Raw genomic sequence first — 57,501 nt, 5'->3', positions numbered from 1 at the left:
ACAACCGGCATGACCGGGCCCAGCGCATGCTGGGTGCGCTGCAGGCGCAATATCCGGAATATTCGGTGGCGCTCGAGCGGCGCATCCTGGACCAGGCCGCCCTCCGCCAGGAGCAGCAGGCCTATCGCGGCCTTTACGAGGAAGGATTGATCGGCCAGGAGCTCTATGAGGATCTGAGCCGCCGCCTGCGCAAGCGCCAGGCGGCGGTCGAGGTTCGGCCACACCTCGACCTCAGCCTCAAGCCCGGCGAGCTCATGCGCCGCATCGACATGTTCCGCGACCTGGCGCCCGAGCAGGCCGAACGGCTGGGCAAGCTCGCCCGGCCGCTCATCGCCGTGCCCGGCGAAAAGCTGGTGCGCAAGGGCGATCGCGGCGATTCGGTCTATTTCATCTCTTCGGGCGCGGTCGAGGTCATCCTGCCCGGCAGCCCCGTGACGCTCGGGCGCGGCGACATCTTCGGCGAGATGGCGCTCCTGACCGGCGAGCCTCGGCGAGCGGACGTGGTCGCCGCGACCTATAGCCAGCTCCTGGTGCTGCATGCCTCGGATTTCCGCCGTTTCCTCGGTGCCAACCCGGATATCCGCGCGGCGGTGCAGCGCATCCTCGACAGCCGGCTGACGGCCGACGCCCAGCGGTCCGGCCCGGTGCTGCGCGTGTCGTAAGCCGGCGATTGCCCCCAGCCGATTGCTCCCAGCCGATTGCTCTGGCCGGAGCGTTGCGACTAGGCTCCACAAACGGGGCGCATCACGAAAGCCCGGGAGCATAAAAATGCCAACAAGCAACGCACCCGATTCGACCACTCCGGAGACTGCTGGCCCAAAGACTGCTGGCGCGACCGCCTTCGTCGACCGCTTCGCGCTCGACCGGCTGCCGCCGCAGTCCGCCTGGCCGGAGCTGATCTTCGACCTGCCCGAGCTCCGCTACCCGCCTCGGCTCAACGCTGCCCGGGCGCTGCTCGACGACCGGGTTGCCGCCGGGGACGGCGGGCGCCGCTGCCTCGTCGACGACCGGGGCTCCTGGACCTATGCCGAGCTCAGGGACCGGGCGGACCGGATCGCCGAGGTGCTGCGCGCCGATGGCGTCGTGCCCGGCAACCGGGTGCTGCTGCGCGCGGCGAACAACCCGATGCTGGTTGCTGAGTGGTTCGCCGTGCTCAAGCTCGGCGCCGTCGCCGTGACGACCATGCCGCTGCTCCGCGCGCGTGAGCTCGTCAAGGTGATCGAGAAAGCCCGGATCAGCCACGCCATCTGCGACGCCCGGCTCGAGCCAGACCTGCGCGCGGCCCAGAAGGACGCCCCGGCGCTGGCGCGGATCCTGATCGCGAACAGCGAGGCCGCCGACGGGCTCGAGGCGCGCATGGCCGCGGCTTCCGGCCGGTTCGAGACGGTCGACACCGCGGCCGACGATGTTGCGCTCATCGCCTTCACCTCGGGCACCACGGGCGAGCCCAAGGGCTGCATGCATTTCCATCGCGACATTCTCGCCATCGCCGACACGTTCTCGCGCCATGTGCTGCAGCCGTCGCCCGACGACCTGTTCTGCGGCAGCCCGCCGATCGCCTTCACCTTCGGCCTGGGCGGGCTCGTGATCTTCCCGCTCGCCGCCGGAGCCGCGACCCTGCTCCTGGAGAGCGCCGGGCCGGAGGCGCTGATGCAGGCGATCGAGCGCCATCGGGCGACCGTCTGCTTCACGGCGCCGACCGCCTATCGCGCCATGGCGGCGCTCAAGGGCCGCTACGATATCTCGAGCCTCAGGAAGGGGGTCTCCGCCGGCGAGGCGCTGCCGCTCGCGACCCGTACGTTGGTCGGGCAAGCGTTCGGGCTCGAGCTCATCGACGGCATCGGCGCCACCGAGATGCTGCACATCTTCATCTCCGCCGCGGGCGACGCGATCCGGCCGGGGGCGACGGGCAAACCGGTGCCGGGCTTCCGTGCCGCGATCCTCGATGATGAAGGCCGGGAATTGCCGGCCGGCGAGGTCGGCCGGCTCGCGGTCAAGGGCCCGGTCGGCTGTCGCTATCTCGACGACCCCAGGCAGTCGACCTACGTCCAGCACGGCTGGAACGTGACCGGCGACAGCTATCTCATGGATGCAGACGGCTATTTCTGGTTCCAGGCGCGCAGCGACGACATGATCATCTCGGCCGGCTACAACATCTCCGGCCCCGAGGTCGAGCAGGCGGTGCTGGACCACCCCGCGGTCGCCGAATGCGCCGTCGTCGCCTCGCCGGACGAGGAGCGCACCTTCATCGTCAAGGCGTTCGTCGTCTTGAAAGCCGGCGAAAGCCCGAGCGAGCCGCTCGCGAAGGCGATCCAGGCCCATGTGAAGGCGGAAATCGCACCCTATAAATACCCGCGGGCGATCGAGTTCGTGCCGACGCTGCCGCGCACCCAGACCGGCAAGCTGCAGCGCTATCGCCTGCGCCAGCAGGAACTGGAGCGCGCCGCCAAAAGCTGAGCCCATTGACCCGGGTCGAAACGGCACGACATCTTCGCAGTGCAACATATTCGCGCTACGGTTTCCGCGAGCACCTTCCCAAGCGCCCTTCCCCGCCGCTTTCCGGAGAGTTCCCGATGACCCGCGACGAGATTCTTGGCACGCCCTCCATGCCGGCCGCGGCCCCGTCCTATCCCCACGGACCGTTCCGCTTCATCGATCGCCAATATTTCACCGTCGCCTACAAGAGCGATCCCGATGCGATCCGCGCCGCGGTGCCCGAGCCGCTGGTGCCCGACCCCGAGGGCATCGTCTACTACGAATGGATCCGCATGCCCGACAGCTCCGGCTTCGGCGACTACACCGAATCGGGCATCGTCATTCCGTGCCACTATCACGGCGTCGCCTGCAACTTCACGTCCCAGATGTATCTCGACGACGAGCCGCCGATCGCGGCCGGCCGCGAGATCTGGGGCTTCCCGAAGAAGCATGCGCACCCGAAGCTTGAAGTGAAGCACGACACGCTGACCGGCACGCTGCATTACGCCGGCGAGCGGGTGGCGCTCGGCTCCATGGTCTACAAATGGGAGCCGCACGTCCGCGACGTGAACAAGACCTACGAGTCGCTGACCAAGAAGCAGGTCTGCCTGAAGCTGATCCCGGACGTCGACGGCAAGCCGGCGATCGCGCAGCTCGTCCATTTCCACCTGACGGACGTCACGGTCAAGGGCTCGTGGACCGGACCCGCCCGCCTGCACCTGATCCCGCACGTCAATGCGCCGGTCGCCGACCTGCCGGTGCGCCAGGTCATCGGCGGGCTCCATTTCATCGCCGACCTGACGCTGCCTTATGGCGAGGTCCTGCACGACTACCTGAAGCCCGGCAGCTAAGGCGCGATCCCGCCCCGTTCGGCAGAGCGGGGCGGAAGCCGGTCAGAGCTCCAGCCCGTCCACCTCACGCTCCCGGCCCAGCTCCTTCATCAGCTGGACGAAGCGCGGCACGCGCTTGGCATATTCGGCATGGCGTGCCCGCACGGCGCCGACGAGCGTGCCGTTGCGGCCGAGCAACTCGTCGCCGAGTTCGATGATCCGGAGGTTCGGCCAGGCGCGCGACCGGACGCGCACGACCTCGGCCACGATGTCGGGCGCCGCCACCTCTGGCAGCGCCTGCGCCAGAAGCAGGATCGTGAAGGCGGTCGAGCGCGAGACGCCGGCGTGGCAATGCACCAGCAGGTGCCCCTTGGGCCCCGGCAGGTCGCGTCCGAACTCGAGCACCTGGCGGACATGGTCGCGCTCGACCAGGATCTCGCCCGGCCGCGGGTCGATCGCGTCATGGAAGCGCAGCTGCAGCCGGTGGGTCGGGCTGAGGAGCGCCAGGCACTCCGGCTCCGGAAAGTCGGGATCGAGCACCGACAGGAGATGGGTGACGCCGCGCGTCTCGAACGGCGGCAGTTCCTCGATTCCGCAGATGGAGATCTCAAACGGGGTAAGCGACATCGGCAGCCATCCAGAGCGGGCAAGCGAGGCCGGAAGTCTAGCGCAGGATGTCGCCGCTCAGGCGTGTCGTTCGATGACAACTGCGTTGCGCAGCGTCATTGCTTCGGCCGCGCCACCTTGATCCCGGCCAATCCCTCGTAGACCTTGACCACCGCCGCATCGTCCTCGCCGCCGTGGCCCGATGCGGCGGCGGCGAGGAACTGCTGATGCGCGGCGGCCGCGATCGGCAGCGGAAAGCGCAGCGAGCGCCCGGTATCCAGCACCAGGCCTAGGTCCTTGACGAAGATCTCGACCGAGGACAGCGGCGTATAGTCGCCGTCGAGCATGTGGGGCACCCGGTTCTGGAACATCCAGGAGCCGCCGGCGCTGTTCGAGATCACCTCGAACAATTGCCGCGGGTCGGCGCCGGCGCGGGTGCCGAGCGCCATCGCCTCGGCCGCCGCCGCGATATGCACGCCGGCCAGGAGCTGGTTCACGGTCTTGACCGTCGAGCCGATGCCCGGCCGGTCGCCCAGGCGATAGACCGTCGCCGCCACGGCGGCCAGCACCGGATCGGCCACGGCATAGGCGGCGGGCGAACCCGACGACATGATGGTGAGCTGCCCTTCGCGCGCCTTGGCGGCACCGCCCGACACCGGCGCGTCGAGCAGCAGCAGCCCCGCATCGGCGAGCCGCACGTCGAGCGCCTCGGTGAAGCCGGCCGGCACGGTCGCAGACTGCATGACGACGCCCCCCGGCCGCAGCGCGCCCGCGGCCCCGTCCGGCCCGAACAGCACGGCCTCGACCTGGGCCTGGTTCACCACCATGAGGATGACGAGCTCTGCGCCCTCGGCGGCCGCAGCCGGCGTCGCACCGCCGTGCCCGCCCGCGGCGGCGAGGCTTTCGACAGCCTCGGGACGCACGTCGCTGCCCCAGACCTCGTGGCCAGCCCGCACAAGGCTCAGCGCCATGCCCATGCCCATCGAGCCGAGCCCGATCACGCCAACCCGCATTCCTCACGCCCCCTGCCTGTTGCCCTCGCGGACGATCCTAGGCCGGCGCTCGGCGAGCTTCAAAGGATCTCGGGTTCAAAGGATCTCGGCGAGACGTGCCGGCGGTCGGCAGACCCGCGCGCCCTTGTCGGTGAGCACGATCGGCCGCTCGATCAGGATCGGATGGGCCAGCATCGCATCGATCAGGCGATCGTCGTCGAGCGACGGATCGTCCAGCCCAAGCTCGCCGTAGATCTTCTCCTTGCGGCGCAGGAGTTCGCGCGGCCGGATGCCGAGCCGGGCGAGCAGGTCGACGAGCGTCGCCCGATCGGGTGGAGTCTTCAGATATTCGACGACAGCGACATTGTGCCCCGTGGCCTCGAGTTCGGCCAGGACGGTACGCGAGGTGTTGCAGCGCGGGTTATGGAAGATGGTGAGGGTCATAGGCTTCCGGCGGTCCGTTGAGATGCCCAAAAATGCCACGGCTGGTTCGTCCTTTTGGAGGAATAAACCCGACCGCCTGATCGTATCTATAGCGTACGAGCAATTTTGTTCGGATGAGGAGTGTTGAAAATGCTTCGTCACAAGCTGGCTCTCGCCGCCGCCGGTATCGGCCTAGCCGCGACCCTTGGCGCGGCCGCGCCGGCCGAGGCTCGGACCTTCGTCTCCGTCGGGATCGGCCTGCCGGGCGTTGCCTACGCCCCGCCGCCGCCGGTCTACTACGCGCCGCCGCCGCCGGTCTATTACGCACCCCCGCCGCCGGTCTATTACGCGCCGGCCCCGGTCTACTACGGCTACGGCCCGCACTATTGGCATCATCGCCACTGGGACCGCGACTAGACCGCGGTTGCCGAACGGCTCTCGATGGGCCGCGCCGGGTCTCCGGCGCGGCCCATTGTTTTACGGGAACCCACGCGGCCGACCGGCTGCACCACCCAGGGTCGTGCCGAGCCGGCCCGGCGGCGCCCCTCCGATCGCCGCCGCCGCGACCGGACTGCACTACCGCAAATCACGGCCGGACGGACCATCCGATCGTCCCGCAATCCGCGCGCCAAGCGGCGCGGGCGCGCTGCCCGAACGAACCGACTCGACCGCTGCCCACCGCTGCCGACACCACCCGGCGGCGCGCTTTTCCGACGCCGATACGGGCCTCGCGCAACGAAACGAACAAAAAGGGCACAGCGGCATCACGAAATGACCAATCTGTGGCATCGAGATTCAACTGACCCTTGCGCTCGATAAAATTTTCATAAAGTCTGCAGCGCCCGTCGACATGCGGCGGCTGCCGAGGATCTTGATGCCTTCATTCACACCGAGGAGCTTGTTCTCCCCCGTGCTGGCGCTCGCCGCAGCACTCGTCCTGTTGGGCGGCATTGTGGTGTGGAACTCCTATCAGGGCGCGATCAGCAGGGCGGAAAGCACCGCTCGGACGCTCGCCACCGTCCTCGATGAAAATGCCGCCCGCAACCTGGACGATGTCGACCAGCGCCTGCGGGTGATCTTCGACCTCGCGACCGGCGACATCGGCGGGCGCATGGGCGGCGCCGATGCGGTCACGAGCATGATCGCACGGCTCGGCGATCGGCCGGGCCTCGTCCGCGGCTTCACGGTGGCCGACGACCAGGGGCGGCCGGTGTTCGACCAGATGGGCGGCAACTCGGTCGCAGCACTCGACGTCTTCGCCGAGCAGCGGGACAAGCCCGACCTGGGCCTCGCCATCGGCGTGCCGACCCGGCGCGCGGACGGCGGCTGGCAATTGCCGATCAGCCGCGGCTTCCGCGACGCGGACGGGCGCTTCCTCGGCGTCGCCATCGCCTATCTCGACCTCATGAGCTTCGACCGGCTTTACGCCACGCTCGACCTGGGCGACGACGGCGTGGTGGCGGTCGACCGGGCCGATGGCCAATTGCTCTGGCGCCACCCGATGGTCGATCTCGCGACGGCGCCGATCTATCGGCTCGACGGGGTGGCACCGGGGCAGAGCGGCCATTTCGAAACCCGTTCGCCGATCGACGGGCAGCCGCGGATCGTCGGCTACGTCGTCGACCGCACGCTGCCGATCACGGTCATGGTGGCTCTCAGCCGATCCTCGGCGCTCGCGAACTGGCGGCAGGAGGCCATCATCTCCGGCCTCGTCGCGGCGGCGCTCGTCGGCTGCCTCGCGCTGCTCGGCTGGCGTCTCAAGCAGGGGATGGCGGAGCGCGCCAAGGGTTTCGCCGATCTCGAGCGCCATGCCTCGGCGCTCGCCGTCAACAGCATGCAGCTCGACATCGCCCGCCATCTGGCCCACGAAGCCGAGGAACGGCTGCGCAACGCGCTCGACGCGCTCAGCGAGGGCTTCCTTCTATGGGACTCCGAGGACCGCCTGGTGCTGTGCAACGACGCGGCACACCGGCTCGACCCCGACCCGGGCAGCAAGGTCGAGTTCGGCCAGTCCTTCCCGGAGCTGCTCGACGACCGGATCGAACGCGGCCTCATCCCGGCCGCGGTCGGGCGCGAGGAGGAATATCGCGCCGCACGGCTTGCGGCCCATCTCTCGCCTGGCCAGCCGGTCGAGTTCGAGACTGCCGACGGCAAGATCCTGCGCGTCTCCGAGCGCCGGACGACCGAGGGCGGCATCGTCACGCTGCGCAGCGACGTGACCGCCCAGCGGCATATGGAGCGCGCGCTGATCGAGGCGCGCCAGGCGGCCGAGGCGGCAAGCCGCGCCAAGTCCGAGTTCCTCGCCAACATGAGCCACGAGCTCCGGACGCCGTTGAACGCCGTCATCGGCTTCGCCGAGCTCATCCACGGCGAGATGCTGGGCGGCGACAGTGCCGCCTACAGCCGCTATCGCGAATATGCCGGCGATATCCGCGACAGCGGCAGCCATCTCCTGGGCCTGATCAACGACATTCTCGATTTCTCGAAGACCGAGGCCGGCGAACTGCACCTCATTCAGGACCCGGTCGATCTCCGCGAAGTGGTCGAAAGCGCGGTCCGGATGCTGGCGCCGCGCGCCGAGCGCGCCGGCATCCTGCTCAACACCCGCGTGCCGCCGAACCTGCCGCTCGTCATGGGTGACGGCATGCGCTTGCGCCAGGTGCTGCTGAACCTGATGTCGAACGCGATCAAGTACACGCCGACGGCAGGCCATGTCTCGGTCTCGGTCGAGGCAACCGAGACCGGCGTGCAGCTCAAGGTGGTCGACACCGGCATCGGCATCGCGCCCGAGGACATGTCGACGGTGCTGGAGCCGTTCCGCCAAGTCGACAACGACCTCAACCGGCGCAACCCCGGCACCGGGCTCGGCCTGCCGCTGACCAAGCGGCTCGTCGAGCTGCACCAGGGCGTGCTCGAGCTCGAGAGCGCGCTCGGCCGCGGCACCACCGCGGTCGTGCGCCTGCCCGCTGCCCACGAAAACCTTAACCAGCAGCTCGCTGCCGCGAGCTAACCGGTCCGCCCGACGCCCTGCTCAACGCGGGGAGATCGCCCGCCGGGAATCGACATCATGCTGTTCACCGCCCCAGACCTCGCCCGCCGGCTCGAAGCCGCCGAGGCGCTGCACGTGACCCGGCAGATCGAGAGTTACCGTCGCCTTCGCCCGGGCTGCACGGCGCTGGCGGAGCCGATCGCCGGCGGCGTCGCCATCGCGAGCGACGCTGCGTTCGGCCGCAAGCTCAACCATGTTGTCGGCGCCGGCCTTGATCGGCCGCTCACCCCGGATGATCTCGACCGGGTCGAACGGCTCTACGACGGCATGGGCCTGCCGACGGAGATCGACCTCTGCCCCCATGCCGACGCGGGCGCGCTTACGGCGCTGGCCACGCGCGGCTATCGGGTCAACGCCTTCTCGAACAGCTACGGGCGGCTTCTGACCGCCGCGGACCTGGCGCCCGCGGCGGTGCCCGGCGTCGAAGTGCGCCGGGTCGAGGCGGCGGAGGCCGAACGGTTCGTTGCAACCTCAGTCGCCGGCTTCTCGGTCCAGGCCCACCGCCGGTCGGCCGACCTCTTGGAAGTCCTGGCCCGCATCGCGCTCGATCGCGCCGATACGACCCTCTACCTGGCGTTCGTCGACGGCACGGTCGCGGGTTCGGCTGGCCTGGCTGCGTTGGAGACGCCAGAAGGCCCGGTCGCCCATCTCTATATCGCGAGCACCCATCCGAGCCAGAGAGGCCGCGGCGTGCAGGCGGCCTTGCTCAATGCCAGACTCGCCGACGCCCGGCGCATGGGGCTGGAACTCGCCAGCATCGGGGCACGCCCGGCCAACACCAGCGCCCGCAACGCGGAGCGCGCCGGCTTCCGGCTCGCCTTCACCAAACCGACCTTCGCGAGACCGCCGGCCGTTTGAGCCGCGGCCTCGCGCCAGTCAGTCCGCCCCGGTCACTCCACCCCAGTCACTCCGCGGGCGCCCCGGCCACCGCCTTCGCCTTCCGGCGGCCGGTCAGGCCGCGGATGACCACGTAAAAGATCGGCGTGAAGATCAGGCCGAAGCTGGTCACGCCCAGCATGCCGAAGAACACGGCGGTGCCGAGCGACTGGCGCATCTCGGCGCCGGCGCCGGTCGCGACCACCAGCGGCACGACGCCGAGGATGAATGCGAACGAGGTCATCAGGATCGGCCGGAGGCGCGTGCGCGCCGCCGCAACCGCCGCCTGGAAGCGGTCCATCCCCTCGTCCTCCGCCTGCCGGGCGAACTCGACGATCAGGATCGCGTTCTTGGCCGCAAGGCCGACCAGCACGACGAAGCCGACCTGGGCCAGGATATTGACTGAAATGCCGCGCAAGAGCAGGCCGGACACCGCGGCCAGCAGGCACATGGGTACGATCAGCACCACCGACAGCGGCAGCGACCAGCTCTCGTACTGTGCCGCCAGCACCAGGAACACGAACAGCACCGAGGCCGCGAACACCAGGATGCCGGAATTGCCGGCGAGCTTTTCCTGATAGCTGAGCTCAGTCCATTCATAGCCGAACCCGTCCGACAGGTGCTCGGCCGCGATCTTCTCCATCTGGGCCAGCGCATAGCCGGTCGAGTAGCCAGGCAGCAGCGAACCTTGCACCTCGGCCGCGGGATAGAGATTGTAGCGCGGCACGCGATAGGCGCCGGTAATGTCGCGGAAGGTCGTTACCGACCCGATCGGCACCATCTGGCCCGAGCCGTTGCGGGTCTTCAGGTTGGCCATCTCGTCGATCGTCTCTCGGAACGGCGCATCGGCCTGGGCCGTCACCTGGTAGGTGCGGCCGAGATAGTTGAAGTCGTTGATGTAGGCCGAGCCCAGATAGACCTGCAGCGTCTCGAACACCTTGTCAGTCGGCACGTTCAACATCTCGGCCTTGAAGCGGTCGATGTCGGCATAGACGCGCGGGGTCCGGTTGTTGAAGAGTGTGAACACACTGACCAGGCCGGGTGTGTGGTTCGCGATGCCCAGGATCTCGTTGGTCGCCGCCTCGAGCGCCTGCAGGCCGCGACCGCGCTTGTCCTGGATCATCATCTTGAAGCCGCCGGCATTGCCGATGCCGCGCACTGGCGGCGGCTGGATCACCAGCGTGAACGCCTCTTGGATGGCGCCGAGGCGCTTCCTGAGTTCGGCCTGGATCGAGTCTGCGGATTGGCCGGCCGCGACGCGTTCGGCAAACGGCTTGAACGGCGTGAAGATGGCGCCGGCGTTGGGCGCGTTGGTGAAGGTGGCGCCGTCGAAGCCCGCGAACACGACCGCATGGGCGATGCCCGGGGTCCCGAGAATGATCTTGGTCGCCTGCTTCACGACCGCGTCGGTCCGGGAGAGCGACGATCCTGGCGGCAGCTGGAACACGCAGATCAGATAGCCCTGGTCCTGATCGGGGATGAAACCGGTGGGCGCGCGCGTGAATTGGACGCCGGTGAGCCCGATCAGCCCGGCATAGATCAGCAGCATCACGACGCCGCGCCGGGTCAGCAGCCCGGTCAGCCGCCCATAGCGGTCCGCCAGCCAGTCGAACACCCGGTTGAACCCGGCGAAGAACGCGAGCAGCGGGCGCGCCAGCGCCGAATGATGCTCCTCGTGATGGGCCACATGCGGCTTGAACAGGATCGCGCACAGCGCCGGGCTCAAGGTCAGCGAGACGAGGAGTGAGATGACCGTCGATGCGGCGATCGTGACCGCGAACTGCCGGAAGAATTGCCCGGAGATGCCGGGAATGAACGCGGCCGGAATGAACACCGAGCTCAGCACGAGCGCGATGGCGACGAGCGCGCCGCCGACCTCGTCCATGGACCGGATCGCCGCCTCGCGCGGCGACATGCCGAGCCGCAGGTTGCGCTCGACGTTCTCAACCACGACGATCGCGTCGTCGACCACGATGCCAACCGCCAGAACCAGGCCGAACAGCGACAGGTTGTTGAGCGAATAGCCGAACGCGGCCAGGACCGCGAAGGTGCCGATCAGCGATACCGGGATGGCGACGATCGGGATGAGCGAGGCGCGCCAGGTCTGCAGAAACAGAATGACGACGATCACGACCAGCACGACCGCCTCGTAGATCGTCTTCTGCACCTCCTCGACTGACTGGGCAATGACCTGGGTCGGGTTATAGACGATGTCGTACTTGACCCCGGTCGGGAACGACCTGGACAGCTCCTCCATCGTCTTGATGACATGGTCCGCGGTGTCGAGCGCGTTGGTGCCCGGCTGCTGGAAGATCAGCAGCGCCACTGCCTGCCGCTCGTCCAGATAGCTGTTGGAGCCATAGTCCTGAGCACCCAGCTCGACGCGCGCGATGTCGCGCACGCGGGTGACCCGGCCGCTCGTGTCGGCCTTGACGATGATGTCCTCGAATTGGCGCGTATCGGTCAGGCGGCCCAAAGTCTGAACGTTGAGCTGGAAGGCGCCCGGATTCGGCGTCGGCGGCGCGTTCAGCACGCCGGCCGAGACCTGGACGTTCTGGGCCTGCAGCGCCTGCACGACCTCCCCTGCGGTCAGGTTGCGCGACTGCACCTTGTCCGGGTCGAGCCAGATACGCATCGAGTAATCGCGCGCGCCGAAGATGCGCACGTCGCCGACGCCATAGACGCGGGCCAGCACGTCCTTCACCTGGAGCGTCGCGTAGTTGGAGATATAGAGCTGGTCGCGCGAGGCGTCGGGCGACGACAAATGCACGACCATCATCAGGTCGGGCGAGTTCTTCTTCACGGTCACACCCAGGCGCTGCACCGTGTCCGGCAGGCGCGGCTGGGCGATCGCGACGCGGTTCTGCACCAGCACCTGGGCAATGTTGAGGTCGGTGCCGAGCTTGAAGGTGACCGTGATCGACACGTTGCCGTCGCCGGTCGCCTGGCTCACCATGTAGAGCATATTCTCCACACCGTTGACCTGCTGCTCGATCGGTGTGGCGACTGTGTCAGAGACGACGTCGGCGGAGGCGCCGGGATAGGTCGCGGTGACGACGATGGTCGGCGGCGCGATCTCGGGATATTGCGCGACCGGCAGCGCGAAATAGGCGACGGCGCCGATGATCGTAATGAAGATCGAGACGACCGCCGCGAAGATCGGCCGTTCGATAAAGAAATGCGAGATCTTCATGGGTGCGGCGCCTCAGCGTGCCGTCGCGACGGTCTTGATCTCGCCGGGCTGTGGCGTGACCTTGTTGCCGGGACGAGCCCGCACCAGCCCGTCGATCACGACCCGGTCGCCCGGATCGATGCCGGACCGGACGACGCGCAGCCCGTCGATCGTGGGGCCGAGCCGCACGAGCTTCGGCACCACCGTGCCGTCGGCATTGACCGTCATCAGCAGCTTCGAGGACTGGTCCGTGACCACGGCCGCGTCCGGCACCAGCATCGCCTGGTACGGCTCCGAGCCCGGAATACGCACCCGGCCGAACTGACCCGGCGTCAGGAACAAGTTCGGATTCGGGAAGATGCCGCGCGCCCGGATCGTGCCGGCACCGCGGTCGACCTGGTTGTCGACGAAGTTCAGGATGCCTTCGTGCACCCAATCCTTCTCATCGGTCAGCCGTACGAACGCCGGCACGCCCTTGTCGCGGTTCGACTTCAGCTTGCCGGCCGCCGACGCGCGTTCGTAGGCCAGGTACTGCGCCTCGCTCATGTCGAAATTGAGGTAGATCGGGTCGAGCGAGACGATCGTCGTGAGCAGCGTCGGCGTGCCGGTCGCCCCGCCGCTCACCAGGTTGCCGATCGAGACCAGATGCTGGCTGATGCGGCCGGAGACCGGCGCCGTGATATGGCTGAATTCCAGGTCGAGCTGGGCCTGGCGGACCGCCGCCTTGCCGGTCTCGACCGACGCCGCCGCCGACTTCATGGTCTGCAGGCGCTGGTCATAGGTCGACTGTGCCACGAAATCCTTCTCGCGCAGCGACGCGGCACGGGCGAGCTCGCGGTTGGCGAGCTCGAGCGTCGCCTCGGCGGTCGTGAGCTGGGCCTGGCCCTGCTGCAGCTCGATCTCGTAGGGCCGCGGGTCGATCACGAAAAGCAAGTCGCCCTTGTTGACGATCTGGCCGTCGGTGAAATGGATCTCGGTCAGGTAGCCCGAGACGCGGGCGCGGATCTCGACATAGTCCACGGCCGCAAACTGCCCGGTATATTCATCCCACTCCGTCACTTCCTTCTGCAGGGGCGGGCTGACGGTGACCGGCGGCGGGGCCGCGGGTGCCGCCTGCGCCACCGCCTGCTGCGTGGGATGGCCCAGGAGCAGGACGCAGGCGCCGCTCACCGCCGCGAGGCCGGCGCCTACGAGCAGGAAATGGGTGAGACGGCGCCAACGGGCGGCGCGGATTTTCCGGGGCGAAAGCGGCGATTGCGGCGACACGGCAGCGGATCCCTCTTGGGGCGGGGCAACGGCGATGGGCGTCTTGGAAGCCTCAAGGACCGTGCCCCGGCGATGGGTCGTGGGCGGGAACTATAATGAACTACGAACGGCGGCGGTAGGACGTGACCGCCCCGACCATAGAACTTTGCCGGCACTTCCCGCCAACTGTCTTGTAGCAAACGACTATTACGCGTGTGGGTCTTGTGCCGGCGAGATCAAGCCCCCATGGGCGGTCGTGCGAAAAATAGGCCGCAATCCCCCCTTCCACGCGGTTCGATCCTGGGGCTAGGATCGAGGCAGGACCTTGATTTTCACAGGCACGGGGCGCCTTCAAGACCCTCGGGAGAGACCGCGCATGATTTCACGCCGATCCCTGGCACTCCTCGCCGGCAGCGCTGCCCTCGTCACGGGCCTTGGCGTCCCTGGCATCGGCGCGGCCCGCGCAGCCGACGCGGCCGAATCGACCTTCGAGCGCATCAAGCGCACGAAGAAGCTCCGCATCGGCGGCATCGCCGGCGGCGAGCCCTATTATCACAAGGACATCGTCGCCGGGAAATGGTCGGGCTTCTGCATCGACATGGCAACCGACCTGGCGAGCCAATTCGATGCCGAGCTCGAGGTCGTCGAGAGCACCTGGGGCAACGCCGTGCTCGACCTCGAGGCCAACAAGATCGACATCATGTTCGGCGTCAATCCGACGCCGAAGCGCGCCTTCGTCATCGATTTCTGCAAGCCGCTCTTCACCAACGCCTTCACGATCCTCGCCAAGAAGGGCTTCGAGCCCAAGACCTGGGCCGAGCTCAACGATCCCAAGGTCAAGATCGCGGTCGACATCGGCTCGTCGCACGACGCGATCGCCCGCCGCCTCTGTCCCAAGGCCGAGATCGTGGGCTTCAAGACCGCCGACGAGGCGACGCTCGCGCTCCAGACCGGCCGCGTCGACGCCCAAGTGCTCGTCGTCATCCTGTCGCTGACCATGCTCAAGAAGAACCCGAACGTGGGCCAGCTCATCGTGCTGCAGCCGCTGATGGGCACCACGACCAACCCGGGCGTGCGCAAGGAAGCCGACAAGTCGTTCCGCGATTTCGTCGACGTCTGGGTCGACTACAACCGCAGCATCGGCCAGATCCGCTCGTGGGTGACCAAGAACCTGGAGCTGGTCGGCGTGCAGGCGAGCGACATCCCGCCGGCGGTCAATTTCTAGGACCGGCCGATGTACCATTGGGACTTCGGCGCGCTCTGGGGTTACCGGAGCCTCGTCGTCGTCGGGCTCGGCTACACGGTCGGCTATACCGTGCTCTGCGTCGTGCTGGGGCTCGTCGTCGGCACGGCGACGGGGCTCGGCCGGCTGGCCAGGACCCGGTTCGTGACCTGGCCGCTCCTGCTCTATACCGAGGCGTTCCGCTGCACGCCGCTCCTGGTGCAGCTCGTCTGGTTCTACTATGCGCTGCCGGTGCTGCTCGACATCTCCATGTCGCCGGCGCTGGCCGCGACCCTGACCCTGAGCCTCTATGGCGGCGCCTTCTATGCCGAGATCATCCGGGCCGGCATCGTTTCGGTCGACGTCGGTCAATGGGACGCCGGCCGGGCGCTCGGCCTTGGCCGGCTCCTCTTGATGCGCAAGATCATCCTGCCGCAGGCACTGAAGCGCATGCTGCCGCCGCTCATGAACCAGTCGATCATCCAGCTGAAGAACACCTCGCTCGTCTCGGTCCTGGCCGTGCCCGACCTGCTCTACCAGGGCCAGGTCATCACGGCGGCGCTCTACCGGCCGCTCGAGGTCTATACGCTGGTTGCCGCCGTCTATTTCGCCGTGCTGTTCCCGGCAACGCTCGCGGTCCAGCGGCTGGAACGGCGCCTCGCCGCCAATGCCTGACGTCACCAATGCCTGAGGGGGGCTGGAAAATGCTGCTCCGCACGCTGACGCTGCTTGCCATACTGGCCCTCGCCGTCCCGCCGGCCCGGGCCGAGACAGAGCTGGTCGCGGCCTATCCGGAGGCGATCCGCGGACCCGCCGCGGCCCATGGCGCGATCATCTGGAACCACGGTCTATCGCATGACGAAGCTGTCGCGACGGCGCCGATCGCCGCGGTCATGACGGCGTTCCGCGACGCCGGCTGGGACGTCTACCGCCTCGACCGCGGCATCGTCGGCGATCGCGAGGAGGACAGCACGGTGGCCCTGCTGGCCGCGATCGATCAGCTCAACGCCAAGGGCTATGCCAAGCTGGTCACGGCCGGCCAGTCGTTCGGCGCCTGGATCTCGCTCACCGCCGCCACCCGGACGGACAAGCTCGCGGCCGTGCTGGTGAATGCGCCCGCGGCCTACGGCGACGCTCGAACACGCGGCTTCGAGCGGAATGCGAGCCTGCTCTACCCGAAGCTCGAAGCGCTGCATCCGGTCCCGGTCGTGGTGAGCTTCTTCAACCGCGACCTCTTCGACCCCGGCGGACGCGGCCCCGAAGCTGAGCGCATCCTCGCTGCGCGCAGGGTGCCGCATCTGATCATCGATCAGCCCGCTGTGCTCGAAGGCCACGGCGCCGGCAACTCGGTCTATTTCGCGAAGCGCTTCGGCCCATGCTGGCTCGCCGCCGCCGAAACCGGCCGGGCGCCGACCCGCGACGCCTGCGAAAGCCATTGGGGCGAGAGCCCGAGCGCCGATCTGCCGCTGCCGGCCGATCTTGCGATCGTGCCGGGCGGCCTCGTCGGCAAATGGTACGGCAACTACACCATCGGCCGCGAGGTCATGGTCGCCGTCACCCGGATCGACGGCGACAAGGCCGACGGCGTGCTGTCGGTCGGCCCGACGAATGCTGCGCGGGGCCAGTCGAGCCCTCTCAGCGGCCACGTCGCGGACGGCAAGCTGGTCTTCGCCGGGCCGAACCGGCAGACGCTGACGCTCGCCCCCGCCTCCGACGGCACCGCGTCGCTGCTCTGGGTTTCGGCCGACGAGACGAGCCGGCTCGCGGCCCTGCTTCATCGCGTCCCATGAGCGAACGACCAGGGCGCTTGCCCCCGCGGCAGCGGGCCGTCTACTGATCGTTGTCGTGGACAACCGGCGTGCCAGCCGGCCGGTTTCGAGAAGGATCGAGGGATGAGCTATCGCGTCGCCGTTCTGGGCCTGGGCGTCATGGGCCAGCGCATGCTGGGGCATCTGGCGCTGCACGACCGGTTCGAGATCCTGGGCGGCTGGGATGCCTCGCCCGCGGCGCGCGACCATGCAAAGACGCTGCATCCGTCCGTCAATTTCGACACGCCGGCCGACGAACTCATCCGCTCGGCCGAGACCGATCTCGTCTATATCGGCGTGCCGCCGCTCGCCCATGCCGGCTACGCGCTCGCCGCGATCGACGCGCGCAAGGCGGTGCTGTGCGAGAAGCCGCTCGGCGTCGACATCGCCGAGAGCCGCACGCTGACTGAGCAGATGGAGGCGTCGGCGCTGCCCCAGGCGGTCAACTTCGCCTATGGCTCGTCACGGGCCGGCGAGGTGATCGAGCGCGCTTGGCGGACGGGCGAATTCGGCACGCTCTTGGGCGTCGACATCCGCCAGCATTTCGCGGTCTGGCCGCGGCCGTGGCAGGCGAGCGCCAGGTGGCTGGCGCTCAGGCAGGAAGGCGGCTTCGTGCGCGAGGTGCTGTCGCATTTCCTTTATCTCGCCGACCGGGTGCTGGGCCCGGCGCGGCTCGATGCCGCCGACGTGCGCTACCCGGCCGATCCCACCCTCTGCGAGACCTATGCGAGCGCACGCCTCACGGCCGCCCAAGTGCCGATCACGGTCGCGACCTCGGCCGGCGGCGTCGGCCCCGACCTGGTCGAGATCACCTTCTGGGGCACCAGGAAGTCGCATCGCATCGTCGACTGGTACCGGACCCAGGAGAGCGACGGCGGCCCTTGGGTCGAGACCACACCGGCTGTCGACGACTACCGGCGCGACGGTGCGTTCCGTCAGCTGGACCAGATCGCCCGGATGCTCGAAAGCCAACCGCACAGCCTGCCCGACTTCCGCGCGGCGCTCCGCGTGCAGGAGCTGGTCGAGGCCATTCTCGCGCAGGGAGCGGCCTAATGATCGATCTCGACCTCGCGAAACTCACTGACCATATCGACCGGCTGATCGCGCCCTGGGCGAAGCCCGCGACGCCGGGCTGCACGGTCGGCGTCCTCAGCGGCGGCCGCGTGCTGCTGCAGCGCTCGGCCGGGCTCGCGAGCCTCGAGCTCGACGTGCCGATCGGGCCCGATACCTGCTTCCGCGTCGCCTCGGTCACGAAGCAGTTCACCTGCGCCGCGATCCTGCTGCTTGGCTCCGAGGGCAAGCTCCGGCTCGACCAGGACGTGCATGAGCTGCTGCCGAACCTGCCGGATTTCGGCGAGCGCATCACGCTCGACCATCTGATGCACAACACGAGCGGCCTCAGGGACTTCCTCGAGTTGATGCGCATGGCCGGCATGGATCTGCAGATCCCGTGCACGCCGGAGGATCTGCTGGCCGCAATCAAGCTGCAGCGCACGCTCAACTTCACGCCGGGCGGCCGCTTCGCCTACAGCAACACGAATTTCCTGCTGCTGGGCCGGATCGTCGAGCGGCTCTCCGGCCAGCCGCTCGGCGCTTTCGTCGGCGAGCGCATCCTGGCGCCGCTCGGCATGACCCGCTCGCGCCTGGTCCAGGCCACGAGCGAGGTCGTGCCCGGCCTCGCGACCGGCTACATCCCGCAGGGCGACGGCTATGTCCGCGCCGGCCACGCCTTCCCACAGGGCGGCGAGGGCGGGCTCGTCTCGTGCGTCGGCGATCTGGCACTCTGGGATCATAATTTCACGACCGGCACGGTCGGCGGCGTGGACCTGGGCGAGGCGCTGGCCGCCCAGGCGCCGTTCTTGAATGGCCGGACCAATTCCTATGCCCGCGGCCTGCAGGTGAAGCCCTATCGCGGCTTGCGCACGGTCGACCATGGCGGGCTCTGGCCAGGCTTCAAGACCGAGTTCCTGCGCGTGCCGGCGCTCGGCATCACGGTGCTCGCCATCGCCAACAACGCGGCGGTCGATTGCTATCGCCTGGCCCATCGGGTGCTCGACGGCATCGTCGACGGCCTGCCTGAAGTCCCGGCGGCCCCGCCCCTGCCGCCGCGCGCGGCGCTCGACCGGCTCGCCGGGCGCTATCTCGATCCCGAGACCGCCGCCACCGTCGAATTCTCGGTCACCGACGACGGGACGCCGTCCGCGACGATGCACGGCGTGCCGTTCGCGCTCGAGGCGACGGAGGACGGCCGCCTCACGGCGGCGCGCGGTGCCTTCGATTTCGTGGCGCAGCCGACGAGCGACGGCGAGAGCGTCGCGATCGAGTTCGACGCCGGCACCCACGCGCTCTTCCAGCGCGTGCCGACGGCGCCCGTGCCGCTGCCGGTCGGCCTCGCCGGCCGCTATGCCTGCGCGGAACTGGGCGCCATCTGGACGGTGACGGTCGAGAGCGAGACCTCGGCCCAGGTCGCGGTCAGCGGGCCCCTGCACCATGCCGGCCCTTGGCCGCTCCGCGCGATCGCCGGCGACCGGCTGCGCATCGAGGTGCCGAGCGTGCTGTTCAAGGCCTGGTTCGACATCCAGGTCCGGCACGGCACCGGCACGATCTGCAGCTTCGAGGTCAGCGGGGCGCGGGCGCGCCGCCTGCGCTTCGACCGGCTCGCTTGAGCGCTGGATAGAGATCCGCCAGACCGCGCCAGGCGTCGGGCCCGGCCAGGCGCGGTGCGTGCAGGATCGCGAGGCCTGGCGCGAAGCGCTGGATCGCCGCCGCGGTCTCGGCTGGCGGCACGGGCGAGGCTTCGGACTCGCTCAGCACCAACGCCTCGACCGGCACGCCACGGCCGGCGAGTGTGGCGAGCGCGGTCAGCGTATGGCTGATCGTGCCGAGATAGGTCCCAGCAACCAGGAGCGCCGGGATCTCCAGCGCCTTGACCCAGTCGAGCACGGTGTGCCGCTCGTCGATCGGCGCCATGACGCCGCCGACGCCCTCGACCAGGACGAACTCCTCAGATCCCGCAAGCCCCCGCCGGCAGAAACCGACGAGCTCGTCGAACGGCACGCGCCGCCCCTCACGCGCCGCCGCCATGTCGGGCGACAGCGCCGCCGCGAAATGCCAGGGACAGATCCGCTCGACTTGGACCCAGTCGACGGCCTCGCCCTGGGCGCGCAGCAGTACGGCAGGGTCGCTGTCGGCGAGATTGCCGTCGTCGATGCCGCTCGCGACCGGCTTCAGTCCCTTCACGGTCGCGCCCGCCGCCCGCGCACCGTTGAGCAGTGCCGCGCTGGTGAAGGTCTTGCCGAGCTCGGTGCCGGTCGCCGTGACGAAGAGACGGCTCACGGGAGCACGGCCCGCACGGCCTCCGCCAGCGCCGCGACATCGGCCTCGCTGTGCCCGGCGGAAAAGGTGATGCGCAGCCGCGCCGTGCCGTCCGGCACCGTCGGCGGCCGGATCGCCGTCACGAGGAAGCCCTGCTCCAAGAGCCGTTCCGAGGCCGCGAGTGCCGCGTCCGCCTCGCCGATCACGACCGGCACGATCGGGCTTTCGGCATTGGGCAGGTTCAGGAGCCGCGTGAACTGACGGGCGCGCTCGACCGGTGTGCGCGCCCATTCCGGATCGCCCTCGATCACGTCGAGTGCGGCGAGCGCGGCCGCGACCGAGGCCGGCGGCAGGCCGGTCGTATAGACGAACGAGCGCGCGCGGCTGCGGAGCAGATCGACGATCGGCGCCTTGGCGCAGAGATAGCCGCCGTAGGAGCCGAGCGCCTTCGACAGCGTGCCCATCTGCAGCGGCACCAGCGCCGGGTCCTCCTTCGGCAGCACGCCGATGCCGTGGGCATCGTCAGTCATGAGCCAGGCGTCATACTGGTCGGCGAGCGCCGAGATCTCCGCGACCGGCGCCAGGTCGCCGTCCATGCTGTAGACCCGGTCGATCAGGATCATGCAATGGCGGTGCGCGCCGCGCAGGCTGGCGAGCAGGTCAGTCAGATGCGCCAGGTCGTTATGCCGGAACAGGACGACCTTGGCGCCGGAGAGCCGCGCGCCGGCATTGAGGCAGGCGTGGGCGAGCGCGTCGGCCAGGATGAGGTCGCCCGGCCCCACCAGCGCCGGCACGATGCCGATGTTGGCGAGATAGCCGCTGCCGAACACGATCGCGTCCTCGGTGCCCTTCAAGGCGGCGAGCCGCGCCTCGAGCGCCGCATAGAGCGGATGGTTGCCGGTGACGAGCCGCGAGGCGCCGGAGCCGGTGCCGTGCGTCTCGATCGCCGCGATCGCCGCCCGCTTCACCCGCTCATCCTGGCTCAGGTTCAGATAGTCGTTGTCGCAGAACGCGAGCACGCGCCGGCCGTCACGCCAGGCATGGACGGCACCGTCGCGCCGCGTTTCGCGCAGGCTGCGGCGGAGCGACTTGGCATCGAGCTCGGCGAGCTTCTGCGCCGCGAATTGATCGAGTGAGGTCATGGTGACCGGAACAGAGCGCTCCCCGGCTCTGCTGTCAATGGGCGGGCATGCCCCAGACAGCCACGGTCCCGGTCACCGTCTCAGTAGCCGCCGCCGGCGTGATCAGTCGTCTCCTGGTTCTGCGCCGGCTTGATCTGCCCGCCGCAGGCGGCAAGCCCGCCCGCAAGCGTCAGCACCAGCGCCAGCAGAATGAAGCTTCTCATCGGTCAGTCCCCTCCAGCGCCCCGGCCGCGCGTCTTGCCAAAGATCGGTCCCCGGACTCGATCTCTCCTAAGACTCCATTATGCGCCGTTTATTCCCTCGTCGACTGCCGGGCACACCTACTCCTGGTCGCCGCGCTCCTCCCAGCGATGCTGCCGCAGCTTCGGCACGGCATGCGGACCGAGCGCGCCGGTCGTGATCTCCGCGAGGCCCGCGCCGAGGGACAGGCGCACCATCCGCTCGTCATGACCGAGCCTGACCCAGCCACGGCCGACCTCGGCCACCGTCCAGCCGTCGAGCACATCGCCGGTGGAGAGGCGCGCGAGACCGACGACGCCCGGCTCCTGCACGAACGCCCAGCGCAGGTCCGGGGCGAGCTCGGTGCCGAGCAGGCAGAACGGCGGCCCATTCTCGAGCGGGCTGCAGGCATCGGCTGCAGCAACGGCCGGTTCCGATTTGGCGAGGCCGAGGCCCGCCAGGGCGATCACGAGGCCCCAGCCCCCCGAGCGCATGCCTCTTCGTTTCATGGCCATCCCCGCCGAGAGCGAACACGCCGGCGCCCAAGCAATCCTGGGCAACCACCAGGATAGTCATCGCCAGCGCGATGGTTCGGAATTTTCGCAACCGTCACGAACATTTCATGAAAATCATATCTATTTACTTGTGCGAGATTGCTTCCCGTCCAACCAGGCAACCGCAAGAACATTGTGCGAACCATGGGTATTCTGCGATGCGAAAAACAGTATTGATCGGTATCGGCCTGGTGATCGGCTCGGCGGCGGGCGCCGCCGATCTTTCCGCCATCAAGCAGCGGGGCTATCTGACCGTCGCGGAACCGGAAAATGCAGCGCCGTTCAGTGCCGGCGCCGGAGGCCAAGAGGCCGGTTTCGACACGGCCCTGCTGGCCGACCTCGCGCGCGCCGAAGGGCTGGAAATCCGCAAGGTCGCGACATCGCCGGCCGGCCTCATCGCGGCGGTCATCGAAGGCCGGGCCGATTTGGCGGTCGGCGGCATCGAGATCGCGCGCGACCGCGAAAATCTGGTGACATTCACCCGCCCGCTGGCGGACGCGACCGCGACCTATCTCATCCGCCATGACGACGCCCGCATCCACGGCATTGGCGATCTCGACGGCCGCCCGTTCGGCATCGTCGGCGGGACCGTCGCCATCGCGCAACTGGCGCAGCTTGAGTTCCGCCTTGCCCAAGCCGGCGGCCGGCTCGGACCGTCGAGCGAGTTCAAGGCAACGGCCGACGGGCTCGATGCGCTGGCCGGCGGCAGGATCGACTATCTGATCGCACCCACGGCTGTCGCCGACGCGCTTGTCGCGGCTGAGCCCGACAAGCTCACGCGGGGCGAGGCGCTGTCGTCGGCGGCCTATTTCGCCTGGGCGGTCAGCAGCAACGGCAGCGAACTCGGCGCACTGCTCGACAAGTTCTTCGACGCCGAAGCTACGAACGGGGCGCTCGCCAAGGCGCAGACCACCGCGTTCGGGCACGCCTACCCCGACTTGCCGACCCGCTGGGACGGACATGACTGGTGGTACGCCCGCAAGGACCGTCCGATCCATTTTCCCGTTCCCGGCAACGGCGAGCCCGACTGAGACTAGGGCGTCTGAGATCAGGGTGTCTGGGCGCGGCAGATGGGCGCGCCGTCGAACGGCCCGGGCGATGCTTCCGCCTTGCGCATCGGCCGCTCAGTCGCCGTCGCGGGCAGCACACGGACGATCCCCATCATGCCGTTGTCCTCATGGTCGACGAGGTGGCAGTGGAACAGGATGTCGCCCGCGAGGCTCGCCGGAAAGGCGAGCTTGATGCGCACGCGGCCCGGCACGACGCGGCCAGGATCCGCCTTGGTCACGTCCGCGACGCCGCCCGTATGACTGGTGCCGGCAGAACCGGTGCCGGCGATCGTCGCCGCGGGAACGGTGATCACGTCGAGCAGCTGCGGCTCGGCCACGCGCTTGCCGTCGATCTCGATCACGCGGAAATGCAGTTGATGGATGTGGAAGGCGTGGAGCTCGTTGGTCCAGTTCTCGAGTTCCCATTCTTCGGTCGCGTTGGCATGAACCTCGATGGCCGGCGGCGCGCTCATGCTGAACGGCCGGAAGCTCGTGCCGGGACGCCGTTCGGCAATATAGAAGTCGGTCTGATCGTCCGAGCCGGGACGCGGATATTCGGCCATGGCGATGACGCGGACGCGATCGGTCGGCCGGGCCAAGAGGCCGGTGAAGAGATCGGGCGCCGCCGCCGGACCATGCTCGGCGACGGACGGGTGCGCGCCGCTCGCGGCCGGGGCCGCCGTCGGCACCGTCTTCACAAGCGCGAGCCGACGCTCCGGCACGCGGTCGCCGCTGCAGCCGGTGTCGACGGCCCGGCTCAAGAGGTAGGCCTTGCCGTTCACGGGCGCCGGCACGAGAAACTCGATCCGGCCCGCGGGCGGGACCAGTTGCGGCTCGGTAGTCGTGAGCGGCCGCCGCTGCCCGGCATCATCGGCGATCGGCGCGCCGTCGCGCGCCACGACCTCGATCGGCAAGGCGCGCCCGTTGGCATCGACCAGCGCCAGATTCAGAAAGGCGTCGGTCGCCGCATTCACAAAGCGCCAGAGCTGCCGGCTGCCGCTCGCCATCGGTACGGTCGCAAGATCGGCGTCGGACGGGATGCCTTCCAGCACCGGCGCGCCGTTGAGCGTGATTTCGTCGATCGGCCCCGTACCGCACGCGAGCTCGTCCTGCGTGTCGACCCGCCCGCCGAGCTTGGCGGCGAGTTCGGTGGGTGGGCGATAAGGCGGGCGATGGGGCTTGTGCGATGTCGGCACGGCCGCCGGCACCGCAGCGGCCGGCTGGACCGACGCGGCGTCATTGTCCTGGGACTGGCGCACGACGAAGATCCGGTCCTGGATGCCCGCCGCACGGCGCGCCGCATCGTCCGGCCCCTCGACGACGATGGCACCCGACAGGCCCATCAGCATCTGCGCCTGCGCCTCGCCATGGACGTGCGGGTGGTACCAATAGAGCCCCGGCGGCATGTTGGCCGGAATGTCGTAGCGATAGGTCACTTCGCGCCGTCCGCAGGTTGCGGGTCCGCTCGCCGGATCGGCGCAGGTCATCATGACCTCGTCCTGCGGCACGATCGGCGGCACCGCGAAGCCGTGGACGTGGAGGTTGGTGGCGCCGCTCGCCGTGTGCCGGGCGCCGGGTACGACCGGGGTGAAGCCCGCCCGCTCGGGCACGGCGGGATTGGGCTGGTCGAGTTGACCGACGGCAACGAAGGCGGCGATCCCCGCCGGATCCGTGATCTCGTTGCGCAGCGTGAGCACCAGCTGATCTCCGGGGCGCGTCCGGATGACTGGCGCTTCGGCGATTTCGTCGGCGACGTAGCAGAGCCGATTGCCGTCCTGGCGGACGACGAGCGTCAGGCCGCGCGCCCGGCTTGCCGGCGCCACCTCGCGTGCGAAATGGCCACGCGGCGGCGCGCCGCCGCCACAGGGATGCTCGGGCGTCGAGTCCGGATGCCAATCGGCCCCGGGCCGGTCGTCCCAATCCGCCCAGGCGGTTGTCGGCAGCAACAAGCCGATCAATCCAAGTAACTGGAATCTATGCCGTCGGCCCATCTGCAAATCTATGCAAGATTATTATGGTAAGCAAAATCTTAATGCGAATCACAAAGCACGATGCCGCAGATTTTTTAAATTTATATGACAAGTTGTGACAAATAAAGGATAGCGCAGCGCACATATCGATTCGATTTTCTCGACAGATCGCGGTAATCCGATCGTCACTGAATGCGGCTATTTTGGGGCACTACTCCAAAAACAGGGGAGGGTGGCATGCCGCATAAGTTAGAAGGTGCGCGTTGGACCAAGCGCGTGGTGGTGGCTGCGACGATCGCGTCGATCGTCGGATCGCACGCTGCGTTCGCGGCCCAACTCGGCGCGAACGACGACAAGACGACCAGCCCGATCAAGCACGTGATCGTCATCATCGGTGAGAATAGAACCTTCGACCACCTGTTCGGCACGTACATTCCGAAACAAGGCCAGACCGTCTGGAACATCCTTTCCGAGGGCATCGTCGACCAGAACGGCGCGCCCGGCCCGAACTTCGCCAAGGCGACGCAGCGTTTCGCGGCCGATGCCGGGGCGAGCTACTCGAACAGCCCGGGCTATAAGAACCCTTACTATCTGCTGCCGCCGCCCGGAACGGCCGGCGCGCCGAACACGGCCAGCGACACGAACGGCCCGCCGTTTGCCAGCCTGTCGGTGGCGGCCGCCTATGACGTCGGCCTCTATCCGGGTGATCTCGGCCTGCTCCTGACCGGTGCGTCCGGCCTCGCCTCGACCCACACGGTCGACACGCGCATCAAGAACGCCAACGACATGCTGAACGGACCGTTTCAGCTGACCGGCAAGACGCTGCCCTACGATGCCTATACCGGCAGCCCGGTGCACCGCTTCTATCAGATGTGGCAACAGCTCGACTGTTCGGTCGCGAACGCGAAGCCGTGGAACCCGAGCGGCTGTGCCGCCGATCTCTTCCCCTGGGTCGAGCAGACGGTTTCGGCCGGCAGCAACGGCGCGCCGCGGCCCGCCAACTACAACAACCACGAGGGTGCCACCTCGATGGCCTTCTACAACGTCGCCAAAGGCGACGTGCCTTACCTGAAGTCGCTGGCAGACCAGTACACGATCAGCGACAACTATCATCAGGCGGTCATGGGCGGCACCGGCGCCAACCACATCGCCATCGGCTATGCCGACGCCATCTACTACAGCGACGCACAGGGCAACCCGGCGACGCCGCCGGCCGGGCAGGTCGAAAACCCGAACCCGCAGAAGGGCACCAACAACTTCTATACGAACGACGGGTACGGCTCGACCAGCACCAACATGGGCGGCAGCTACACGAACTGCTCCGATACGAAGCAGCCGGGCGTCGCCCCGATCGTGAAATACCTGTCGTCGCTGAAGCAGCCGGTGAAGGCGAACTGCCAGGCCAACGCCTACTACCTGCTCAACAACTACAACCCCGGCTATGTCGGCAACGGCACGGTCGACCCGACCGACGACGGCCCGTTCACCATCCCGCCGGTCACGATTCGCCATATCGGCGATGCGCTCAACGACGCCCAGGTCTCGTGGCGCTATTACGGCGAGAGCTGGAACGACTACGTGCAGGATCCGACGAACCCGCTCTACTGCAACATCTGCAATCCGTTCCTGTATTCGACCCAGACGATGACCGACAAACTGCAGCGCGAAGAGCATCTGCAGGACACGACGGACCTCTATAACGACATCACCAACGGCGTCCTGCCGGCCGTGTCGATCGTCAAGCCGAACGGCCTGAACGACGGCCATCCGGCGTCGTCCAAGGTCGACCTGTTCGAATCCTTCACCAAGAAGATCGTGACCGAGCTGCAGAAGCAGCCGGATCTGTGGAAGGACACGGCGATCCTGATCACCGTCGACGAGGGTGGCGGCTACTGGGACTCGGGCTATGTCCAGCCGGTCGACTATTTCGGCGACGGCACGCGCATCCCGCTGATCGTGGTCTCGCCCTATTCGGCCGGCGGCAATGTCGTGCACGACTATTACGACCACGTTTCGATCGACAAGTTCATCGAGCGGAACTGGAGCCTGAAGCCGCTGACCAACCGCAGCCGGGACAATTTGCCGAACCCGGTCGTGGACCCGAGCCAGCCCTATGTGCCCACGAACAGCCCGGCCATCGGCGACCTGTTCGAAATGTTCAACTTCAACAAGTCCTGAGCCTGGAACCTTCGCCCTAGAGCATTCGCCCTAGAACATTCGCCCTAGAACATTCGCCCTAGAACATTCGCCCTAGAACATTCGCCCTAGAACATTCGCAGGGCGGGCCGTCGTCTGACGGCCCGCCTCCTTTTTGGCCTCACCCGGTCCGGAGCACGACCGCGATCGGCAGGCGCGCGGCACGGATCGCCGGGAACAGGCTGCCGACCATGCCGATGACGCACGCCCAGACGATGCCGAGCACCACCACGTCCGCACCGATCGTCAGGCGGAACACGACCTGGGTGAAGTTGCCGCTCAAAGTGTTCGCCGCGTCGCCATTGAAGAAGGCCCAGGCGAGGCCCGCGCCGATGGCGCCGCCAACGAATGACAGCAGCAAGGCCTCGACGAACACCGAGATCACGACGGGTGTCGCGCCGAAGCCCAGCGCTCTTAGTGTCGCGATCTCGATCGCCCGTGCGCTCACCGCCGAATACATCGTGTTGAGCGCGCCGAACAGCGCACCCACCGCCATGATGCCGCCCACGACATAGGCGACGAAGAACAGGATCTTCTCGAGCGTCGCCGACATGGTCGCGTAATAGTCGGGCTCGCGCCGGACGTCGACCGAGAGCGTCGGGTTCGTCGTCAGCGCATCTTTGAACTTGTCGAACGCCGCGGCATCGTCGAGCAGCACCGTGATGCTCTGGAACAGGTTGCGCCGATAGGCCGACATCACCGTCTCGGCATCCGCCAGCATCTCGGATTCATGGGCATCGCCGCCGCTCTCGAACACGCCGACCACAGTCCAGTCGCTGTCGCGGAACGCGATGTGGCTGCCGAGGTCGAGGCCCTTGAACTGGGCCTGGGCCGCCGTGCCGACGATGAGCTCACGCACCGCCGGCTGAAACATGCGGCCGGCGACGAGGTGGATCTCGGGCCGGGTCGCAAGCCCTTGCGGGCCGATGCCGCGCAGCGTGACGTTGACCCCGCTGTCCGTGCCCTTCTGCGGCAGATCGACGATCACCAGTTCTTCGGCCGAGCCGATCGGCTTGCCGTCGGCCGTCTTGCGGACGCCGGGCGCATCCAGGATGGTGAGCGCATTGTCCCGCGACAGCGTACTGCCGAGCTCGGAGGTCGAACCGCCGCGCATGATGATCGCCCGGTCGGCGCGGCCGGTATGGTTGAGCGCGGTCGAGAACCCGACCGCCATGGCGAGGACCGAGATCAGCACGCCGACCACGCCGGCGATGCCGATGACGATGACGAGCGACGTGCCGAGCCGCGACGGGATGCCGGCCAGGTTCATGGCCGTGACGGCGCCGATCTGCTTGAAGAGCGTCATGGCAGAGACCCTCCCTATCGGCCCGCTAGCGCGTCGACGATGTTGAGCCGCATGGCCCGCCAGGCCGGCGGCAGGCCGGTCACGACCGCGAGCAGCACCGCGACCGCGAGGCCCAGGCCCAGCACCTGCAGCGGCAGGCGTACGACACCGAGGAAATCCTTCATCAGCGGGAAGGCGAGTGCCGAGAGCGCCAGGCCCAGCAGTGCTGCGATCACGCACATGACGAGGCATTCCGCCATGACAAGCGCCAGTACGCCTCGGTCGGTGAAGCCCAGCGTCTTCAGGACAGCGAGCTCAGGGATCCGCTCGCGGAGCGATTGCATCATCGTGTTCCAGGTGAGGAACAGGAGCGTGAAGAATACGGCGCCCAGGATCGCGGTCACGATGAAGTTGATGTCGCCGATCTGCTTCAGGAACGACTGCTGGAATTCCTTCTCGGTCTGGGTCTTGGTCTCGTCCGGCGAATTCAGGAACAGATGATCGATCGCCGCCCCGGTCGCGGCCGCGGCCGTCGGATCCTTGATGCGCTCGACGTACCAGCCGATCGTGCCCTTGCCGAAGGCGCGCGCCTCGTCGAAATAGGCGTGGTTGAAGAAGAAGGCGTTCTCCTGGGCCTCGTCCCCGGGGTCCGTGTAGACGCCGACGATATCGAAGGTCCAGTCGGACGTGCCGTCCGGCTTGGTCCAGATCGTCGAATGCAGCGGCACGCGGTCGCCGATCTTCCAGCCGTATTTCCGTGCGAGCCCGGCACCGATCACCGCCCCGGTCCTGGTGTGCTGCAGGGCTGCCATCTGGTCTGCCGGCAGCTTGAATTCCGGATAGAGATCGAAATAACGCTCTGGCTCGATCGGGAAGGAAAAGACGAACTGCTTCGGATCCTGGAAATAGGTGCCGAACCAGCTGGCGAAGGCGACGCGGTCGACGTTCGGCACCGCCTCGATCTGCGCCAGGTCGGCATAGGGCAGCGCCTCGGTGAAGCTGATGCGGCTCACCGTCACCAGCCGGTTGATATGAGCGCCCTCGACGCCGCGGCTGAAGGCCGCGTTGGTGCCCTGCAGCATGCCGAACAGCAGGAACGCGACGACGATCGAGAGCAGGGTGAAGAGCGTCCGGGCGCGCTTGCGCCAGAGCCCGGACCAGACGAGCGGCAGGTATTTCATGCGGCGGCCCTCGCGGCGTCGGCGAGCTGCCCCTTGTCGACCTGGAGGTGGCGCGAGGCGAACTCGGCCGCCTTCGGATCATGGGTCACCATGATGATGGTCTTGCCCTGCTCGCGGTTCAGCAGCTGCAGGAGATGCAGGATCTCGTCGGCGGTCTGACGATCGAGATCGCCCGTCGGCTCGTCGCAGACGAGCAGCGTCGGATCGGACACGAGCGCGCGCGCAATCGCGACCCGCTGCTGCTGGCCGCCGGAGAGCTCGCCCGGCTTGTGCTTGGCGCGGTCGGCCAGGCCCACGATCTCGAGCGCGGTCTTGACGTTGCGCTTGCGTTCCGACCGGCTGAGCGGGGTCAGGAGCAGAGGCAGCTCGACATTCCGCTCCGCCGACATCATCGGCATCAGGTTGTAGAACTGGAAGATGAAGCCGACATGGCGCGCGCGCCAGGCGGCGAGCCGGCTGCCCGTGAGCCGGTCGATCCGCTCGCCGGCCACGACCACCTCGCCCTCGGTCGGCTGGTCGAGACCGCCGATCAGGTTCAGGAGCGTAGTCTTGCCCGAGCCGGACGGCCCCATGATCGCGACGAAATCGCCCTCCTCGATATCGAGGTTGAGCGAATGCAGCACCTCGACCTGTTCCTTGCCGCGCCGGTAACGCTTCAGCACGTTCTTGAGCGTGACGATTGCACCCATCTCCCACTCCTTCGCTGCTGGTCCTGTCGCGGCCTATCGTTCGATCCGGATCCTCGTGGTTTCATCGAGCCTGGCGAGATCGCCGAGCGCCACACGGTCGCCCGCGGCGAGGCCCGCAATGATCGTCTGGTTGTCGCCCATGCGGGCGCCCAAACGGACCGAGCGCCGCTCGAGCCGGTCGTCGCGCAGCACGAACACCGTGCCGGTATCGCCCGCCCCCGCCTGCACGGCTGCTGCCGGGATCAGCACGCCCGTTACGGGCGGCGCGTTCGCCGCCGCCGGCGCATCGGCCAGGAAGGCCACGCGCAAGCCCATCTCGGGCAGGATGCGCGGGTCCTTGAGCTTGATGCCGACCCGCACCTTGAGCGTCGCCTTCGACCGGTCGGCGGTCGGGATGACGGCGATAACGAAGGCCGGAATCTGCCAGTCGGGATAGGCGTTGAGCTTCAGGATCGCTGGCTGGCCGGCATGGACCCGGTTGATGAAATTCTCGTTCACGTCGACCTCGCCCTCGAGCGAGTCCATGTCGACGATCGTGCCGATGCCGGTGCGGGTGAAACCGCCGCCCGCCGAAATGGGCGAGACGATCTCGCCCGGCTGCGCTGCCTTGACCGTGATGACGCCGGCGAACGGCGCTTTCACGACCGTGTCGTCCTCGTTGCGCTCGGCGACCGTCAGATTGGACCGGGCGACTGCGACCGCCCGCTCCGCGACGGCCACCGCCGTCCCCAGATTGTCGTAGGACGCCCTGGTATTGTCGAAGCTCTCGCGGCTGACGAGGTCGGATGCCGCCTGACGCTGGCTGCGCTCGAAGATCGGCTTCGCGTCGGCATAGGCGACGCGCGCCTGGTTCAGCTGCGCCTCGGCCTGATCCAGCTGCGCCCGCGCCTGGTCGAGCGCCGCCCGCGCGTTGGAATCGTCGAGCCGGCCCACGACCTGGTCCTTCTCGACATGCTGGCCTTCCTCGATCAGTACCTCGGTCACCTTACCGGTGATCTTGGCCGAGACCGTCGCCTGCCGGCGCGCCACCACATAGCCCGACGCGTCGAGCAGCGATGCGCCCACGGCCGGGCCGGCGCCGGGCGACACGGGCTCCGCCACGGCCACCCGGATCGGCACAGCCTCGGCACGGCCGAACCCCCACCAAGCGCCGACGGCCGCAATCGCGAGCACCAGAAGGCCGCCGCCCGCGATCCACCGCCACCCGGCTGATCCGCCACGCGCCGCCGGTTCGGGCCGATCGATGCGCAACCGACGTAACTGCGAAGACTTATCGTCCAAAGGTCGGGCTCGTCTTTCGGTAGAGCAAAACTCGGAGAAAACGGCCGGACCCCGGACCGGCTCCACCGGAAGAGGAAGGCACGACGCGGCATGTGGCCGTGATTATTACCAAATACAAGGTCCGCGGCGCCAGGGCTTTGGGAGTTCAATGGAAGAACCGCAGGCTTATTTGCAGTCGCAATGATAACCGGCAAACGAATACGCCGCGCGACCGGGATTGCGCATTTGCCGGAGCCGACGGTTCTCGCCCCGTTGCATCCTTGGTCCTGCCTCCCTATGCTCCGCCCGATTTTCATCGCCTTGTCACGAGAGAGGGCCAATTGCCCGACGCTTCCGCCCCCCAGGAATCCGCCACGGTCGCCACCGTCGTCCGTCACGACTGGACCCGTGCCGAGATCCAGGCTCTGTTCGATCTGCCGTTCGCCGACCTGCTGCACCAGGCACAGACCGTGCACCGGGCGAACTTCGACCCGAACCGGGTTCAGCTCTCGACGCTGCTCTCGATCAAGACCGGCGGCTGCCCCGAGGATTGCGGCTATTGCTCCCAGAGCGCGCATTTCGAGACGGGGGTCAAGGCCGAGAAGCTGATGGCGGTCGAGACCGTGCTGGCAGACGCACGCCGGGCCCGCGACGCCGGCGCCACGCGCTATTGCATGGGCGCCGCCTGGCGCAGCCCGAAGGACAAGGACCTGGAACAGGTCTGCGCCATGATCGAGGGCGTGCGTGCCATGGGCATGGAGACCTGCGTGACGCTCGGCATGCTGAACGCGGCCCAGGCGGCGCGGCTCAAGGACGCCGGGCTCGACTACTACAACCACAACATCGACACCTCGCCCGAGTATTACGAGAAGGTCGTCTCGACCCGCACCATGGACGACCGGCTCGACACGCTCTCCCACGTGCGTGACGCCGGTATCCATGTCTGCTGCGGCGGCATCATCGGCATGGGCGAGGCGCGCGCCGACCGGATCGGCATGTTGTGGACGCTCGCCACCATGGCGGACCATCCGGAAAGCGTGCCCGTCAACATGCTGGCCGAGACCGAGGGCACGCCCTTGGGCCATTCGGCGAAGGTCGAGCCCCTGGAGTTCGTCCGCACCATCGCGGTCGCGCGCATCCTGATGCCGCACTCGATGGTGCGGCTCTCGGCCGGGCGCGAAGCCCTGAGCGACGAGGCGCAAGCGCTTTGCTACCTGGCCGGCGCCAACTCGATCTTCTTCGGCCCTCGCCTGCTCACGACCAATAACCCGGCGAACGAGCGCGACGTCGTGCTGTTCGACCGCCTCGGCATCAAGCCGATGGATGTCGGCGCCGCCGCGGAATGACCCGACCTCCGGGGCCGCCGACGGCACTCTGGCGGCCCTACACGCAGATGAAGCTCGCGGCTCCGCCGCCCAAGGTGCAGGCGACCGAGGGCGTGCGGCTGATCCTCGATGACGGCACGAGCCTCGTCGACGGCATCTCGTCCTGGTGGACGGCCTGCCACGGCTATAACCACCCGCATATCCGTGCCGCCGTCGCGGACCAGCTTGCCCGCATGCCGCACGTCATGTTCGGCGGCCTCACCCACGAGCCGGCAGAACGGCTGGCCCGGCGCCTGGCCACCCTGCTGCCGGGCGATCTCGACCACGTGTTCTTCACCGATTCCGGCTCGGTCGCGGTCGAGGTCGCAATGAAGATGGCCGTGCAATATTGGCTGAACCGCGGCGTCAAAGGCCGGCACAAGTTCGTCTCGTTCCGCGACGGCTATCACGGCGACACGCTCGGCGCCATGTCGGTGACCGACCCGGACGGCGGCATGCACCGGCATTTCGCCGGCTACCTGCCCAGGCAGTTCGTGGCCGAGCTGCCGACCGACCTCGACCGGATCGCCGGGCTCGAATCCCTGCTGGCGCGCCATCGCGACGAAATCGCCGGCGTGATCGTCGAGCCGCTGGTCCAGGGTGCCGGCGGCATGCGCTTCCACGACGGCGATACGCTGCGCCGCATTGCCAATGCCGCAGCCCGCCACGGGCATCTGCTGATCGCCGACGAGATCATGACCGGCTTCGGCCGCACCGGGCGAATGTTCGCCTCGGAAGAGGCCGACATCGTGCCCGACATCATGTGCCTGTCGAAGGCGCTGACCGGCGGCACGATCGCACTCGCCGCGACCGTGGCGCGTGCCCACGTGTTCGACGCCTTCTGGTCCGACGAGCCGTCGGCGGCGCTCATGCACGGGCCGACCTTCATGGCGAACCCGCTCGCCTGCGCCGCGGCCAATGCCTCGCTCGACCTGTTCGAGCGTGAGCCGTGGCTCAGCCAGGTCCAGGCCATCGCGGCGGCGCTCCGCCGTGGGCTCGAGCCGGCGCGCGACCTGCCGGGCGTCGTCGATGTGCGCGTGCAGGGTGCCATCGGCGTCGTCCAGCTGACGGCCTTGAAGGACGCGGGCTGGCTGCGCCGCCGCTTCATCGAGCTGGGCGTCTGGGCGCGCCCCTTCGGCGACATTCTCTATGTAGCGCCGCCGTTCGTGATCGAGCCCCGGGACCTGGACCTGCTCGTCCGCGCCATGGTCACCGTCGCCCGCGATTGGTCGGAGCGCTTCGGCGTGACGTGACGTTGCATGCAATTTTGACCGCGAAGACGGATTTTTCGCAGAAATTGCCGCGATAAACACGGCCGTTGCATACAATTTCAAAATCCGGCATGCTCGGGAAAATTTCTCGAGGGAGGATGTCGTCATGCCGACGCCCGCGTTGCCGCCCGTCGCCGAAGGGTTCGCGAAGCCGGATTTTCCGCTGAATGCCTGGTACGCCGCCGCCTGGGACGTCGAGCTGAAGCACGCGCTGCTGCCGCGCACGATCTGCAACAAGCACCTGGTGTTCTATCGCAAGACCGACGGCACGCCGGTGGCGCTCGAGGACGCCTGCTGGCACCGGCTGCTGCCCTTGAGCAAGGGCCGGCTCGACGGCGACACGCTCGTCTGCGGTTATCACGGCCTGCGCTATGAGGCTGGCGGCCGCTGCATACACATGCCGTCGCAGGACACGATCAACCCGTCGGCCTGCGTCGAGAGCTACCCGATCGTCGAGAAGCACCGCTATCTCTGGGTCTGGATGGGCGACCCGGCGCTGGCGGATCCGGCCAAGGTGCCGGACATGCACTGGAACCACGATCCGGCCTGGGCCGGCGACGGCAAGACCATCCATGCCCGGTGCAATTACAAGCTGGTCATCGACAATCTGATGGACCTGACGCACGAGACCTTCGTGCACGGCGGCAGCATCGGCCAGGCGGCCGTCGCCGAAGCGCCGTTCGAGGCGCATCACGGCCCCGACTTCGCCGAGATCGCGCGCTGGATGATCGACATAGAGCCGCCACCGTTCTGGGCGAAGCAGCTGGGCAAGCCCGGCCGGGTCGACCGCTGGCAGATCATCCGGTTCGAGCCGCCGGGCACGGTGGTGATCGACGTCGGCGTGGCGCCGACCGGCACCGGCGCCCCCGAAGGCGACCGCAGCCAGGGCGTCAACGGCTACGTGCTCAACACCATGACGCCCGAGACCGACCGCACCTGCCACTATTTCTGGGCCTTCGTGCGCAATTACCGGCTGGAGGAGCAGCGCATCACGACCGAGCTGCGCGAGGGCGTCACCGGCATCTTCCGCGAGGACGAAATCATTCTCGAGGCGCAGCAGCAGGCGATCGACGAGAACCCGGACCGCGTCTTCTACAATCTCAACATCGACGCCGGCGCCGTCTGGTCGCGCCGGTTGATCGACCGGATGATCGCGGCCGAGCGGGCGACCGCCCCGGCGGCCCCTCAGGTTGCCGCCGAATGAGCGGCGAGGCCGCCGCGCGGCCGGGCCAGCAGCTGAAGGCGACCCTGCGCCTGCGCGAGCTGCTGCTGTCCGGCGAGGTGAAGCCCGGCGAGCGGGTCGCCGAGATCCCACTCGCGGCCCGGCTCGGCGTCTCGCGGACGCCGCTCCGGCTGGCCCTCACGACCTTGGCGCACGAGGGGCTGCTCGACGTGCTGCCGAGCGGCGGCTTCGCCGTGCGCGACTTCGACCCGGCCGATATCGCCGATGCGATCGAGCTGCGCGGCGTGCTCGAAGGCACGGCGGCGCGTCTTGCAGCCGAGCGGCTCGCCAACCCGGCCGAGCTTGCACCCTTGCGCGCCGCGGTCGAGGCGATGGACCCGCTCGTGCGCACGCCCGGGGCCGAGGTCGATTTCGAGCGTTATGTCGCGGCCAACGCGCTGTTCCATGCACGCCTCTTGGACCTTGCCAAGAGCTCGATGCTGCGCCGGGCGATGGCGCAGGCCATGGCCCTGCCCTTCGCCTCGCCCAGTTCCTTCGTGCTGGCCCAGGCCGACCTGCCCGAGAGCCGCGAGATCCTGTTCCTGGCCCAGGCGCAACACCGGGCGATCCTGGAAGCCATCGAGGCGCGCGAGGGCGCCCGCGCCGAGGCCCTGGGCCGCGAGCATGCGCGGCTCGCCAAGCAGAATTTGAAACTGGCACTGGGCGACGCAGCCCTGCTCGCGACCATGCCCGGCGGCGCGCTCATCCGGCGCGCCGCACCCCAGGGAGGACGCAAGATTGCAAGCTGACGGCAGAGAAATCCGGGTCCGCGTCCGCGCGATCAGCGAGCCGGCGGAGGACGTGCGCCTGTTCGAGCTGGTGCCGGAGACCGGTGCTGCGACACCCTACCCGGCCGGCAGCAACCTGACCGTGACGCTCGCGGCAGAGGACCGCACGATCCAGCGCTGCTATTCGCTGATCGGCGAGGCGCCGGCGGACGGCGCCTGGCGCATCGCGGTGAAGCGCATGAACCCGAGCCGCGGCGGCTCGGCCGCCATGTGGGCGCTCGCCCCCGGCGCCGTGCTGGCCGTGACCGAGCCGCAGAGCCATTTCGAGCTGGCCGTGGGCCGGCCTGACTATCTTCTGATCGCCGGCGGCATCGGCATCACGCCGATCCTGGGCATGGCCGAACGGCTGGAACGGCTCGGCCACCACCCTCGCCTCGTCTATGCCGCGCGCACGCGCCGCCAGATGGCGTTCCTCGACCGGCTCCGGATGTTGCTCGGCGACCGGTTGATACTCATCGTCGACGACGAGGGCGGCCGGCTCGATTTCGCCGCCGAGATCGCGCGGCTCGACCCGGCGGGCGAGACCTATATGTGCGGCCCGGCCGGCATGATGGACGCGATGCGCGCGGCCTGGACCGCCGCCGGGCGCGCGCCGACCAGCCTGCGCTTCGAGACCTTCGGCTCGAGCGGCAGCCGTCCCGTCGTGCCATTCACGGTCGAGGTGCGAGATCATGGCCAGACCGTCGAGGTGCCTGCGGACCAGAGCCTGCTCGACGCGCTCGGCGACGCCGGCATCGAGCTCGCCTATGATTGCCTGCGCGGCGAATGCGGTCTGTGCGCTGTCGAGGTGACGGACGGCGCTGCGGCGCTCGACCATCGAGACGTGTTCCTGAGCGCCGAGCAGAAGCAGGCTGGGCAAAGGCTCTGTGCGTGCGTTTCGCGTGCAGCGGGTAGGATTACAATCGACACGGGTTACCGACCCGCGCTATCTAGGGCAAGCCAATAATCCTATAGACAAACAATCACTGAGATGAACAATCAAGCAGGTTAACAACTGCGACCGGGACGCCGAGAGCCCGACTTCCAGGGGGAGAGAACGACATGCGCATTCCATTCCGGCGCGCCGGCTTCGCCGCGGCGCTGCTGCCGGCGCTGGCCGTGCCGCTCGCGGCGCCCAGCACCGCCAAGGCTGAGATCCCGAACAACACGCTCAAGATCGGTATCCTGAACGATCAGTCCGGCCCGTTCGCCGACCAGTCGGGCAAGGGCTCGGTCGCGGCCGCCGAACTCGCGGTCGACGACTTCAAGAAGGAAGCCGGCCCGCTCAAGGTCGAGATCCTCTACGGCGACCATCAGAACAAGCCGGACATCGGCTCGAACATCGTGCGTCAGTGGGTCGACCAGGACGGCGTGACGGCGGTGGCGGACGCGGTCAATTCCGGCGTCGGCCTTGCGGTCAACCAGATCCTGAAGGACAAGAACCGCACCTTCGTCGCGACCAACGTCGGCACCTCGGACCTGACCGGCAAATTCTGTCAGCCGACCACCGTGCAGTGGAACATGGACACCTGGGCCATGGGCAACGCCACCGCGCGGACGCTCTATAAGCAGGGCGGCAAGAACTGGTATTTCATCTCGTTCGACTATGCGCTGGGCCAGGCGCTGCAGCGCGACGCGACCGATGCGCTCTCCAAGCTCGGCGGCACGGTCGTGGGCTCGGTCAAGCATCCGCTGGGGACGACCGACTTCGCTTCGTACCTGCTGCAGGCGCAGAGCTCGGGCGCCAAGGTCGTGGCCTTCGCCGACACGGGCGGCGACCTCATCACCGGCGTCAAGCAGGCGAACGAGTTCGGCATCACGCCGAACCAGACTTTGGCCGGTTTGTTCACCCAGATCACCGACGTCGAAGCCATGGGCCTGAAGGCGGCACAGGGGCTCATCGTCACGGAATCCTTCTACTGGGACCTGAACGACGCGACCCGCGCCTTCTCCAAGCGCTTTGCCGAGAAGATGGGCGGCAAGATGCCGACCGCGAACCAGGCCAACGTCTATTCCTCGGTGCTGGCCTATCTGCGCGCCGCCAAGGCCGCAAACACCATCGACGGCGACAAGGTCATCGCCCAGATGCGCAAGGCCACGATCCAGGACCCGCTGATCGGCCCGGTCACCGTGCGCCCCGACGGCCGCGCGGTCCACGCCATGTATGTGTTCCGCGTCAAGAAGCCGGAACAGTCCAAGGGCAAGTGGGACGACTACGAGCTGGTCGACACGATCCCGCCCGACCAGGCGTTCCGCCCGCTCGCCGACGGCGGCTGCCCGCTGGTGCATTGATCAGAAACGGGCGGGTGAAAACCCGTCCGTTTCCTACCAACGATGCATGCCGATGCTGCCAGGCTGGTCCGCCGAGCACCGTACAAACGTCGCTGACAATTCAGGGACAAATATGCGGGAGTCTTGGTCGACGATGGTCAGCGTGTAGGTCTCGCCACCGGATCCTGGACTGTCCCAGCCACCGCTTGTCTCCAGATGCTCCTGCATCTCCAGCCTGAGCGTATGATCGTCGACCTGTCTGACTGCTCGGACGTAGTCGAAGATCAGGCGATGCTCTGAGCGAAAACCCTCACCGAAAATCCAATAGTGCGCTGGCCCTAGTAGCTCGAACTGTAGCCACCGCGGCTTCGATCGCCGGCCGGCTGGCGCATTCCCTTGACACAGGTCGGCATCGGACACAGCTGGATCCACCTCGATAAACCCCTGGCTGCCCGTGATGTCAGGCGTTAGCTTCTGAAGCATCGCCGACGGAATGGCGTCATCGACCTGCGTAGACGCATCGTCACAGCGATAGGCGTCTCCCGGCTTGCCTCCGCTCGCCGACAGTATTTCGAATTGGTCTGGTGACAGGCGGCGCAAGCGCACATCGTCGGCGTAGGACCCGTCGCGCCGCTGCCGCCGGACGGTAATGATGTCGTTCTCTACCGAAATTTCGGGAATAGCTATTGCCGAAAAGAGATCTGGCGGCTCGAAGACCAGTATCCGTCCGCCGCTCTTCCGGAAATCGAACTCGATCTGCGTATTTGGCGTACCTTCCGCAAGACAGGAGCTGGCGTCGGGTCGTTTGTTGGTCAGCCAAATACCTTCGAGATAGTCCCTAGCAGCCTGTTCCGGTTGACCCGCGGCTGCCTGAACGCTGCCCCATAGCAGGATGAAGACAACACACAACGGCAAGACGCGGCTCATTTGGCTCCTACCCGGAAGCTGTTGGCGTCCGGGCCGTCGTAATACACGAATACGGCGAAATGCTGGTCGCCATTCCTCTTCTTTTACGGAGGAAGGGATTCACCATGCGACGCTACCTGGTTATGCATCGAGAAAGCCAAAGGCACTCGCTCTCGCACATCCGTTTCTCGCAGACGACAAGAGGTGGCATTTTCGCTTACCCCCCGCGACGCGGGATAAGTCCGCCAGTGCTTTGAGCAGACCGCCGGCCGCTACGCGCCTCAGGAGGCGACGCGTGCCGGCGCCGCCTCCTCGATCGCGGCGCCGACCGCGGCACGGCCGAGGAAGCTGCCGTAGATCATCAGCGCGTGATCGAGCGGATCGATCTTCGGCGGGTCGAGCATCGGGCGCCCCGCCCCCTCGAGCAGCCGGAGGTCGACCGGCCGGCCGGCCTCGACCGCCGCCGCGATCGTCGCGAACTGCCGCCGATGCCGCGGCGACAGGAAATGCGCAGGCTGCAGGAAATGGCAGACCGCGCGATAGGCGCGGTTGTCCACCAGGATCGCGGCGATCAGCTCGCGCTCCGCATCCAGGATACTGAAGCTTCGGTCGTCTTCCGCACCGGCCATATGTTCCTCCCATGCTTCCGTCATGATGGGCGCCGGGCGAGCCGGTTCTGCAGCAGCACCACAAGCAGCAGGAAGGCGCCGCGGATGACGGATTGCCAATATGCGCTGAGCGTGAAATCGCCCTTGCCGTTCTCGAAGTTGAGAATGTTGAAGATGAGCCCGAGCAGCAGCGTGCCGGCGAGCGTGAAGCCGACCGAGCCCATGCCGCCGGTGAGCAACGTGCCGCCGACCACGACGGCGGCGATCGCGAACAGCTCCCAGCCCTGCCCCTCGGTCGGCTGACCCGCGCCGAACTGGGAGGCGAGGATGACGCCCGCGAGCCCGGCCAGGGCGCCGGTCAGCACATAGACGGCGAGCTTCACGCGCTGCACCGGCAGGCCCATGAGCCGTGCGGCCTCTTCATTGTCGCCGATCGCCAGCACCGCCCGGCCGAAGCCCGTGAGATTGAGCAGCACCGCGCCCAGGACATAGGCGGCGACCGCGATCCAGGCCGGGATCGGGAAACCCAGGAAATCACCGCCGCCGAGATCCGTGAAGCTCGTGTCCCACGAGACCGAGACCGACTGGTTGCCCGCCACAAGCAGTGCAATGCCGCGCGCGGCCAGCATGGTCGCGAGCGTGGTCACGAAGGGCGGCAGGCGCGCCCAGGCGATCACGAGGCCGTTCAAGAGACCGATCGCCAGGCCCGCGGCGACACCGGCGGCAAGCCCGGCCGTAAGCCCGACGTCGCTCAAGCTCGCCGAGACGACGCTCGCCAGCGCCGCCGTGGCGCCGACCGACAGGTCGATGCCGCCGGTCATGATGACGAACGCCATGCCGAGGGCGACCAGCGCGAACATCGCGTTGTAGCGCAGTACGCTCATGACGTTGTAGAGGCCGAGGAAATCGTCGTAGCGCACGGCGCCGAACAGGATCAGCAGCAGCAGTGCCACGACGACGCCCTGGCGCTGCAGGATGGCGCCGCGCCGCCCGGTCGACGGCCGATAGGCGATGGTGTCGCCGATGCTGGTCATGATGCCCGCCGCATCTGCTGGAGATAGACCGCGGCCAGGATGATGGCCGCCTTGACGACGAGCGCTGCCGCATCCGGCACGCCGTGCGACAAGAGCGTGTAGCGCACGAGTTGGATGATGAGCGCGCCCAGGAGCGTGCCGACGATCGACGCGCGCCCGCCGGTCAAGGGCGTGCCGCCGACCGCAACCGCGGCGATCGCGTCCAGTTCCATGCCGAGCCCGACCAGGTTGGCGTCGGACGAGGAGTTGATCGCGATCACGATCAGCCCGGCGAGGCCGGCGAGCAGGCCCGAGGCGGCATAGACCAGGATCTTGACGCGGCCGACCGGCAGGCCGGCGAGCGCTGCCGCGGCTTCGTTGCCGCCAACGGCCAGCAGCTGGCGGCCATAGAGCGTGCGGCCGATGACCCAGGTGGCCGAACCGACCACCGCCGCCATCAGCCAGACCTGCACCGGCACGCCCGCGACCCGGCCCAGGCCCAGCGCATGGAAGCTCACGTTGTGGAACGCCTGCAGATTGCCGTTGGTCATGACCTGGGCAATGCCGCGGCCGGCGATGAACAGCACGAGCGTCGCCACGATCGGCTGGATGCGGAAGCGGGCGATGAGCCAGCCATTGACGGCGCCGAGTGCCGTCGCGGCCAGGAGCGGCACGACGAAGGCGAGCGCATCGGCAAGCACCCCCGGGCCGACGCCGAGCAGCCGCCCCATGAAGATGAGCGGCGCCAGCGCGCCGGCGATCGCCATCAGTGAGCCGACCGAGAGATCGATGCCGCCGGTCGCGATCACCATGGTCATGCCGACCGCGACGATGACGATGGTCGTGACCTGGGTCAGGTTGATGTAGAGCGTCTGCAGGCTGACGAAATGCGGTGTCGCGATCAGGTTGAAGACCAGCAGCAGCGCCAGTGCCGCAGCGGTGCCGCCGAGGGCACTCCAGCGCGGCGGGACGAACCGCGCGCGCCGGTGCCGCGCCACGATCTCAAGCTCCTGCATGGCTCTCTCCCACCGCCGGACCATGCGCCATGGCGCTCATGATGGCGTGCTCGCTCGCCGCCCGATGCTCGAACGCGGCGACCGAGCGGCCGTCGCGCAGCACGCTCACCCGGTGGCAGCCCTCGGTCAGCTCCTCGAGCTCCGACGAGATCATCAGCACGCCCAGTCCTTCGCGCGCGAGCTCGCGGATCAGCGCCTGGATCTCCGCCTTGGCCGCGACGTCGATGCCGCGCGTCGGCTCGTCGAGGATCAAAAGCCGCGGCTCGAGGCAGAGCCAGCGGGCCAAGAGCACCTTCTGCTGGTTGCCGCCCGAGAGCTCGCGGATCTTCTGGTCGGGGCTGGCGAGCCGGATGCCGAGCCGCTGGATCAACCGATCGACGATCTGGCGCTGGCGCACCTGGTCAACGACGCCATGGCGCGTCAATTGCGGCAGGAGTGCCAGCGTCAGGTTGTCTCGCACCGACATGTCGGGGACGATGCCCTCGGTCTTGCGGTCCTCGGAACAGAAGCCGATGCCGGCCCTGATCGCATCGCGCGCGCTGCGGAAGGCCGTGGGCTCGCCTGCGACCCGGATCGTGCCGGCTTCGGCCCGGTCGGCGCCGAAGATCGCGCGCGCCGTCTCGGTCCGGCCGGAGCCCAGGAGCCCCGCGAGCCCGACGATCTCCCCCTCGCGGACATCGAGGTCGACTGCGGCGACGCGTGGTGCTGACTTCAGCCCCTCGACCTCGAGCACCCGGGTGGCACTTGGTGCCCAATCCTCCTCGAACGCGGTGGCACCGAAGCGCTTCACCTCTTCCAGGCTGCGGCCGAGCATGGATGCCACCAGCTCGAGCTTGCCGATGCTCGCCATCGGCTGGTCGGCGACGGTCCGGCCGTCGCGCATGACGGTGACGCGGTCGCATACGGCATAGAGCTCGTCCAGCCGGTGGCTGACGAAGATCACGCCGATGCCGCGCTGCTTCAGCTGGCGGATGACGTCGAACAGCACGGCCACCTCGCGGTCGTCGAGCGAAGAGGTCGGCTCGTCCATCACCACGAGCCGCGCCTGCTGGTCGAGCGCGCGGGCGATCGCGACCATCTGCCGGGTCGCGGTATTGAGTCGGGAGAGCGGCTGGCGCACGTCGACCACGACATCGAACTGAGCCAGCAGCGCTTCGGCCTCAGCATGCATGCGTCGCCAATCGATGAGGCCCCAGCGCCTGGGCTCGCGGCCGAGGAAGATGTTCTCCGCGACCGAGCGCAGCGGCACCAGGTTGATCTCCTGATAGATCGTCGCGATGCCGGCAGCCTGCGCCTCCTGCGGCGTGCGGAAGGCGGCCGGCCGGCCGTCGAACTGCACCGTGCCACGGTCGCGTGCGACGGCGCCGGTCAGGATCTTGATAAGCGTCGACTTGCCAGCGCCGTTCTGGCCGATCAAGGCCAGCACCTCGCCACGCGCAACGGTCAAGCTTGCCTCCTCGAGCGCCGGCACGCCGGAGTAGCGCTTCGAGATACCCGACATCGAAAGCAACAGGTCGTCCGTCATGGCGCTCCCATTGTTAAGGCGGAGCGCCCCCCGAGGGCCGCTCCGCTCCGGACCGATCAGTAGGACCCGGCCAGGCTCTCCGACGCATTGCTCTTGTCGTAGAAATGGTCCTTGTTGACGACGATCGGCGGGATCTTCTTGCCGCCGGCATAGTCGGCCGCGGCCTGGAACGCGCCCGGGCCGAAGCGCGGGTTGCATTCGACCGTGGCGCCAAGCTTGCCGTCGACGATCGCCTGCAGCCCATCCTTCTCGCCGTCGATCGAGACGAGCGTGATGTCCTTGCCCGGATGGCGGCCGGCCGCCTCGAGCGCCGTAATCGCGCCCAGCACCATCTCGTCGTTATGGGCGAACACCGCCGTCGCCTCCGGATGGGCCTGCAGCAACGTCTCCATCACCTGCCGGCCCTTGTCGCGCGTGAAGTCGCCGTCCTGGCTCGCCACGATCTGCATGCCGGGCGTCTTGGCGATCGCCTCCATGAAGCCCTTCTTGCGGTCGTTCGCCGGCGACGAGCCGCTCGTACCCTGCAGTTCGATGATCTTGGCGTTGCCGTTCGTCGCCTTGATCAGCCACTCGCCGGCGCGCCGGCCTTCCTCGACGAAGTCGGAGCCGATGAAGGAAACATAGTCACGCCCGGGCTTCGCCAGGTTGGCGTCGACGCTGCGGTCGATGAGGAACAGCGGAATGCCCGCCTTCTTCGCCTTCATGACCGCAGGGATGAGCGGCTTTTCCTCGCGCGGGGAGAGGAAGATCACGTCGACATGCTGCGCGATCATGGAATCGACGTCGGCGACCTGCTTCGCCGCGGAGCTGTTCGCGTCCGTATAGACGAGCTGCCAGCCGCGCTTCGCCGCCTCGTCCTTCATGCTCTGCGTCTGGGCGAGCCGCCAGGGATTGTTGCTCTCGGTCTGGGCGAATCCCACCTTGTACGTGGGCTTTTCCGCGAGCTTCGGCAGGTCATCTGCCCGTGCCGCCGATGCCGTCACGAGGACGGTCAAACAGGCGGCGGCACCCAGCCAAGCGATGAGCCCTCCCGAACGTGTGCCGTTCATGCGCTGTCCTCCCTCAATCACCGATCGACGCTCTAACGGCGTCGTCGCAGCGAGAGTGATCGCGGCGCATTTGCCTGTCAATATGTATGAGTAATTCTTCATTAACCGTATTTTTGTCAAGCGGTAGGCTAATTTCAAAATTACTTGCAACCGCAATAGAATAGAATTGTAGACAATTGCGACACCCTATCAGGGTAAACCTCTGACTATTCGGACTTGCTTGCGGCAAAGTCGTTCGTATACTAACGATCAGCGAACAAGCCACGGGAGGCGATGATGGCGCACGACGAACCGGCGAAGACGGGCGGGCCAGGGAAGCTCGTCATCCGCAACATCGGCCTCTTGTTGAGCGGCGAGCTCGCCCGCCCAATCCTGGACGCCGACACGATCGTCGCGGTCGGCGGCCGCATTACGGGCATCGGCCGGGAGAAGGATCTCGACACGGCCGAGGCCACGACGCTCATCGACGCCGCCGGCAGCGCGCTTGCCCCGGGCCTGATCGACAGCCACGTCCACCCGGTCGCTGGCGACTGGACGCCGCGCCAGAACCAGCTCGGCTGGATCGACAGCTGCCTGCACGGCGGCGTCACGACCATGATCTCGGCCGGCGAGGTGCATACGCCCGGCCGGCCCAAGGACATCGTCGGTCTGAAGGCCATGGCGGTGTTCGCCCAGCGCGCCTTTGCCAATGCCAGGCCGTCCGGCGTCAAGGTGCTGGCCGGGGCGCCCGTGATCGAGCAGGGCATGGTCGAATCGGACTTCAGGGAACTGGCCGAAGCCGGCGTCAAGCTGCTAGGCGAGGTCGGGCTCGGCAGCGTCAAGGCGGGTGCTGAAGCCAAGCAGATGGTCGCCTGGGCGCGCAAATACGGCATCCAGTCGACCATCCACACCGGCGGCCCATCGATCCCGGGCTCCGGCCTCATCGACAAGGACGTGGTGCTGGAGGCCGATGCCGACATCATCGGCCACATCAACGGCGGCCACACGGCGCTGCCCGACGACCAGATCACGTGCCTCTGCGAAAGCTGCCACCGCGGGCTCGAGCTGGTGCACAACGGCAACGAGCGTTCCGCCCTCCTGACACTGCGCGTCGCCAAGGAGCTGGGGCAGTTGGAGCGCATCATCCTCGGCACCGATGCGCCGGCGGGCTCGGGCGTTCAGCCGCTCGGCATTCTGAGGATGGTGGCGATGCTGTCCTCGCTGGGCGAAGTGCCGGCCGAACAGGCCTTCTGCTTCGCGACCGGCAACACGGCACGCATGCGCGAGCTCGACAGCGGGCTTATCGAGACCGGCCGCAGCGCCGACTTCGTGTTCCTCGACAAGGCGCAGCATTCCGCCGGCAAGGACCTGCTGGAGAGCGTGCGGCTCGGCGACCTGCCTGGCGTCGGCATGACCGTGATCGACGGCATCGTGCGCAGCCAGCGGAGCCGCAACACCCCGCCGGCGACGCGGGTGCCGCTGGTGGTGAAGGGGTAGAGAGCGCTCGGGCCGCCGGCGCGGACAATCAGCGGCGAACCATCTGCGGGCCCGGCACCGGGGGTCTTGCCGGCGGGGCCGCGGTCTTGGCGAGAAAGTCGGCTCGCAAGGTCTGACGATCGGTCTTGCCGCTCGGCGTCCGGGGGAACTCGACGGCCCGGTGGAACGACACCGGCCGTTTCTCTGGCGGCAGGTGTGCCGCGCAATGCGCCGCGAGACTGTCCGGCTTGAAGCCTTCGCCCGGCACGACGATCGCGACGAGTTCCTCTTCGCCGCCCTGCTTGGCCGGGCGCCCGATGACGGCAGCGTCCCGCACCCAAGGGAGCGCCAGGAGAACCTCCTCGATCTCGAACGGATAGAATTCGACGCCCCGGCGCAGGATCAGGTCGGATTTCCGCCCCTTGAGCGTGATCCAGCCGTCTGCGTCCATGGTCGCGATGTCGCCGGGATAGTACCAGCCGTCGCGGAACATCTCCGGACCGGTGTTGGAGCCGGAGCCGGCCAGGAACCCGTCGGCAATGGCCTCGCCCCGGCAGCGGAGATGCCCGAGACCGCCGGCCGGCACCGGCACGCCGTCCGCATTGACGATTTCGACGATGGGCGCGGGCGCACATCGCCCCACGCTGTCCGCGTGGGCTTCGAAATCTGCCGGCCGCACCCCCGTGATCAGGCCGCTTCCCGCCGCACCGTAGACCTCGAAGAAGTTCGGCGTGATGTGGGCGAGCACGCGCTTCTTTTCCGCGGCCGACAAGGGAAGGCCGCCGCAAATCAGGGCTTGGGCGTTGGGCAGCAGCTTATCCCGCGTGCCGCACCGGCTGAGCAGCGCCCGGCAGATCGCCGGAGTCGTGAGCAGCACCGCATCCTGTTGGGCGGTCACCGCACGAACGAAGTCATTGTCTTCGACGAAGCGCGACAGAACATGGACCGGACCGCCGTGCAGGATCTGGCACAGGAAGAAATGGTGGAACGCCGAAGCGGTGATCGTGACGGCCAGCAGGAACTTTCCGGGCCGGTCGGCCGACCAGTGCGACCCGAGCAGCGCGTCGAAGATGCGAGCCCGCGCCATGAACTGGCGATGGGTGATGACGATGCCCTTGGCCGGTCCGGTACTGCCTGACGTCAGCAGGACCAGCCGGTTGAGATCGGCAGTCCGGCCGTCACGGGCATCTCCGCTCTTGCCGTCGAGGTCGCGTCGCCAGTGCGCATCGACGACGATCTTGATGGGGGCTCGGCCCGAAGCAAGGCCGGCCTCGACGAAAATCGCCTTCGGCTTGATTCGGCTGAAAATCTCTTCCTGGGCCTGCGGCGGCAGTTCGGCGGGCACTTCGATCGGCACGGCGCCGATGCGCATCGCCGCGAACATGATGATGAAATGGTCCGTGTGGTTGAACAGAGCCAGCCCGACCCGATCGTCTGCGCCGATCCCGAGGTCCCGCAGATAGACCGCGGCCGCGCCGACCAGTTCGGCAAATTGGCGATAGGTGATCGTGCCCTGGTTGTCCGTGACGGCCGGCGCATCGGGCCGAATCGCGGCGTGATGAAAAATCGCGTCCGACAGATTTTCCCAGGGGGATTCCATTATTCTCTCCGAAATCAAGCTGCTTGCAATGCAAGAATCCGCACGTCAGACCTTACTCAAAAAACTATACGTGTCTCTCATGCCATAGTTAACGCTTGATTAAATTGCCCTGACGGCACCAATTATCGCCGTTTTTCACGCGTCACGCCGAGATTCTTGCATATCACCCGCCGGGGTGTGGCAAGAGTTCTTTCATTCTCTTGTGTTTACAAGGATGCGCGCTTTTTTGCGTCGATGTCCCAGAGCCGGCCTCTGGCGGGCTACCCCAACGGCAAGCAAGCAACTTGGAGCAATCATGACGCATCGGATCCATCGGGCAGGCGCCCGCGCCGCCAAGCCGGGCTTGGCGACTCTCTGCGCCACCTCGGCACTGCTCGTGCTGCCGCAATCGCCCGCCTTCGCCGGCCTGATCACCGGCAACGTCACAGTGAACGGGAATTCGAACGCGGGATCCTGGAACATCTCCAGCTACTTGCCGACGTCCGCAAGCAACACGATCACGTCCGCAACTGCCCTACTCACGTTCTCCGACGTGTCTCCGGGCTTTTCGTCCATGTACAATAGCTCCAGCGGTTATCAATATACCGGGAGCTCATGCACTTCCTATGGCTGGTATGGTTGCGACAGCTATAATTACTACTATTTAAACAACAGCTATGAAAATCTGTCCGAGACACAAGATGTCGTAAAGGTCGCTGCCGGCAAAGATTCCGTGTCGGGCGCAGATACGATGCACAGTTCGGGATACTACCAAACCGGCTCTTCCAGCTCCCAATCTGGAAATTCGATCTTAACGACAAATTATTATCAGCAAACCACAGTGAACGACCCGACCTTTTCCGTCGCGCTGACACTGTCGAACGCGACTTTGGCGGAGCTGGCGAACGGGGATCTCGCCTATTCTTTCCAGACGACGTCGGGTGCCGTCAGGCTGAACTCGGCCGAATTGACGTTCTCCGGGACCTCGACGTCGGTGCCGGAGCCGGGAGCGCTGGCGCTGCTCGCCGGCGGGATCGCGGGGCTCGGTGCCTTGGTCGCCCGTCGGCGCAAGACCGGCTGACCGCCGACAGGGCGGAAGATTCAGCGCTCGCATCCCATGCGTGCGTTTGACGCCATGTCAGGATCAGGCTGTGCTACGGTCGCGGCATGTCGCGCCCTGACCTCAACCTGCTCGTCACGCTTGATGTGCTGCTCGCGGAAGGCAGCGTCGCGCGCGCGGCCCGAAGGCTGCGGCTCAGCCCGTCGGCGATGAGCCGGGCGCTGGCACGATTGCGCGAGACAACGGGTGATCCACTGCTGGTCAGGGCCGGACGCGGCCTCGTCCCCACACCCCGGGCGCTCGAGCTTCGCGAGCGCGTCGGGCAACTCGTGCAGGACGGCGAAGCGGCGCTGCGCCCGGCCGCCCAACCCAGTCTTCAAGAGCTCGTTCGCACCTTCACGCTCCGGACGAGCGAGGGCTTCGTCGAGACTTTCGGACCGGAGCTCATTGCCCGTGTCGGCCGGGAAGCACCCGGCGTGCGACTGCGCTTCGTGCAGAAGCCGGACAAGGACAGCACGCCGCTGCGCGACGGCATGGTCGATCTGGAAACCGGCGTCGTCGGGGACACGATGAGCCCGGAAGTGCGTGCGCAAGCATTGTTCCAGGACCGTTTCATCGGCGTCGTCCGGCCGGCGCACCCGCTCGGCCAAGGTGAGATCACGCCCACCCGTTATGCGCACGGGCAACACATCTACGTCTCGCGACGAGGCCTCGACCGAGGACCGATCGACGAAGCCTTGGCGACGCTCGGGCTGGAGCGGAACATCGCGACGATCGTCGGCGGCTTTTCGACCGCGCTGGCGCTCGCGCGGGCCTCCGACCTCATCGCCACGGTCCCCGAGCGGCACACGGACGGCCTGCGCACCGGCATGGTCAGCTTCCCCCTGCCGGTCGTCGTGCCGGAACTCACGATTTCGTTGCTCTGGCATCCGCGGCTCGATGCCGATCCGGTGCATCGCTGGCTGCGCGGATGCGTCCGCGATGCTTGCACGGAGCAACTCGCCCGTTCATCGCCAGAGGGCTGAGTCCCGGGAGCTGAGTCCGGGGGCTGAGTCACAACGCAGCGTCGTCCGGGAGCAAACGGCGCGCCGCGAGGACATGGCGCGCGACCGCAGCGGCGAGAGCGGCCACGATCAGCAGCGCCGCGACGGCGAACGTGACTCGCAGGCCGGCGGCGACGCCCTCGGGCGGTGCCGCCGTGACGTCCGTCGTCGCCGATGCCAGCGCAAATACCGTGCCCATGACGGCAGCGCCCGTGGTGAGCCCGAGGTTGCGCGACAGACTGAGCATGCCGGACACGACGCCCCGCTCGCCCGGGCTCACGTCCATCATGACGGCCGTGTTGTTGGCCGCCTGGAACAGCTGGTAGCCGGGCGTCAGGATGAGGATGGCACCAATGTAGCCCGCAATGCCGAACATCGCCGGAAACACGGACAGGGCAAAGGCGCCGGCCGCCATCTCGACGAGGCCGATGATGATGACGAGCGGCGCGCCCAGACGGTCGACCAGACGACCGGCGAGAACACCGCTCAGCGTGGAGATCGTCGGGCCGATCGACATCGTGATGCCGACGAGGGCCTCGCTCAAGCCCAGCGCCCGCGAGAGGTAGAATGGTCCGACCACCAGCGTCGCCATCATCACCGTCGCGACGAGCGTCCCCATGATGAGGCACACGCCCAGCGTCGGGTTGCGGAACATGGCCAGGCGGAGCAACGGCGAGGCGGCCCTCGCCTCGGCGAGGACAAAGAGGCCGCCGCCGAGCACGGCGGCCAGCAGCAGCGCCATGTTGAGCGGACCGAAGCGGCCGCGCCCGATCGTCATGGCGAGGGCATAGGCCGCAAGCGTCAGCGCGAGGAGCACCGTGCCGATCGTGTCGAAGCCGGCCCGCTCGGCGTTCGGTTCCCGACGATCAGCGGGCAGATGGCGCTGCGCGAGCAGAAAATTGAGGATGCCCAGCGGCACATTGACGAGAAAGATCGTCCGCCAGCCGAACCCGGCGATCAGCACGCCGCCGAGCGAGGGCCCAAGCGCGGTGCCGATTGCGGACATTGTGCCCAGCAGCCCCATGGCGCTGCCGGTCCGCGCCTTCGGAACCGTGGTACCGACCATGGCGACCGTCAGCGCCATCATGATGGCGGCACCAAGGCCCTGTGCCGCCCGCGCAGCGATCAGCAGCCAGAGCGTTGGCGCCAGACCGCAGATGACGGAGGCCGCCGTGAACAGACCGATGCCGGCCAGCAGCAACCGCCGACGGCCGACAAGGTCGCCGAGCCGCCCGACGCTGACGATCAGCGTAGTGATGGCGAGAAGATAAGCGAGCACGATCCACTGAACTTCCTGGAAGGAAGCGGCAAATGCTTGAGCCAGCGTCGGCAGGCCGACGTTGGCGATGCTGGTGTCGAGCGACGGCATCAGCATGGACAGGGACAGGCTGACGAGCGCCCAGCGGACCGCGGGCGCCAGCGTCACCCGTTCAGCGGCCGCTTCATCTCGCGCTTCCATGATCGGCTTCAACAGGAACTCCCTTTCTGGCAGCTCCGGAAACGGAGCGGCCTCAGACCTAGTCCCTTGCCTCTCATGGCGGAACGCGCATCATTTGCAGCTTATTCGTGCGCCTGGCGCCATGTGTCGACCCTCTGGCCGCCCCTAGAAGCGCTGCGGAGAAAACGCCCTAAGCACCGCCGCGGGCTCGCGGTCGCTTAAGAGATCCGCCACATGCCGCGCAGTGACGGCGGCGAGCGTCAGTCCCAGATGACCATGACCGAAGGCATGGACCACCCGGGGCTCGCCGCGCGCCCGGCCGATGACCGGCAGCGAGTCCGGCAAGGACGGCCGAAACCCCATCCAGTGGGATGTCGGCGGTGGCAGGTCCGGCAGCAGACTGCGGGCTGCCCGGTCGAGCAGCGCCGGACGGCGGGGGTCGGGCGGTCGCGCAAGACCGCCCAGCTCGACCGTGCCGGCCGCGCGGAGCCGGCCCGCCATCGGCGTTACATAGACACCGAACTGGATCGGGCAGACCGGCCGCGAGAAGGGCGGCGTCGCCAGCGCATATTCGACGTGATAGCCGCGTTCGGTGTCGAGCGGCACGGCGTCGCCGGCCTGGCGCGCGAGCGTCCGCGACCAGGCGCCGGCCGCGATGACGACGCGGTCAGCCTCGACCGCGAGACCGGGGCCCGCGAGCAGGATCGACGGCGCCCCGCGCTCGAGGCGATCGACCCTGCCCGTCACGAGCCGCACGCCGGCCGAGGTGACCGCGAGGCGCAGCCGCCGCAGCAGTTCCGCAGGCTCGACGATATGGGTCGCCTCCGGGAAGAAGATGCCCGGTCCGGTCGGAGCCTGAAGGGCGGGTTCGAGCGCGGTGATCTCCCGGGGACCGACGATCTGCTGGCGGATGCCGGCGGCCGCCCGTTGCTCGCGCGGCCAGGCGGCGCCGGCAAAGGCCGCCTCGCTCGGGAACACGTAGAGCGCCCCATTCCGCCGCAACAGATCGGCGGTCCCGGTCGCATCGGCAAGCTCGTGCCAGGCCTCGAGCGAATCGTGCAGCAACGAGGCCAGGGCCGCTGCATTGGCCCGGGCGCGCGCCGGCAGGCATTCGCGGAGGAAGCGGAGAAGCCAAGGGGTGAGCGCCGGCAGCCCCGCCCAGCGCATGGTGAACGGGCTGTCGGCATGGGTCAGCAGATGCGGCAGGCTGCGCAGCACGCCCGGCGAGCCGACCGGCGCATTGTTGTAGGCGGCGATCGTTCCAGCATTGCCGGCCGAGGCGGGCAGCGGGCACGTCTCGGCATCGATCAGCAGAACCTCGCGGCCCTCGGCGGCGAGGCGCCATGCTATCGCAAGCCCGATGATGCCGGCCCCGACGACCGCGACCTCGACCTTGGACCGCTCGTTCTCCATGGATCGCTCAGGCGACGTCGTTCAAGTGGAGCTGGCCGGATCCCATGAGGCCGGCCAGGATCTCGAGCCCCCGGCGCAGATCCTCACGCGAGCGGGCGGCCGCCACGTTGATGCGCACCGCGTCCGGCACGGCTTGGCGGCCGACCGCGAAGGCATCGCCGCCGAGCACGCCGACTCCCTCGCGATGAGAGACGCGCACGAACAGCGGGCCACGCCACGGCTCCGGCAGATGCAGCCAGGCGTGGGTCGAAGTGTCGTGCGTCTGGACGTCGAAGCGGCCCAGCACCGTCCGCACCAGTTCCTGACGGAGGCGTAGTTCGTCCTTCTGCTGCGTGATCAGGTCGTCGATCAGGCCTTCCTCGAGCAGCAGGGTGCCGACGAGCGCCGAGAGCGGGCTGATGCACCAGCAATCGGTCCTGAGCGCCGCCGCGATCTTCATCATGAGCGCCCGGGGCGAGGCCAGGAAGCCCATGCGCAAGCCGGGCGCCACGCATTTCGAGAAGCCGCTGACATGGATTGTCAGCTCCGGCTCGAGTGTGGCGAACGACGGCAGCCGCTCGTCGAGCAGCGGGCCGTAGACGTCATCTTCGATGATCAGGACATTGTGCTGGCGCGCCGTCTTGATGATCGCTTCGCGCCGTTCCAGGGGCAGCGTCACGGTCGTGGGGTTGTGCAGGCTCGGCACCAGGAAGACCGCGCGCGGCCGGCCGTGGGCGCAGGCATGCTCGAACGCGTCGGGCAGCATGCCTTGGCGATCCATCGGCAGCCCGCGCAGCTCGACGCCGCGCGACTGGCAGAGCGCCTTCATGCCCTGGTAGGTGATGGCGTCAGCCAGCATCAGGTCGCCCGGCTGGGTCACCGCGGCCAGCACGCAGGCGAGCGCATGCTGCGCGCCGTCGGTCAGCAACACCCGACCCGGATCGCCGTCGCCGGCGATCGGCGCCAGCCAGGCGGCCGCGGCACTGCGCGCCCAGAGCGGCCCCTCGGGCGTCTGATAATCCTGGAGCGTTGGAAAGCGTTTGTCCCTGGGCAGGCGCGGCAGGATCTTGGCCAGCGCTTCCGGATAGGCCGAGGTCGCCGGCCGATTGACCGACAGATCGATCAGACCGCTCTCGTCGGTCGGCGCCGAGCGGAACGACTGTTCCTCGCCGCCGCGCTTGGCGGCGACCACGGTGCCGCGCCCGGGACGGCCCTCGACCAGGCCGCGCTGCTGCAGCACGGAGAGCGCCCGCGTCACCGTCGTCAGGTTGATATTGAGAGCACGGGCGATCTCGCGCTGCGGCGGCAATCGCTCGCCCGCGAGCAGCTCCCCATTGGCAATCCGCTCCGCGATCGCGTCGACCAGCTGGCGATAGATCGGCTGCTCGTCTGGAGCAAACCGCAAACTCGCCAGAAAGGATGAAGGCTCGGTATCCACGGCAGATCCTGTCTCGATTCCTTCTCCTTTGTATGCTCAGACAATGTACGGAGCAAGCCTGTTTGACTGGTGGCGTCGTTTACGTCGCAATTCGCTTGCAGAGGTGGTTCGCCGCGATCAATCTTGGTTGTATTGTTATAAATCAACTAGTTATTCGAAAATCCTATCGCCATGGAAAACGCATGGCTGACCCGCTCTTTCCTGTTGACAGTACGACTGAGCCAATTGTACGGTCATACAAGATCGTCTTATCCAACAGATTGTCATGCAATCATGGGCGCGATTAACGCGAAAGACATCGTCGCAAACGAGCCGCCTCGGCATGGCACTTCGGCAAGCCAGGGCGGCGATCTATCGACCAACAGGGATGGCGCCGTGAGCTACTTGCGCTTGATCGACGTGCAGAAATCCTACGGATCCGGTGCGATCGGCGTGCGGCAGGTCTCGCTCGACATTGCCGCCGGCGAGTTCGTGACGTTCCTCGGACCGAGCGGCTCCGGCAAGACGACCACGCTGTCGATGGTCGCGGGCTTTGTCGAACCGACCGAGGGGCGCATCGAGGTCGCCGGCCGGGACATCACCCATGTGGCGCCGGAGAAGCGCAACATCGGCATGGTGTTCCAGGACTACTCGCTGTTCCCGCACCTGACGGTCGAGGAGAACATCGCCTTTCCGCTCGAAATGCGCGGCGTGCCGCGGGCCGAGATCACCCGGCAGGTGGGCGAGGCGCTGGAGATGGTCGGGCTCGCGAAATTCGCCCGGCGCTTTCCGGCCCAGATGAGCGGCGGGCAGCAGCAGCGCGTCTCGATCGCCCGTGCCGTGGTCTACCGGCCGTCGATCCTGCTGATGGACGAGCCGCTGGGGGCACTCGACCGGATGCTGCGCGACCGCATGCAGATCGAGATCAAGCACATCCAGAAGGAACTCGGCATCACCACGCTCTATGTCACGCACGACCAGGGTGAGGCCCTGACCATGTCCGACCGCATCTGCGTCTTCAACGAAGGCGAGATCGTGCAGGTCGGCACGCCGACGGAGATTTACGAACGGCCGGCCTCGGCCTTTGTCGCGGGCTTCGTCGGTGAATCGAACTTCCTGCCGGCGCGCGTGCTGGCGCGGCGCAACGGCGGCGGCGGCTACCTCTATGACGTGGCGCTCCTGGAGCAGGCCCAGATCGAGGTGCCGTCGGAACGGGAGCTGCCGGCATCGGCCGGCATCACCGCCGTGGTCCGGCCGGAGCATATCCGCATCCTGCCCGACCACGGCGCCGGAACCGACGGTGTGGCACTGCCGGGCACGATCCGCGAGACGATCTATCGCGGCGAGATCTGCTCCGTGCGCGTCGAGCTCGCGGGTGGCGGCCAGAGCGTGATCCTGCGCAGCCCGGGCAAGAGCCCGCCCGGCCGCGACGGCGAGCCGGTCATGCTCGGCTGGGCCGCCGAGGACATGGTCCTGCTCGCCTCTTGAACCCTGAACTCAGCACCTCTCGGACATTGGACGGAGAAGCATCATGACGAAACGCCATCGCCTTTCCCGCCGGCCTGCCGGCACCGTTCTGGGCCTTGCGGCCGGCGCCTTGACTCTGTCCTTGGCCGGCCCGGCCACCGCCGCCGACAATGAAGTCGTCGTGGCGTCCTGGGGCGGGTCGATCCAGGAGGTGCTGACCAAGGTCCTGTTCGACCCGTTCTCCAAGGAGACGGGGATCCATGTGACGGCCGACGACACCTCGACCATCGGCAAGGCCGAGGCCATGGCGAAGTCGGGCAACATCGCCTGGGACGTGTTCATGGCGTCCGACCAGGACGTGACCCAGGCCGAGGCCGACCATCTGCTGCTGCCGCTCGACTGGAAGGTCATTCCGAAGGCGGACCTGACGCCGGGGGCCGCGACCGACGACGCGGTCGCCTCATACACCTACGGCACGGTCATGACCTACAACACGAAGCAGGTCACGAAGCCGCCGCGCTCCTGGGCGGAGTGGTGGAACACCGAGACCTATTCCTGCCGGCGGACCATGCGCAACGTGCCGGTCGACGATCTCGAGATGGCCGTGATGTCGAGCGGCGTCGAGCCGGCCAAAGTCTATCCGGTCGACCTGAAGCTCGCCTACAAGCAGCTCGACAAGATCCAGCCGTCGATCGTCAATTTCTGGGATACCGGCGCCCAGTCGGTCCAGCTCGTGGCCGAAGGCACCGCCTGCCTCGGCATTGCCTGGAACAACCGGGTCGTGGCCGCGATCAAGGACGGCCAGCCGATCGGCTTCGTCTGGGACGGGGCGCTGATCCATCACGACTACTACACCGTGCTGAAGGGTGCCCCGCATGCGGCCAACGCGATGAAACTCATCGCCTATGCCATGCGCCCCGACGTGCAGGCGAAGATCGCCAACGCCATCGCGCTGGTGCCGGTGAATAACCAGGCGTTCAGCCAGATCGACCCGGCGATGGCCAAGAACATGCCGACCCAGGAGAACCTGACCCACGCGCTCGTCGTCGACATGGGCTGGTGGACGCCGAACATGAAGAGCAGCTACCGCCAGTTCAGCAGCTGGCTCACCCGCTGACCGATCCCAAGAGGAGAGAGGCCATGAGACCGACCATCAGCTGGCTGATCTTGCCAGCCGTGCTCTATCTCCTCGTGGTCTATGTCGTGCCGATCGCGCTGACCTTGGGGACGCCTTTTCAGTCGAGCCTCGGTCAGGGTTGGTCGACGCTCTGGGACGCGCTCACCGACGAGGGTGTCGAGCGCGTGCTCATGATCACGTTCAAGGTCTCGCTCGAAGTGACGGCGATCGCCATCCTGCTGGGTTATCCGACCGCCTATTTCCTGTCGCGCCTGCCGGCCGAACGGGCGGGCAAATACCTGCTCTTGGTGATGTTCCCGCTGCTGACCAGCCTGCTTGTGCGGACCTACGCCTGGATCGCGCTGCTGCAGGACAGCGGCATCGTCAATTCGGCGCTGATGGGCGCCGGCGTCACGGAGGCGCCGGTGCATCTCATGTTCAACGCGTTCGGCACGGTGGTCGGCATGGGCCAGATCCTGCTGCCCTATGCCATCATCACCATGTATGGCGTCATGGTCGGCATCAAGCCGCGGCTGATCCTGACGGCGCAGGTGCTGGGGGCGAGCCCGACCCGCGCGTTCTGGCGCGTGTTCTTCCCGCTGAGCCTGCCGGGCCTGTCGGCCGCGAGCTTGCTCGTGTTCATCATGGGTCTCGGATATTTCGTGACGCCGGCGCTCATGGGCGGGCGCAGCCAGACCATGATCGGCGTGCTGATCCAGCAGGAGGTGTTCACGCTCGGCGACTGGGACATGGCCGCCGTGCTGTCGCTCATCCTGATCGTCATCACCGGCATCCTGCTGGTCATCTACAGCCGCTTCGCCCGGCTGGACCAGCTCGTGCCGGCCGGCTCGTGAGAGGCAGATCATGAGCGCACGCCGCCTTGCCCAAACCTCGACCTGGGTCGCCTGGTGCGCCCGCACGGTCATGGGCTTCCTCGTCATCCCGACGCTGATCATCGTGCCG

50 protein-coding genes (2 of these 50 running past the window's edge) are annotated in these 57,501 nt (G+C 67.5%); 26 read left to right on the top strand and 24 right to left on the bottom strand.

The features are described 5' to 3' along the window. The 3 genes from IEY58_RS14605 to IEY58_RS14595 form a co-directional block, all read left to right on the top strand. A protein-coding gene (locus IEY58_RS14605; protein ID WP_189046980.1) for a cation:proton antiporter crosses the window boundary here: on the top strand, positions 1-662 show its final stretch. Its footprint begins 1,915 nt before the window's first position; the window shows 662 of its 2,577 coding nt (coding positions 1,916-2,577); its start codon lies off the left edge, out of view; it ends in the stop codon at positions 660-662. A 106-nt stretch (positions 663-768) separates the two neighbouring features. Continuing rightward, a complete protein-coding gene (locus IEY58_RS14600) occupies positions 769-2,457 on the top strand; it encodes a benzoate-CoA ligase family protein (protein ID WP_189046978.1) in 1,689 nt (562 codons plus the stop codon). A gap of 116 nt (positions 2,458-2,573) precedes the next feature. Further along, positions 2,574-3,326 carry an acetoacetate decarboxylase gene (locus IEY58_RS14595; RefSeq protein WP_189046976.1) on the top strand — a complete coding sequence of 251 codons (753 nt, stop codon included), beginning with the start codon at positions 2,574-2,576 and terminating at the stop codon, positions 3,324-3,326. Positions 3,327-3,368: 42 nt separating this feature from the next. On the opposite strand, the gene IEY58_RS14590 is transcribed toward IEY58_RS14595, so the two are convergent. From IEY58_RS14590 to arsC, 3 genes are all read right to left on the bottom strand, one after another. Next, entirely contained in the window at positions 3,369-3,932 is a 564-nt protein-coding gene (locus IEY58_RS14590; protein WP_189046974.1) for a tyrosine phosphatase family protein, read from the bottom strand. A gap of 95 nt (positions 3,933-4,027) precedes the next feature. Beyond that, positions 4,028-4,924 (bottom strand): L-threonate dehydrogenase, encoded by an 897-nt coding sequence (gene ltnD / locus IEY58_RS14585; protein WP_189046972.1) that lies wholly within the window; start codon positions 4,922-4,924, stop codon positions 4,028-4,030. A 75-nt stretch (positions 4,925-4,999) separates the two neighbouring features. Next, positions 5,000-5,347 carry an arsenate reductase (glutaredoxin) gene (arsC, locus tag IEY58_RS14580; protein ID WP_189046970.1) on the bottom strand — a complete coding sequence of 116 codons (348 nt, stop codon included), beginning with the start codon at positions 5,345-5,347 and terminating at the stop codon, positions 5,000-5,002. Positions 5,348-5,476: 129 nt separating this feature from the next. Here arsC and IEY58_RS14575 point away from each other — a divergent pair, with 129 nt between their 5' ends. From IEY58_RS14575 to IEY58_RS14565, 3 genes are all read left to right on the top strand, one after another. After that, complete coding sequence (locus tag IEY58_RS14575; RefSeq protein ID WP_189046968.1) at positions 5,477-5,743, top strand: hypothetical protein; 267 nt, start codon at positions 5,477-5,479, stop codon at positions 5,741-5,743. Between the two features lie 481 nt (positions 5,744-6,224). Further along, positions 6,225-8,336, top strand: coding sequence for an ATP-binding protein (locus IEY58_RS14570; protein WP_189046966.1), 2,112 nt, complete (start codon positions 6,225-6,227; stop codon positions 8,334-8,336). A gap of 57 nt (positions 8,337-8,393) precedes the next feature. Next, on the top strand, positions 8,394-9,233 hold the full coding sequence (locus IEY58_RS14565; RefSeq protein ID WP_189046964.1) for a GNAT family N-acetyltransferase: 840 nt from the start codon (positions 8,394-8,396) through the stop codon (positions 9,231-9,233). Between the two features lie 46 nt (positions 9,234-9,279). On the opposite strand, the gene IEY58_RS14560 is transcribed toward IEY58_RS14565, so the two are convergent. Together IEY58_RS14560 and IEY58_RS14555 are read right to left on the bottom strand one after the other, a co-directional pair. Beyond that, positions 9,280-12,444, bottom strand: a complete 3,165-nt coding sequence (locus IEY58_RS14560) for an efflux RND transporter permease subunit (RefSeq protein ID WP_189046962.1) — start codon at positions 12,442-12,444, stop codon at positions 9,280-9,282. Between the two features lie 12 nt (positions 12,445-12,456). Further along, positions 12,457-13,689, bottom strand: coding sequence for an efflux RND transporter periplasmic adaptor subunit (locus IEY58_RS14555; protein WP_229743732.1), 1,233 nt, complete (start codon positions 13,687-13,689; stop codon positions 12,457-12,459). A 355-nt stretch (positions 13,690-14,044) separates the two neighbouring features. On the opposite strand from IEY58_RS14555, the gene IEY58_RS14550 reads away from it, so the two are divergent. From IEY58_RS14550 to IEY58_RS14530, 5 genes are all read left to right on the top strand, one after another. After that, positions 14,045-14,893, top strand: coding sequence for a transporter substrate-binding domain-containing protein (locus IEY58_RS14550; protein ID WP_189046960.1), 849 nt, complete (start codon positions 14,045-14,047; stop codon positions 14,891-14,893). 9 nt (positions 14,894-14,902) lie between these two features. Further along, positions 14,903-15,565, top strand: coding sequence for an amino acid ABC transporter permease (locus IEY58_RS14545; RefSeq protein WP_189046958.1), 663 nt, complete (start codon positions 14,903-14,905; stop codon positions 15,563-15,565). Positions 15,566-15,594: 29 nt separating this feature from the next. Continuing rightward, a complete protein-coding gene (locus tag IEY58_RS14540) occupies positions 15,595-16,680 on the top strand; it encodes an alpha/beta fold hydrolase (protein ID WP_189046956.1) in 1,086 nt (361 codons plus the stop codon). A 102-nt stretch (positions 16,681-16,782) separates the two neighbouring features. Beyond that, entirely contained in the window at positions 16,783-17,751 is a 969-nt protein-coding gene (locus IEY58_RS14535; RefSeq protein ID WP_189046954.1) for a Gfo/Idh/MocA family protein, read from the top strand. Then, entirely contained in the window at positions 17,751-19,364 is a 1,614-nt protein-coding gene (locus tag IEY58_RS14530) for a serine hydrolase (RefSeq protein ID WP_189046952.1), read from the top strand. The genes IEY58_RS14535 and IEY58_RS14530 overlap by 1 nt, the downstream gene beginning before the upstream one ends. On the opposite strand, the gene bioD is transcribed toward IEY58_RS14530, so the two are convergent. The 4 genes from bioD to IEY58_RS14515 form a co-directional block, all read right to left on the bottom strand. Beyond that, complete coding sequence (bioD, locus tag IEY58_RS14525; protein WP_189046950.1) at positions 19,318-20,034, bottom strand: dethiobiotin synthase; 717 nt, start codon at positions 20,032-20,034, stop codon at positions 19,318-19,320. The genes IEY58_RS14530 and bioD overlap by 47 nt on opposite strands. Continuing rightward, on the bottom strand, positions 20,031-21,155 hold the full coding sequence (locus tag IEY58_RS14520) for an aminotransferase class I/II-fold pyridoxal phosphate-dependent enzyme (RefSeq protein ID WP_189046948.1): 1,125 nt from the start codon (positions 21,153-21,155) through the stop codon (positions 20,031-20,033). Before IEY58_RS14520 ends, bioD begins: the two co-directional genes overlap by 4 nt. Before the next feature lie 80 nt (positions 21,156-21,235). After that, positions 21,236-21,358 (bottom strand): hypothetical protein, encoded by a 123-nt coding sequence (locus IEY58_RS34630; protein WP_268237573.1) that lies wholly within the window; start codon positions 21,356-21,358, stop codon positions 21,236-21,238. Positions 21,359-21,475: 117 nt separating this feature from the next. Next, positions 21,476-21,868: a hypothetical protein gene (locus IEY58_RS14515; protein WP_189046947.1), complete on the bottom strand. Its 393-nt coding sequence runs from the start codon at positions 21,866-21,868 to the stop codon at positions 21,476-21,478. Between the two features lie 218 nt (positions 21,869-22,086). On the opposite strand from IEY58_RS14515, the gene IEY58_RS14510 reads away from it, so the two are divergent. After that, positions 22,087-22,959, top strand: coding sequence for a transporter substrate-binding domain-containing protein (locus tag IEY58_RS14510; protein ID WP_189046945.1), 873 nt, complete (start codon positions 22,087-22,089; stop codon positions 22,957-22,959). A 17-nt stretch (positions 22,960-22,976) separates the two neighbouring features. Here IEY58_RS14510 and IEY58_RS14505 read toward each other — a convergent pair whose 3' ends face one another. Continuing rightward, the gene (locus IEY58_RS14505) at positions 22,977-24,926 is read right to left on the bottom strand and encodes a multicopper oxidase family protein (RefSeq protein ID WP_189046943.1); all 1,950 of its coding nucleotides are present in this window, start codon (positions 24,924-24,926) and stop codon (positions 22,977-22,979) included. Between the two features lie 258 nt (positions 24,927-25,184). On the opposite strand from IEY58_RS14505, the gene IEY58_RS14500 reads away from it, so the two are divergent. Beyond that, positions 25,185-27,125, top strand: coding sequence for an alkaline phosphatase family protein (locus tag IEY58_RS14500; RefSeq protein WP_189046941.1), 1,941 nt, complete (start codon positions 25,185-25,187; stop codon positions 27,123-27,125). 139 nt (positions 27,126-27,264) lie between these two features. Here the strand turns inward: IEY58_RS14500 and IEY58_RS14495 are convergent, their stop codons facing one another. Genes IEY58_RS14495 through IEY58_RS14480 form a run of 4 tightly spaced genes read right to left on the bottom strand, consistent with a single transcriptional unit; the run spans position 27,265 to position 31,471 of the window. Then, complete coding sequence (locus IEY58_RS14495) at positions 27,265-28,449, bottom strand: ABC transporter permease (RefSeq protein WP_189046939.1); 1,185 nt, start codon at positions 28,447-28,449, stop codon at positions 27,265-27,267. A gap of 14 nt (positions 28,450-28,463) precedes the next feature. Next, the gene (locus tag IEY58_RS14490) at positions 28,464-29,609 is read right to left on the bottom strand and encodes an ABC transporter permease (RefSeq protein ID WP_189046937.1); all 1,146 of its coding nucleotides are present in this window, start codon (positions 29,607-29,609) and stop codon (positions 28,464-28,466) included. Next, on the bottom strand, positions 29,606-30,298 hold the full coding sequence (locus tag IEY58_RS14485) for an ABC transporter ATP-binding protein (RefSeq protein ID WP_189046935.1): 693 nt from the start codon (positions 30,296-30,298) through the stop codon (positions 29,606-29,608). The genes IEY58_RS14490 and IEY58_RS14485 overlap by 4 nt, the downstream gene beginning before the upstream one ends. 33 nt (positions 30,299-30,331) lie before the next feature. Further along, a complete protein-coding gene (locus IEY58_RS14480; RefSeq protein ID WP_229743731.1) occupies positions 30,332-31,471 on the bottom strand; it encodes an efflux RND transporter periplasmic adaptor subunit in 1,140 nt (379 codons plus the stop codon). A 428-nt stretch (positions 31,472-31,899) separates the two neighbouring features. Here IEY58_RS14480 and bioB point away from each other — a divergent pair, with 428 nt between their 5' ends. From bioB to IEY58_RS14450, 6 genes are all read left to right on the top strand, one after another. After that, positions 31,900-32,904, top strand: coding sequence for a biotin synthase BioB (gene bioB, locus IEY58_RS14475; protein WP_189046931.1), 1,005 nt, complete (start codon positions 31,900-31,902; stop codon positions 32,902-32,904). After that, on the top strand, positions 32,901-34,175 hold the full coding sequence (locus IEY58_RS14470; protein ID WP_189046929.1) for an adenosylmethionine--8-amino-7-oxononanoate transaminase: 1,275 nt from the start codon (positions 32,901-32,903) through the stop codon (positions 34,173-34,175). The genes bioB and IEY58_RS14470 overlap by 4 nt, the downstream gene beginning before the upstream one ends. A 124-nt stretch (positions 34,176-34,299) precedes the next feature. After that, positions 34,300-35,397, top strand: coding sequence for an aromatic ring-hydroxylating dioxygenase subunit alpha (locus IEY58_RS14465; RefSeq protein WP_189046928.1), 1,098 nt, complete (start codon positions 34,300-34,302; stop codon positions 35,395-35,397). Then, positions 35,394-36,164 (top strand): GntR family transcriptional regulator, encoded by a 771-nt coding sequence (locus IEY58_RS14460; RefSeq protein ID WP_189046926.1) that lies wholly within the window; start codon positions 35,394-35,396, stop codon positions 36,162-36,164. The genes IEY58_RS14465 and IEY58_RS14460 overlap by 4 nt, the downstream gene beginning before the upstream one ends. Further along, on the top strand, positions 36,154-37,149 hold the full coding sequence (locus tag IEY58_RS14455) for a PDR/VanB family oxidoreductase (RefSeq protein ID WP_189046924.1): 996 nt from the start codon (positions 36,154-36,156) through the stop codon (positions 37,147-37,149). Before IEY58_RS14460 ends, IEY58_RS14455 begins: the two co-directional genes overlap by 11 nt. Positions 37,150-37,244: 95 nt before the next feature. Beyond that, on the top strand, positions 37,245-38,474 hold the full coding sequence (locus IEY58_RS14450; protein WP_189046923.1) for an ABC transporter substrate-binding protein: 1,230 nt from the start codon (positions 37,245-37,247) through the stop codon (positions 38,472-38,474). 33 nt (positions 38,475-38,507) lie between these two features. On the opposite strand, the gene IEY58_RS14445 is transcribed toward IEY58_RS14450, so the two are convergent. The 6 genes from IEY58_RS14445 to IEY58_RS14420 form a co-directional block, all read right to left on the bottom strand. Then, positions 38,508-39,380, bottom strand: coding sequence for a hypothetical protein (locus IEY58_RS14445; RefSeq protein WP_189046921.1), 873 nt, complete (start codon positions 39,378-39,380; stop codon positions 38,508-38,510). A 260-nt stretch (positions 39,381-39,640) separates the two neighbouring features. Then, positions 39,641-40,012 (bottom strand): DnaB-like helicase N-terminal domain-containing protein, encoded by a 372-nt coding sequence (locus IEY58_RS14440; protein ID WP_189046919.1) that lies wholly within the window; start codon positions 40,010-40,012, stop codon positions 39,641-39,643. Then, positions 40,009-41,001: an ABC transporter permease gene (locus IEY58_RS14435; RefSeq protein WP_189046917.1), complete on the bottom strand. Its 993-nt coding sequence runs from the start codon at positions 40,999-41,001 to the stop codon at positions 40,009-40,011. The genes IEY58_RS14440 and IEY58_RS14435 overlap by 4 nt, the downstream gene beginning before the upstream one ends. Next, the gene (locus IEY58_RS14430) at positions 40,998-41,996 is read right to left on the bottom strand and encodes an ABC transporter permease (protein ID WP_189046915.1); all 999 of its coding nucleotides are present in this window, start codon (positions 41,994-41,996) and stop codon (positions 40,998-41,000) included. The genes IEY58_RS14435 and IEY58_RS14430 overlap by 4 nt, the downstream gene beginning before the upstream one ends. After that, the gene (locus IEY58_RS14425) at positions 41,983-43,521 is read right to left on the bottom strand and encodes a sugar ABC transporter ATP-binding protein (RefSeq protein ID WP_189046914.1); all 1,539 of its coding nucleotides are present in this window, start codon (positions 43,519-43,521) and stop codon (positions 41,983-41,985) included. Before IEY58_RS14425 ends, IEY58_RS14430 begins: the two co-directional genes overlap by 14 nt. A 56-nt stretch (positions 43,522-43,577) precedes the next feature. Further along, positions 43,578-44,570, bottom strand: coding sequence for an ABC transporter substrate-binding protein (locus IEY58_RS14420; RefSeq protein ID WP_189046912.1), 993 nt, complete (start codon positions 44,568-44,570; stop codon positions 43,578-43,580). A gap of 276 nt (positions 44,571-44,846) precedes the next feature. On the opposite strand from IEY58_RS14420, the gene IEY58_RS14415 reads away from it, so the two are divergent. Further along, positions 44,847-46,046 (top strand): amidohydrolase family protein, encoded by a 1,200-nt coding sequence (locus tag IEY58_RS14415; RefSeq protein ID WP_189046910.1) that lies wholly within the window; start codon positions 44,847-44,849, stop codon positions 46,044-46,046. Positions 46,047-46,074: 28 nt separating this feature from the next. On the opposite strand, the gene IEY58_RS14410 is transcribed toward IEY58_RS14415, so the two are convergent. Continuing rightward, the gene (locus IEY58_RS14410; RefSeq protein ID WP_189046908.1) at positions 46,075-47,625 is read right to left on the bottom strand and encodes a class I adenylate-forming enzyme family protein; all 1,551 of its coding nucleotides are present in this window, start codon (positions 47,623-47,625) and stop codon (positions 46,075-46,077) included. Positions 47,626-47,920: 295 nt separating this feature from the next. On the opposite strand from IEY58_RS14410, the gene IEY58_RS14405 reads away from it, so the two are divergent. Beyond that, entirely contained in the window at positions 47,921-48,685 is a 765-nt protein-coding gene (locus IEY58_RS14405) for a PEP-CTERM sorting domain-containing protein (protein WP_189046906.1), read from the top strand. A gap of 86 nt (positions 48,686-48,771) precedes the next feature. Continuing rightward, positions 48,772-49,689, top strand: coding sequence for a LysR family transcriptional regulator (locus tag IEY58_RS14400; protein WP_189046904.1), 918 nt, complete (start codon positions 48,772-48,774; stop codon positions 49,687-49,689). Positions 49,690-49,717: 28 nt separating this feature from the next. Here the strand turns inward: IEY58_RS14400 and IEY58_RS14395 are convergent, their stop codons facing one another. The 3 genes from IEY58_RS14395 to IEY58_RS14385 form a co-directional block, all read right to left on the bottom strand. Continuing rightward, complete coding sequence (locus IEY58_RS14395) at positions 49,718-51,178, bottom strand: MFS transporter (RefSeq protein ID WP_229743730.1); 1,461 nt, start codon at positions 51,176-51,178, stop codon at positions 49,718-49,720. 132 nt (positions 51,179-51,310) lie between these two features. Beyond that, positions 51,311-52,558, bottom strand: a complete 1,248-nt coding sequence (locus IEY58_RS14390) for an NAD(P)/FAD-dependent oxidoreductase (RefSeq protein ID WP_189046902.1) — start codon at positions 52,556-52,558, stop codon at positions 51,311-51,313. A 7-nt stretch (positions 52,559-52,565) separates the two neighbouring features. Next, positions 52,566-53,975, bottom strand: coding sequence for an aminotransferase-like domain-containing protein (locus tag IEY58_RS14385; protein ID WP_229743729.1), 1,410 nt, complete (start codon positions 53,973-53,975; stop codon positions 52,566-52,568). Between the two features lie 375 nt (positions 53,976-54,350). Between IEY58_RS14385 and IEY58_RS14380 the strand changes: the two genes are divergently transcribed. The 4 genes in view from IEY58_RS14380 to IEY58_RS14365 are tightly spaced (at most 43 nt apart) and all read left to right on the top strand, a layout consistent with a single transcriptional unit that may run on beyond the window. After that, positions 54,351-55,442: an ABC transporter ATP-binding protein gene (locus tag IEY58_RS14380; protein WP_229743728.1), complete on the top strand. Its 1,092-nt coding sequence runs from the start codon at positions 54,351-54,353 to the stop codon at positions 55,440-55,442. A gap of 43 nt (positions 55,443-55,485) precedes the next feature. Further along, positions 55,486-56,538, top strand: coding sequence for an ABC transporter substrate-binding protein (locus IEY58_RS14375; RefSeq protein WP_189046898.1), 1,053 nt, complete (start codon positions 55,486-55,488; stop codon positions 56,536-56,538). 23 nt (positions 56,539-56,561) lie between these two features. Continuing rightward, positions 56,562-57,392, top strand: coding sequence for an ABC transporter permease (locus IEY58_RS14370; RefSeq protein WP_189046896.1), 831 nt, complete (start codon positions 56,562-56,564; stop codon positions 57,390-57,392). Between the two features lie 10 nt (positions 57,393-57,402). Next, positions 57,403-57,501: the 5' end (the start) of an ABC transporter permease gene (locus tag IEY58_RS14365; protein ID WP_189046894.1), read on the top strand. Its footprint extends 717 nt past the window's final position; 99 of the gene's 816 nt are visible here — the first part of the coding sequence; it begins with the start codon at positions 57,403-57,405; the stop codon falls past the right edge of the window.

This window comes from Aliidongia dinghuensis (assembly GCF_014643535.1).
GTDB lineage: Bacteria > Pseudomonadota > Alphaproteobacteria > ATCC43930 > CGMCC-115725 > Aliidongia > Aliidongia dinghuensis.
Note: the sequence above shows the minus strand (reverse complement) of the source record. Positions and strands in the feature narration are given on the sequence as shown.

Bases quoted from the DNA above. Each gene is read 5' to 3' on its own strand.
- IEY58_RS14600 (WP_189046978.1), top strand. From the start codon at position 769: ATGCCAACAAGCAACGCACCCGATTCGACCACTCCGGAGACTGCTGGC.
- IEY58_RS14595 (WP_189046976.1), top strand. From the start codon at position 2,574: ATGACCCGCGACGAGATTCTTGGCACGCCCTCCATGCCGGCCGCGGCC.
- IEY58_RS14590 (WP_189046974.1), bottom strand. From the start codon at position 3,932: ATGTCGCTTACCCCGTTTGAGATCTCCATCTGCGGAATCGAGGAACTG.
- ltnD (WP_189046972.1), bottom strand. From the start codon at position 4,924: ATGCGGGTTGGCGTGATCGGGCTCGGCTCGATGGGCATGGGCATGGCG.
- arsC (WP_189046970.1), bottom strand. From the start codon at position 5,347: ATGACCCTCACCATCTTCCATAACCCGCGCTGCAACACCTCGCGTACC.
- IEY58_RS14575 (WP_189046968.1), top strand. From the start codon at position 5,477: ATGCTTCGTCACAAGCTGGCTCTCGCCGCCGCCGGTATCGGCCTAGCC.
- IEY58_RS14565 (WP_189046964.1), top strand. From the start codon at position 8,394: ATGCTGTTCACCGCCCCAGACCTCGCCCGCCGGCTCGAAGCCGCCGAG.
- IEY58_RS14560 (WP_189046962.1), bottom strand. From the start codon at position 12,444: ATGAAGATCTCGCATTTCTTTATCGAACGGCCGATCTTCGCGGCGGTC.
- IEY58_RS14550 (WP_189046960.1), top strand. From the start codon at position 14,045: ATGATTTCACGCCGATCCCTGGCACTCCTCGCCGGCAGCGCTGCCCTC.
- IEY58_RS14545 (WP_189046958.1), top strand. From the start codon at position 14,903: ATGTACCATTGGGACTTCGGCGCGCTCTGGGGTTACCGGAGCCTCGTC.
- IEY58_RS14540 (WP_189046956.1), top strand. From the start codon at position 15,595: ATGCTGCTCCGCACGCTGACGCTGCTTGCCATACTGGCCCTCGCCGTC.
- IEY58_RS14535 (WP_189046954.1), top strand. From the start codon at position 16,783: ATGAGCTATCGCGTCGCCGTTCTGGGCCTGGGCGTCATGGGCCAGCGC.
- IEY58_RS14530 (WP_189046952.1), top strand. From the start codon at position 17,751: ATGATCGATCTCGACCTCGCGAAACTCACTGACCATATCGACCGGCTG.
- IEY58_RS14520 (WP_189046948.1), bottom strand. From the start codon at position 21,155: ATGACCTCACTCGATCAATTCGCGGCGCAGAAGCTCGCCGAGCTCGAT.
- IEY58_RS34630 (WP_268237573.1), bottom strand. From the start codon at position 21,358: ATGAGAAGCTTCATTCTGCTGGCGCTGGTGCTGACGCTTGCGGGCGGG.
- IEY58_RS14515 (WP_189046947.1), bottom strand. From the start codon at position 21,868: ATGCGCTCGGGGGGCTGGGGCCTCGTGATCGCCCTGGCGGGCCTCGGC.
- IEY58_RS14510 (WP_189046945.1), top strand. From the start codon at position 22,087: ATGCGAAAAACAGTATTGATCGGTATCGGCCTGGTGATCGGCTCGGCG.
- IEY58_RS14500 (WP_189046941.1), top strand. From the start codon at position 25,185: ATGCCGCATAAGTTAGAAGGTGCGCGTTGGACCAAGCGCGTGGTGGTG.
- IEY58_RS14495 (WP_189046939.1), bottom strand. From the start codon at position 28,449: ATGACGCTCTTCAAGCAGATCGGCGCCGTCACGGCCATGAACCTGGCC.
- IEY58_RS14490 (WP_189046937.1), bottom strand. From the start codon at position 29,609: ATGAAATACCTGCCGCTCGTCTGGTCCGGGCTCTGGCGCAAGCGCGCC.
- IEY58_RS14485 (WP_189046935.1), bottom strand. From the start codon at position 30,298: ATGGGTGCAATCGTCACGCTCAAGAACGTGCTGAAGCGTTACCGGCGC.
- IEY58_RS14470 (WP_189046929.1), top strand. From the start codon at position 32,901: ATGACCCGACCTCCGGGGCCGCCGACGGCACTCTGGCGGCCCTACACG.
- IEY58_RS14465 (WP_189046928.1), top strand. From the start codon at position 34,300: ATGCCGACGCCCGCGTTGCCGCCCGTCGCCGAAGGGTTCGCGAAGCCG.
- IEY58_RS14460 (WP_189046926.1), top strand. From the start codon at position 35,394: ATGAGCGGCGAGGCCGCCGCGCGGCCGGGCCAGCAGCTGAAGGCGACC.
- IEY58_RS14450 (WP_189046923.1), top strand. From the start codon at position 37,245: ATGCGCATTCCATTCCGGCGCGCCGGCTTCGCCGCGGCGCTGCTGCCG.
- IEY58_RS14445 (WP_189046921.1), bottom strand. From the start codon at position 39,380: ATGAGCCGCGTCTTGCCGTTGTGTGTTGTCTTCATCCTGCTATGGGGC.
- IEY58_RS14440 (WP_189046919.1), bottom strand. From the start codon at position 40,012: ATGACGGAAGCATGGGAGGAACATATGGCCGGTGCGGAAGACGACCGA.
- IEY58_RS14435 (WP_189046917.1), bottom strand. From the start codon at position 41,001: ATGACCAGCATCGGCGACACCATCGCCTATCGGCCGTCGACCGGGCGG.
- IEY58_RS14430 (WP_189046915.1), bottom strand. From the start codon at position 41,996: ATGCAGGAGCTTGAGATCGTGGCGCGGCACCGGCGCGCGCGGTTCGTC.
- IEY58_RS14425 (WP_189046914.1), bottom strand. From the start codon at position 43,521: ATGACGGACGACCTGTTGCTTTCGATGTCGGGTATCTCGAAGCGCTAC.
- IEY58_RS14420 (WP_189046912.1), bottom strand. From the start codon at position 44,570: ATGAACGGCACACGTTCGGGAGGGCTCATCGCTTGGCTGGGTGCCGCC.
- IEY58_RS14415 (WP_189046910.1), top strand. From the start codon at position 44,847: ATGGCGCACGACGAACCGGCGAAGACGGGCGGGCCAGGGAAGCTCGTC.
- IEY58_RS14410 (WP_189046908.1), bottom strand. From the start codon at position 47,625: ATGGAATCCCCCTGGGAAAATCTGTCGGACGCGATTTTTCATCACGCC.
- IEY58_RS14405 (WP_189046906.1), top strand. From the start codon at position 47,921: ATGACGCATCGGATCCATCGGGCAGGCGCCCGCGCCGCCAAGCCGGGC.
- IEY58_RS14400 (WP_189046904.1), top strand. From the start codon at position 48,772: ATGTCGCGCCCTGACCTCAACCTGCTCGTCACGCTTGATGTGCTGCTC.
- IEY58_RS14390 (WP_189046902.1), bottom strand. From the start codon at position 52,558: ATGGAGAACGAGCGGTCCAAGGTCGAGGTCGCGGTCGTCGGGGCCGGC.
- IEY58_RS14375 (WP_189046898.1), top strand. From the start codon at position 55,486: ATGACGAAACGCCATCGCCTTTCCCGCCGGCCTGCCGGCACCGTTCTG.
- IEY58_RS14370 (WP_189046896.1), top strand. From the start codon at position 56,562: ATGAGACCGACCATCAGCTGGCTGATCTTGCCAGCCGTGCTCTATCTC.